The 45,740-nt window shown below is 43.1% G+C and carries 42 protein-coding genes; 22 read left to right on the top strand and 20 right to left on the bottom strand.

Features of this window, described 5'->3' with window-relative positions; all coding sequences use genetic code 11:
* Positions 1-248 precede the first annotated feature (248 nt).
* The gene (locus ACWQ4X_RS14595) at positions 249-2,180 is read right to left on the bottom strand and encodes an ATP-binding cassette domain-containing protein (RefSeq protein ID WP_457904138.1); all 1,932 of its coding nucleotides are present in this window, start codon (positions 2,178-2,180) and stop codon (positions 249-251) included.
* Positions 2,181-2,363: 183 nt separating this feature from the next.
* Here ACWQ4X_RS14595 and ACWQ4X_RS14600 point away from each other — a divergent pair, with 183 nt between their 5' ends.
* The 4 genes from ACWQ4X_RS14600 (at position 2,364) to erpA (ending at position 6,259) form a co-directional block, all read left to right on the top strand.
* A complete protein-coding gene (locus ACWQ4X_RS14600) occupies positions 2,364-3,371 on the top strand; it encodes a putative solute-binding protein (RefSeq protein ID WP_457904139.1) in 1,008 nt (335 codons plus the stop codon).
* 220 nt (positions 3,372-3,591) lie between these two features.
* The gene (locus ACWQ4X_RS14605) at positions 3,592-4,602 is read left to right on the top strand and encodes a putative solute-binding protein (RefSeq protein WP_457904140.1); all 1,011 of its coding nucleotides are present in this window, start codon (positions 3,592-3,594) and stop codon (positions 4,600-4,602) included.
* A gap of 189 nt (positions 4,603-4,791) precedes the next feature.
* Complete coding sequence (locus tag ACWQ4X_RS14610; RefSeq protein ID WP_457904161.1) at positions 4,792-5,799, top strand: putative solute-binding protein; 1,008 nt, start codon at positions 4,792-4,794, stop codon at positions 5,797-5,799.
* A gap of 124 nt (positions 5,800-5,923) precedes the next feature.
* Positions 5,924-6,259: an iron-sulfur cluster insertion protein ErpA gene (gene erpA, locus ACWQ4X_RS14615; RefSeq protein WP_142769879.1), complete on the top strand. Its 336-nt coding sequence runs from the start codon at positions 5,924-5,926 to the stop codon at positions 6,257-6,259.
* Between the two features lie 52 nt (positions 6,260-6,311).
* Here erpA and ACWQ4X_RS14620 read toward each other — a convergent pair whose 3' ends face one another.
* Entirely contained in the window at positions 6,312-7,442 is a 1,131-nt protein-coding gene (locus ACWQ4X_RS14620) for an anhydro-N-acetylmuramic acid kinase (protein WP_457904141.1), read from the bottom strand.
* 63 nt (positions 7,443-7,505) lie between these two features.
* On the opposite strand from ACWQ4X_RS14620, the gene tyrS reads away from it, so the two are divergent.
* Positions 7,506-8,738: a tyrosine--tRNA ligase gene (gene tyrS, locus ACWQ4X_RS14625; protein ID WP_241629245.1), complete on the top strand. Its 1,233-nt coding sequence runs from the start codon at positions 7,506-7,508 to the stop codon at positions 8,736-8,738.
* Positions 8,739-8,796: 58 nt separating this feature from the next.
* On the opposite strand, the gene ACWQ4X_RS14630 is transcribed toward tyrS, so the two are convergent.
* From ACWQ4X_RS14630 to dnaA, 5 genes are all read right to left on the bottom strand, one after another.
* Positions 8,797-9,168: a hypothetical protein gene (locus ACWQ4X_RS14630; RefSeq protein ID WP_457904142.1), complete on the bottom strand. Its 372-nt coding sequence runs from the start codon at positions 9,166-9,168 to the stop codon at positions 8,797-8,799.
* A gap of 133 nt (positions 9,169-9,301) precedes the next feature.
* Complete coding sequence (gene gyrB, locus ACWQ4X_RS14635) at positions 9,302-11,770, bottom strand: DNA topoisomerase (ATP-hydrolyzing) subunit B (protein WP_457904143.1); 2,469 nt, start codon at positions 11,768-11,770, stop codon at positions 9,302-9,304.
* A gap of 43 nt (positions 11,771-11,813) precedes the next feature.
* Positions 11,814-12,896 (bottom strand): DNA replication/repair protein RecF, encoded by a 1,083-nt coding sequence (recF, locus tag ACWQ4X_RS14640; protein ID WP_457904144.1) that lies wholly within the window; start codon positions 12,894-12,896, stop codon positions 11,814-11,816.
* 14 nt (positions 12,897-12,910) lie between these two features.
* Entirely contained in the window at positions 12,911-14,059 is a 1,149-nt protein-coding gene (dnaN, locus tag ACWQ4X_RS14645; protein WP_100242857.1) for a DNA polymerase III subunit beta, read from the bottom strand.
* A 110-nt stretch (positions 14,060-14,169) separates the two neighbouring features.
* Positions 14,170-15,549: a chromosomal replication initiator protein DnaA gene (gene dnaA, locus ACWQ4X_RS14650; protein ID WP_457904145.1), complete on the bottom strand. Its 1,380-nt coding sequence runs from the start codon at positions 15,547-15,549 to the stop codon at positions 14,170-14,172.
* A 650-nt stretch (positions 15,550-16,199) separates the two neighbouring features.
* Between dnaA and rpmH the strand changes: the two genes are divergently transcribed.
* From rpmH to mnmE, 5 genes are all read left to right on the top strand, one after another.
* Positions 16,200-16,334 carry a 50S ribosomal protein L34 gene (gene rpmH / locus ACWQ4X_RS14655; protein WP_000831329.1) on the top strand — a complete coding sequence of 45 codons (135 nt, stop codon included), beginning with the start codon at positions 16,200-16,202 and terminating at the stop codon, positions 16,332-16,334.
* Positions 16,335-16,364: 30 nt separating this feature from the next.
* Positions 16,365-16,754 carry a ribonuclease P protein component gene (gene rnpA, locus ACWQ4X_RS14660; RefSeq protein WP_100242855.1) on the top strand — a complete coding sequence of 130 codons (390 nt, stop codon included), beginning with the start codon at positions 16,365-16,367 and terminating at the stop codon, positions 16,752-16,754.
* A 9-nt stretch (positions 16,755-16,763) separates the two neighbouring features.
* Entirely contained in the window at positions 16,764-17,084 is a 321-nt protein-coding gene (gene yidD / locus ACWQ4X_RS14665) for a membrane protein insertion efficiency factor YidD (protein WP_100242854.1), read from the top strand.
* A gap of 5 nt (positions 17,085-17,089) precedes the next feature.
* Positions 17,090-18,844 (top strand): membrane protein insertase YidC, encoded by a 1,755-nt coding sequence (yidC, locus tag ACWQ4X_RS14670; protein WP_142769873.1) that lies wholly within the window; start codon positions 17,090-17,092, stop codon positions 18,842-18,844.
* 101 nt (positions 18,845-18,945) lie between these two features.
* Positions 18,946-20,301 carry a tRNA uridine-5-carboxymethylaminomethyl(34) synthesis GTPase MnmE gene (mnmE, locus tag ACWQ4X_RS14675; protein WP_457904146.1) on the top strand — a complete coding sequence of 452 codons (1,356 nt, stop codon included), beginning with the start codon at positions 18,946-18,948 and terminating at the stop codon, positions 20,299-20,301.
* A gap of 58 nt (positions 20,302-20,359) precedes the next feature.
* Here mnmE and ACWQ4X_RS14680 read toward each other — a convergent pair whose 3' ends face one another.
* Positions 20,360-21,544 (bottom strand): MFS transporter, encoded by a 1,185-nt coding sequence (locus ACWQ4X_RS14680; RefSeq protein ID WP_457904147.1) that lies wholly within the window; start codon positions 21,542-21,544, stop codon positions 20,360-20,362.
* A gap of 87 nt (positions 21,545-21,631) precedes the next feature.
* A complete protein-coding gene (locus ACWQ4X_RS14685; RefSeq protein ID WP_100242850.1) occupies positions 21,632-21,898 on the bottom strand; it encodes a metal/formaldehyde-sensitive transcriptional repressor in 267 nt (88 codons plus the stop codon).
* A gap of 38 nt (positions 21,899-21,936) precedes the next feature.
* Here ACWQ4X_RS14685 and dmeF point away from each other — a divergent pair, with 38 nt between their 5' ends.
* Together dmeF and ACWQ4X_RS14695 are read left to right on the top strand one after the other, a co-directional pair.
* Positions 21,937-22,923: a CDF family Co(II)/Ni(II) efflux transporter DmeF gene (gene dmeF, locus ACWQ4X_RS14690; protein ID WP_457904162.1), complete on the top strand. Its 987-nt coding sequence runs from the start codon at positions 21,937-21,939 to the stop codon at positions 22,921-22,923.
* Between the two features lie 464 nt (positions 22,924-23,387).
* Positions 23,388-24,089, top strand: coding sequence for a DsbC family protein (locus tag ACWQ4X_RS14695; protein ID WP_457904148.1), 702 nt, complete (start codon positions 23,388-23,390; stop codon positions 24,087-24,089).
* Between the two features lie 66 nt (positions 24,090-24,155).
* Here ACWQ4X_RS14695 and ACWQ4X_RS14700 read toward each other — a convergent pair whose 3' ends face one another.
* The 4 genes from ACWQ4X_RS14700 to ACWQ4X_RS14715 form a co-directional block, all read right to left on the bottom strand.
* Positions 24,156-24,413 carry a GlsB/YeaQ/YmgE family stress response membrane protein gene (locus ACWQ4X_RS14700; RefSeq protein WP_457904149.1) on the bottom strand — a complete coding sequence of 86 codons (258 nt, stop codon included), beginning with the start codon at positions 24,411-24,413 and terminating at the stop codon, positions 24,156-24,158.
* 210 nt (positions 24,414-24,623) lie between these two features.
* The gene (gene hpt, locus ACWQ4X_RS14705; protein ID WP_100242846.1) at positions 24,624-25,151 is read right to left on the bottom strand and encodes a hypoxanthine phosphoribosyltransferase; all 528 of its coding nucleotides are present in this window, start codon (positions 25,149-25,151) and stop codon (positions 24,624-24,626) included.
* 204 nt (positions 25,152-25,355) lie between these two features.
* Positions 25,356-26,675 carry a guanine deaminase gene (gene guaD / locus ACWQ4X_RS14710; protein WP_457904150.1) on the bottom strand — a complete coding sequence of 440 codons (1,320 nt, stop codon included), beginning with the start codon at positions 26,673-26,675 and terminating at the stop codon, positions 25,356-25,358.
* A gap of 53 nt (positions 26,676-26,728) precedes the next feature.
* Positions 26,729-27,784, bottom strand: coding sequence for a Rieske 2Fe-2S domain-containing protein (locus tag ACWQ4X_RS14715; protein WP_457904151.1), 1,056 nt, complete (start codon positions 27,782-27,784; stop codon positions 26,729-26,731).
* Between the two features lie 116 nt (positions 27,785-27,900).
* Here ACWQ4X_RS14715 and ACWQ4X_RS14720 point away from each other — a divergent pair, with 116 nt between their 5' ends.
* Positions 27,901-28,506 carry a nucleotidyltransferase family protein gene (locus ACWQ4X_RS14720; RefSeq protein ID WP_457904152.1) on the top strand — a complete coding sequence of 202 codons (606 nt, stop codon included), beginning with the start codon at positions 27,901-27,903 and terminating at the stop codon, positions 28,504-28,506.
* A gap of 64 nt (positions 28,507-28,570) precedes the next feature.
* On the opposite strand, the gene ACWQ4X_RS14725 is transcribed toward ACWQ4X_RS14720, so the two are convergent.
* Positions 28,571-29,533, bottom strand: coding sequence for a TerC family protein (locus ACWQ4X_RS14725; RefSeq protein ID WP_457904153.1), 963 nt, complete (start codon positions 29,531-29,533; stop codon positions 28,571-28,573).
* Between the two features lie 648 nt (positions 29,534-30,181).
* Here ACWQ4X_RS14725 and ACWQ4X_RS14730 point away from each other — a divergent pair.
* Positions 30,182-30,466 carry a GNAT family N-acetyltransferase gene (locus ACWQ4X_RS14730; protein ID WP_142769866.1) on the top strand — a complete coding sequence of 95 codons (285 nt, stop codon included), beginning with the start codon at positions 30,182-30,184 and terminating at the stop codon, positions 30,464-30,466.
* A gap of 63 nt (positions 30,467-30,529) precedes the next feature.
* Here the strand turns inward: ACWQ4X_RS14730 and mpl are convergent, their stop codons facing one another.
* Complete coding sequence (gene mpl, locus ACWQ4X_RS14735; protein ID WP_457904154.1) at positions 30,530-31,897, bottom strand: UDP-N-acetylmuramate:L-alanyl-gamma-D-glutamyl-meso-diaminopimelate ligase; 1,368 nt, start codon at positions 31,895-31,897, stop codon at positions 30,530-30,532.
* A 254-nt stretch (positions 31,898-32,151) separates the two neighbouring features.
* On the opposite strand from mpl, the gene ACWQ4X_RS14740 reads away from it, so the two are divergent.
* The 4 genes from ACWQ4X_RS14740 to ACWQ4X_RS14755 all read left to right on the top strand — a co-directional run bounded on the left by ACWQ4X_RS14740 (position 32,152) and on the right by ACWQ4X_RS14755 (position 36,405).
* Positions 32,152-32,490 carry a DMT family protein gene (locus tag ACWQ4X_RS14740; RefSeq protein ID WP_100242840.1) on the top strand — a complete coding sequence of 113 codons (339 nt, stop codon included), beginning with the start codon at positions 32,152-32,154 and terminating at the stop codon, positions 32,488-32,490.
* A gap of 292 nt (positions 32,491-32,782) precedes the next feature.
* On the top strand, positions 32,783-33,298 hold the full coding sequence (purE, locus tag ACWQ4X_RS14745) for a 5-(carboxyamino)imidazole ribonucleotide mutase (protein WP_026441188.1): 516 nt from the start codon (positions 32,783-32,785) through the stop codon (positions 33,296-33,298).
* A 15-nt stretch (positions 33,299-33,313) separates the two neighbouring features.
* Entirely contained in the window at positions 33,314-34,435 is a 1,122-nt protein-coding gene (locus tag ACWQ4X_RS14750) for a 5-(carboxyamino)imidazole ribonucleotide synthase (RefSeq protein WP_374530577.1), read from the top strand.
* A gap of 671 nt (positions 34,436-35,106) precedes the next feature.
* Complete coding sequence (locus ACWQ4X_RS14755) at positions 35,107-36,405, top strand: lytic murein transglycosylase (RefSeq protein WP_457904155.1); 1,299 nt, start codon at positions 35,107-35,109, stop codon at positions 36,403-36,405.
* A 47-nt stretch (positions 36,406-36,452) separates the two neighbouring features.
* Here ACWQ4X_RS14755 and ACWQ4X_RS14760 read toward each other — a convergent pair whose 3' ends face one another.
* From ACWQ4X_RS14760 to ACWQ4X_RS14780, 5 genes are all read right to left on the bottom strand, one after another.
* Complete coding sequence (locus tag ACWQ4X_RS14760; protein WP_100242837.1) at positions 36,453-36,830, bottom strand: hypothetical protein; 378 nt, start codon at positions 36,828-36,830, stop codon at positions 36,453-36,455.
* 118 nt (positions 36,831-36,948) lie between these two features.
* Positions 36,949-37,848 (bottom strand): matrixin family metalloprotease, encoded by a 900-nt coding sequence (locus ACWQ4X_RS14765; RefSeq protein WP_457904156.1) that lies wholly within the window; start codon positions 37,846-37,848, stop codon positions 36,949-36,951.
* Between the two features lie 116 nt (positions 37,849-37,964).
* On the bottom strand, positions 37,965-39,908 hold the full coding sequence (gene dnaK, locus ACWQ4X_RS14770; RefSeq protein ID WP_100242835.1) for a molecular chaperone DnaK: 1,944 nt from the start codon (positions 39,906-39,908) through the stop codon (positions 37,965-37,967).
* A gap of 120 nt (positions 39,909-40,028) precedes the next feature.
* Positions 40,029-40,577 (bottom strand): nucleotide exchange factor GrpE, encoded by a 549-nt coding sequence (gene grpE / locus ACWQ4X_RS14775; protein WP_457904157.1) that lies wholly within the window; start codon positions 40,575-40,577, stop codon positions 40,029-40,031.
* A gap of 174 nt (positions 40,578-40,751) precedes the next feature.
* The gene (locus ACWQ4X_RS14780; RefSeq protein WP_457904158.1) at positions 40,752-41,630 is read right to left on the bottom strand and encodes a LysR family transcriptional regulator; all 879 of its coding nucleotides are present in this window, start codon (positions 41,628-41,630) and stop codon (positions 40,752-40,754) included.
* A gap of 108 nt (positions 41,631-41,738) precedes the next feature.
* Between ACWQ4X_RS14780 and ACWQ4X_RS14785 the strand changes: the two genes are divergently transcribed.
* The 4 genes from ACWQ4X_RS14785 to ACWQ4X_RS14800 all read left to right on the top strand — a co-directional run bounded on the left by ACWQ4X_RS14785 (position 41,739) and on the right by ACWQ4X_RS14800 (position 45,432).
* Positions 41,739-42,593 (top strand): MBL fold metallo-hydrolase, encoded by an 855-nt coding sequence (locus tag ACWQ4X_RS14785; protein WP_457904163.1) that lies wholly within the window; start codon positions 41,739-41,741, stop codon positions 42,591-42,593.
* Positions 42,594-43,133: 540 nt separating this feature from the next.
* A complete protein-coding gene (locus tag ACWQ4X_RS14790; RefSeq protein ID WP_142769856.1) occupies positions 43,134-43,370 on the top strand; it encodes a hypothetical protein in 237 nt (78 codons plus the stop codon).
* Positions 43,371-43,635: 265 nt separating this feature from the next.
* The gene (locus ACWQ4X_RS14795) at positions 43,636-44,697 is read left to right on the top strand and encodes an alpha/beta hydrolase (protein ID WP_457904159.1); all 1,062 of its coding nucleotides are present in this window, start codon (positions 43,636-43,638) and stop codon (positions 44,695-44,697) included.
* 165 nt (positions 44,698-44,862) lie between these two features.
* Positions 44,863-45,432, top strand: a complete 570-nt coding sequence (locus ACWQ4X_RS14800) for a peptidylprolyl isomerase (RefSeq protein ID WP_457904160.1) — start codon at positions 44,863-44,865, stop codon at positions 45,430-45,432.
* The last annotated feature ends 308 nt before the right edge of the window (positions 45,433-45,740 follow it).

The following is a 45,740-nucleotide window of genomic DNA, read 5'->3' on the forward strand; positions in this document are numbered from 1 at the left end:
AGATAGGTTGCAACACCTGTTTCGGATTATTTTGCACGTCTGTTGTTTTTTTCCACGAATTTATGCAAAAAATGTGTTTTTCACTCACTTTTTAAGCGTTTTCACACTTAAATCGCATATTTATTTCCATTTTTCTCTCTTTTATATGTCTATATTGGGCCTCAATCACTTTTTTAGTTTTTTAAATTCTCCCTTAATAAAAAAAGCACAACCTAAGGCTGTGCTTTTGGGTCTTCGCTGTTCGTGAATCAGAATGAGCTTTCGAGTTCTTCCAACTCCATCATCAAACCTAGCATCTCTTCTTCAGTTTGCTCTAACTTGGCTTTGATTTGATTTTGCTCATCCATCAATTTTAATAAATCTTGCTTACGCTCAGCGTCATACAAACTACTATCCCCGAGCAAGCTTTCAATTTCTTGCAAACGCGGTTGTAACTTTTCCATTTGCGATTCGCATTTCTCAATATTCTTACGAATTGGACGGGTTTGTTCACGCTGACGTGCAGCTTCTTTGCGCTGCGCTTCTTTATCCAGTTTAGAAATAGTCGGTTTCGCTTCGACTTGGGATTGGATTGGTGCAGCAGGCTGTTGTCCATTTTTCATCATGTCGATACGCGCTTGACGTAGCCATTCTGCATACACAGTTAAATCACCATCAAAGTCACGACACGTGCCTTGGTGGACCAATAAGAGTTCGTCACAGACGCTGGCAATCAATTGACGTTCATGTGACACCAACACCACAGCCCCTTCGAAATCTTGCAGTGCCATGGTCAGTGCATGGCGCATATCCAAATCCAAATGGTTGGTCGGTTCATCTAGAATCAAGACATTTGGGCGTTGCCACACAATCAATGCCAGCGCTAAACGAGCACGCTCTCCGCCAGAGAAGCTTTCACTTGGCGTATCCATACGTTCGCCACTAAAGCCAAAGCTGCCTAGGAACGAACGTAACGTCGCTTCACTGATTTTCGGGTCTGCAATACGTGCCAATTGCAACATTGGACTGGCATTCCCATCCAAAGCATCCATCTGATGCTGAGCGAAATAACCAATATTGAGTAATTCAGAGGCTTTGCGATGCCCTGCCAATAAAGGTAAATCGCCCACCAAGGATTTAATCAGCGTAGATTTACCTGCGCCATTCATCCCCAATAAACCAATTCGGCTGGTCGGGGTAATTTGCAGATTGACATTGGTCACAATCAGTTTGTCACCATAACCAATATCTGCACTTTCAAGTTCCAGTAAAGGTGAACTCATTTTAGAGGGTTCACGGAAACTAAAAGTAAACGGCGTATCCACATGTGCAGCCGAAAGTTCCTGCATACGCTCTAATTGTTTAATACGACTTTGTGCCTGTTTAGCTTTGGTGGCTTGTGCTTTAAAGCGATCGATATATTTTTGCAAATGTGCACGGGTTTCTAATTGCTTTTCGTACGCCTGTTGTTGTTGGGCTAAACGTTCGCTGCGGGTACGTTCAAACGTCGAGTAATTCCCCGTATATAAGGTTAACTCTTGATTTTCGATATGTAGAATATGATCGGTGATGGCATCCAAGAAATCACGGTCATGTGAAATCAACACCAACGTACCTTCATAGGCTTTTAACCAGTCTTCTAACCACAAAATCGCATCTAAATCTAAATGGTTGGTCGGCTCATCTAGCAACAGTAAATCTGAACGGCTCATCAGGGTACGTGCCAGATTCAGACGCATACGCCATCCGCCTGAGAAACTAGAAACATCCAGTTGAGATTGATGTTCAAAGAAACCTAGGCCCGCCATGAGTTGTGATGCTTTGGCCGCAGCCGAATAGCCATGAATCTCATCAAAGCGGCCATATAAGTGCGCCAGTTCATCATTGCTTAAGTTTTCTGGATGATCCAGTTTGTGCTGAATCTCCCAATATTCTTCATCGCCCGATAAAACAAAATCAATCGCTTTCATATCTAAGGCTTTGATTTCTTGAGCCATATGCGCAACGGTCCAGACGGCTGGACGGGTCAAACTGCCTTCATCGGCACCTAATTCACCTAAAAATGCAGCAAATAAGGTCGATTTCCCTGCACCATTCACCCCTGTTAGACCAATTTTCCAGCCTGGATGCAGTTGCATAGAGGCTTTTTGGAACAAAACTCGTCCCCCACGGCGTATAGAAAGTTGATCTAACTGAATCATTACAAAGACTGGCACATAAAAAGTTAGCGCTATTCTAAAGGAAGTCGCTCAGAAAACAAAAAGTACAAATGAATGCCGATCTAAATGTTACTGATCGGAAATAGAGTAAAAACTCTATTTTATCCAAATAAAACATGCTTATATAAATTTGTTCCTGAAAAATCAAAAGAATGAGGTGGAATCGTGAAGCAAGCCTTTTTGATCTTGTCGACAGCAATGCTCTTTAATTTGTCTAATGTCGCTCACGCCAAGAGCAATATCTGTGTATTCGATTTACTGGGCAAATCAGGAGAATCATATAAATTTCTGGAGGAATGGGCATTGGCCAGTAAAAGCTGGGGCGCCCAGATCGATCTGACGGCTTATAAAGATGAAGCTCAATTAGACCAAGACTTTAAAGCTGGTGTTTGCGATGGCTTCTATATGACCTCGATGCGGGCACGCAATTATAATAAATTTGCAGGTTCGATCGATGCCTTAGGCGGCGTACCCAATAATGCGATTGCGCAAAAAGCCATTATTTATGTCTTGGACAAGAGAAATCAAAAACGCTTGATTACCAAATCAGGAAAAGACACCTATGAAGTCGCAGGCATTGGTCAGATTGGTCCTGCTTATTTATTTGTACGCGATAAAGCGGTGAATAGTGTAGAAAAGCTGAATGGTAAAAAAATTGCGGTGATGGAATTCGATCAAGCCCAAAAAATTATGGTGAAACGGGTCAATGCAGTGCCCGTGATGTCTGAAATTTCCAATTTCGTGAAAAAGTTTAATCAAAACGAAGTCGATGTTGTGCCTGCCCCAGCTTATGCGTTTAAACCCTTGGAAATCCATAAGGGATTGGGCAATAACGGCGCGATGGTCAACTTTCCCGTGCTGAATGTCACCGCAGATCTGATTATACGCCCTGAAAAATTTCCAGATGGCTTTGCTGCTCAATCGCGACAATGGTTTGTCCGCCAGTTGCCTAAAAGTTTTGCCATGGTGCAACGGGTAGAAGCCTCGATTCCCGCGAAATACCGAATGGAGCTGGACAAGGAAGATAAAGAAAAATACCAAAAGCTGCTGCGTGATGCGCGTATGGATCTGACCCAGCAAGGTATTTATGACCCAACCATGATGACCGTCCTCAAAAAAGCTCGCTGTACTGTGGAACGGACCAATTTTGAATGCTCACTGGGAGGTGAATAATTTTTGGATCACTTTTGAGCAGCAAGTACATTATTCAATTAACTGATTTTTATGAAAACACGGCTTCGTATTGGACAAATTGACAGCAATTTTACTCAGCGTGTCATTTTTTTTATTTAAAAATGGAGTAAATACTCTATTTATACGTACAAAACTTGCTTAATATTGTCTGCGTGTAAGGACACTAAAAACAAGAATCAATCTGAAAAGGATGAACACAATGAAAAAAGTCATGTTAGGTTTCGCTGCAGTGACTGCGATGGGTCTATCAGCGACCACGCAAGCCGCACAGGTAGATGTCTGTGTATTTGATTTGCTCGGAAAATCTGGTGAGTCTTATCAAATGGCGCAAGAATGGGCATTAGCAGCGAAAGGTTGGGGAGTCGATATCAATCTGATTCCACGTCAAGATGAAGCGGTTGCAGATAACGATTTTAAAGCCGGTAAATGTGACGGCGTGTTTATGACTGCCATGCGTGCCCGTCAATACAATAAATTTGCAGGTTCGATTGATGCCTTGGGTGGTGTACCTAGCAATGCCATTGCACAAAAAGCCATTAGCTTTGCTCTAGACCAACGTAATGCCAGCAAAATGGTCACGACTCTGGGGGGTAAAAAATATGAAGTTGCAGGCATTGCCCCACTCGGCTCTGCCTTTATTTTTGTTCGTGACAAAAACATCAATTCTATTGAAAAAGCCGCAGGCAAAAAATTCGCGGTATTAGGCTATGACCAAGCTCAGAAAATTATGGTGCAACGTGTCGGGGCACAGGCCGTCATTTCAGATGTCTCGAATTTTGTGGCGAAATTCAATAATGGTCAGGTAGATATGGTCGGTGCCCCAGCCTATGCCTATAAACCCTTAGAAATTTACAAAGGTTTGGGTAACAGTGGTGCCATGTTCAACTTCCCTGTACTGCAAGTGACCGCAGACTTTGTGATTCGCCCAGAACAGTTCCCAGCAGGCTTCGGACAAAAATCCCGTGATTGGTTTGTAAAAAATCTGCCAAAAAGCTTCTCGATGATTAACCGCCTTGAAGCAGGTATTCCTGCCAAATATCGTCTAACGCTAAGTGCAGAAGATAAAATCAAATATCAAAAGATGTTACGTGATGGTCGTATCGATCTCACCAAACAAGGCATTTATGATGCCAGCATGATGAGTGTTTTGAAGAAAGCACGTTGCTCTGTCGACAAAGCCAATTTCGAATGTTCAATGGCTGGTGAATAAACCTAAAATCAATCATTAAAGCCTAGATTCTTCTAGGCTTTTTTCTGTTCACATTCTGTCTCCTATGCCAATGCTGATCCTGCAAAACAGGCTAAGCTTGAGCACAGGTAACATAATTGTTTTACCGCGACATGATGAAGAATCTCATCACAACACTATAAAAAGAATGGAATAAGGACAATTCACATGATGACAGCATCATCTCAGCAACTTTTGATCGGACTCGGACTCTGTGCTGCAACCAGCCTCGTACAAGCCAAACAAGTGGTTTGCGTATTTGACTTGGTTGGGAAAAGTGGCGATGTATATGCCCTAATGATAGATTATCAATTGGCTGCCAAAAACTGGGGAGCGGATATTGAACTGCGAGTGGCGCAAAATGAAGCCGTGATTGCAGAAGATTTTAAAGCAGGCAAATGTGATGGCATCAGCGTTACAGGCATGCGGGGACGCCAATTTAATGATTTTACAGGTTCGCTAGATGCGATTGGGGCAATTCCCAATCTCAAACTGGCGGTCAAAGTCATGCAAGGTTTAGCCAATCCCACCTTCAGTAAATATATGGTGAAAGGCAAATATGAAATTGCGGGGGTGATTCCTGTTGGTGATGCCTATTTAATGGTGAATGACCGTAATATTAATACTGTGGCAAAAGCCGCAGGAAAAAAGATTGCGGTACTGGATTATGACCAAGCACAAAAAATTATGGTGCAGCAAGTCGGTGCTCAGGCGGTCAGTTCAGATGTTACCAATTTCGGCAGTAAGTTTAACAATGGTCAGGTCGATATTATTGGCGCTCCTGCGGCTGCCTTTAAACCGCTCGAATTACATAAAGGTTTAGGCAGCAAAGGCGCAATTGTGAACTATCCAATCTTACAGGTCACAGGCAATATCATTATTCGTCCCGAACGCTTTCCTAAAGGCTATGGTCAACAATCGCGTGAATGGGTAAAAGCACAATTACCGCGTGCCTTTGATATTTTAGGCAAGATGAAAGCCGATATTCCAACGAAGTACTGGATGGATGTTCCTGCTGCCGACAAACCTGGCTATCAAAAAATGATGCGTGAAGCTCGGATTAATTTGACCCAGCAAGGCGTCTACGACAAACGCATGATGAAACTGCTGTGGCAATTCCGCTGTAAAGAGGATGCCAAAAATTTTGAATGTGGTCTGCAAGATGAAAACTACAAATAATCTTGATAAAATTACTCTGATTTGACTTTTAATCTTCGAATATTGACCCTATATTGAGTATGCTATACTTAGATATATAGTCTTTTTATTGATAAAAGACACTAGAACCACAGAGGAATCTATCATGACTGCTCCAGCGCTTGAGTTGACCGACAATGCTGCAAATAAAGTACGCCAATTGCGCGATAGTGAAGGCAACCAAGACTTAATGTTACGTGTTTATGTAACGGGTGGGGGCTGTTCAGGCTTTTCTTACGGCTTTAACTTTGCCGACAATATGAATGAAGATGATGCTGAGTTCATTAATGGCGATGTAAAAATGCTGGTTGACTCACTGAGCTATCAATATCTCGTCGGTTCAGTGGTCGATTATGTGGAAGGTCTAGAAGGTTCACGTTTTATCGTACAAAATCCGAATGCAACTACAACTTGCGGCTGTGGATCATCTTTCTCGATTTAAGCCGATCACAGAATTAAAAAAACCTCCTGAATTGGAGGTTTTTTTATGGGGTCTAGACCGCAGTCATACTACCTAAAATACGATAGCCATCCGCGCCTGTCACTGCAGGTAAATTACCACTCAGGTGTTCGACAAAACGCTTCGCCAACCACGCAAAAGCTGTGGCTTCTACCCACGTCGGACTTAAGCCCAAATCTGCGGTACTTTGTACAGTCCATTGGTGCTTGCGCAAACGCCAGCGCAATTGTTCTAGCAGTTGCGAATTATAAGCTCCACCACCACAGACGTAGACTTCACCCGTATCCATGCCAGAACGGTAAATGGCTTTTTTAATGGCACGTGTGGTCAATTTTAATAATGTGGCTTGGACATTTTCAGGCGTATCTTCCAACTCATCATAAGCCAGTTCGTCATTACGCCAGTCCATGAGCTGATCATCCAGCCAGTCTAAATTAAAGTCTTCACGACCTGTGCTTTTTGGTGGCTCTTTAGCAAAAAATTCATGCGCTTGTAAACGCTCTAGCAAACTACGAATTGGTTGACCATAAGCGGCCCAATTGCCATTTTCATCATAAGGCTGACCGGTATAACGATGACACCATGCATCCATCAGAATATTGGCAGGTCCAGTATCAAAACCCGAAACTTGCTCTGGTGCACCCGCAGGTAAAAGACTGACATTGGCGATGCCACCCAAATTCAGAATCACACGGTGAATGCTTTCATGCTGGAATAAGGCTTGATGAAAAGCTGGCACTAACGGCGCACCCTGCCCACCTGCTGCCATATCACGACGGCGAAAATCGGACACCACTGGAATTTTGGTGATTTCGGTAATGATATTCGGATCACCAATCTGTAAGGTAAAACCATGCTCTGGACGATGGCGAATGGTTTGCCCATGCGAACCAATGGCTTTAATTTGGCTACGGTCTAGTTGATGTTGTTCAATCAGCGTATTAATGCCTTCGCCAATCATTTTCGCCAAAGCCACATCAGCTTTGCCCATACGATCAATTTCATTGTCATCTGGCAAGGTCAGTGCCATCAGTTCATCGCGTAAATCGGGGTCAAAAGCCAAGGTGAGCGTGGCATGCAACTGCAATGGATCGAACGAAGCGGCAACAATATCTACCCCATCCATGCTGGTGCCGGTCATTACCCCAATATAGATTGCTGTCATGATTATTCTAAAGCCTGCAATGTGCTGAAAAAGTGTTAGTATATCGCACAAATTGAATAACTGATGTGTTTGGGTTTTGTGATGTCAAATTTCCTGCCAGCTGAAGAACAGCTTGCCCTCATTCAACGAGGCACTCATGAAATTATCTCTGAAGAGGATCTGTTAAAGAAACTCAAAGAGAATCGTCCTCTAAAAATTAAAGCGGGCTTCGATCCGACTGCACCTGACTTGCACTTGGGTCATACGGTGCTGATCAATAAATTAAAAACCTTCCAAGACCTCGGTCATGAAGTGTTTTTCTTGATTGGTGACTATACTGCGATGATCGGTGACCCAACGGGTAAAAGCGCGACTCGCCCACCGTTGTCACGTGAACAAGTCTTAGAAAATGCCAAAACCTATCAAGAGCAAGTTTTTAAAATTCTTGATCCAAACAAAACCAAAGTGGTGTTTAACTCGGAATGGTTCGCGACCAAAACTGCAGCTGATTTAATTCAGTTGGCGTCACAGCAAACTGTTGCACGTATGTTGGAACGTGATGACTTCACCAAGCGTTATAACAATCAACAACCAATTGCGATTCACGAGTTCTTGTATCCACTGGTACAAGGTTATGACTCTGTTGCCTTGCATGCCGATGTCGAATTGGGTGGTACGGATCAGACCTTTAACTTGTTGATGGGGCGTACCTTGCAAGGTCGTTATGATCAAGAAGCACAAGTGTGCATTACCGTGCCAATTCTTGAAGGCTTGGACGGCGTCAACAAAATGTCTAAATCTTTAGGCAACTACATTGGTGTATTTGATACCCCAGGCGCGATGTATCAAAAAGTCCTTTCAATGCCAGATGCTTTGATTGAACGTTATTTTGATCTACTCAGCTTTAAATCGGTTGAAGAAATTAAAGTCCTACTCAAAGAAATTGAAGAGGGTCGTAACCCACAAGAAGTGAAGAAGATTCTTGCACTTGAGTTGGTTGAGCGTTTCCACGGTGCTGAAGCGGCTGCCAATGCCCATAAAGGTGCGGGCAACATCATTACTGAAGGTGAACTACCTGAAGGGACACCTGAAGTAACCATTTCACGTGCCGAATTTGGTGGTGAAATGTTTATTGCCTCGATTGTGCGTGCAGCGGGTTTAACCAAAAATGCTGCTGCTGCCAAAGATGCTGTTTCACGTGGAGCCGTTAAAGTCGACTGGAATGTAGTTGATGCTAGCTTCTCTGTGAACGAAAACATCACCCTCATTGTTCAAGCAGGTAAAAAAGCCATTGCGAAAGTGACGTTTACCGACTAATCCACGCAAAGCGAAAAGCAGGTCACTCGACCTGCTTTTTTTATGTCTAAAAATCAGCTCAATCAAATAGACCCACCAGTTTCTTTTTACAAAAGCGTAACTCTACAATTTGCCATGCATCAGACTGGAAATGCCACGTTTCCTGAATAACCTGTTCAGGCTGCGCCAAATGCAACAGAATTCGGCATTCTGTTTGAGTCGGATTAAACTCAAACATTTCGGTTTGAATCTCTAAATGACGCGGCTTCCACACCCCATTTTGCACTGCATGCTGAATACTGGCGTAACGGCTTAAATTGCTTTCTACTTTGCCTTGAGCTTCATACACCACCTTAAACTCTGGATGCTCATATTGCATCAACTCTTGCACCTGCCCCGTATAAAAGGCATTCAGCCAGTGATCACGGCACTGCTCCAAACTTAAATCCATCGTCTTCCCTCGCTGTTATTTTGATTCAGCATGCCACAGCAATACGACAGTTTAATAACTATCACCAAAACCCAACAAAACAACCTACCATAAAAAAAGCAGCCCTGAGGCTGCTTTTTAAAATCATAACTGCTTAAGCATCAATATCTGCATTCAAGGCATTCTCTTCAATGAAGGCACGACGTGGTTCTACATCATCCCCCATCAAGCAAGAGAACATACGATCGGCTTCAATCGCATCATCAATGGTGACTTGCAGCATGTTGCGGTTTTCAGGATCCATTGTGGTTTCCCAAAGCTGTTCCGCATTCATCTCACCCAAACCTTTATAACGCTGGATCATCATGCCGCGACGCGAGTCTTGTAAAATATGCTGCCAAACCTGATGGAAATTGCTGACCGCAATTTTACGCTCACCTTTCTCCAAATAAGCACCTTCTTCAAGTAGGCTGAACCAGCTCTTGGAATTCTTGAGTAAACGTACATATTCAGTCGAAGATAATAAGCCCGCATCAAGTAAATAACTGTGCGGCAAGTTATGCACATAAATGGTAATGCGTGGGAAATACACCACCGCTTTTTCACCATCTGGCAATTCTTTATCGAAGGCTTCCAGTATTAACTCAGGACGTAAGCTCGGCTGAGCTTTTTCCACTGCAGCACGCAATTGCTCACCCCAGTGTTGGACATAAGCCAAATCTTGCGAGTGGTCGAATTTGTAAGTTTCTAATGAAATCAAACCATCCAACAAGCTTGCAGGATAACGCTGAGTTAAACGCTGTAAGCTCTTCTGCGAAGTTTGATAATCCGCAATCACGTTGGCCAAAGCCTCACCGCGAATCGCAGGCGCTTCAGCACTGATGTGTAGTGCCAAATCATCAATCGCATTTGAAATCAGGAAGGTTTCCAATGCTTCATTGTCTTTGATGTACTGTTCTTGCTTGCCTTTCTTCAACTTATATAGTGGTGGCTGGGCAATATAAATATGACCACGCTCCACCAATTCTGGCATTTGGCGGAAGAAGAAAGTGAGTAACAAGGTACGAATATGTGAACCATCGACGTCGGCATCGGTCATGATGATGATTTTGTGATAACGCAACTTGTCAGGATTATATTCTTCACGCCCAATACCACAGCCTAAAGCGGTAATCAGTGTGCCGACTTCCTGAGAAGAAATCATCTTGTCAAACCGTGCACGTTCCACGTTCAGGATTTTACCTTTCAACGGTAAAATAGCCTGCATTTTACGGTTACGCCCTTGCTTAGCTGAACCGCCTGCAGAGTCACCCTCGACCAGATACAGTTCAGACATCGCTGGATCTTTTTCCTGACAGTCTGCTAACTTACCAGGCAAACCCGCGATATCCAGTGCACTTTTACGACGCGTCATTTCACGTGCCTTACGCGCAGCATCACGTGCACGTGCAGCATCAATAATCTTGCCTGCAATTGATTTAGCAGCCGCAGGATTCTCAAGCAAGTACTCCGAGAACGCTTTGTTCATGGCTTGCTCGACCGCAGGCTTCACTTCACTTGACACCAGTTTTTCTTTGGTTTGTGAAGAGAACTTCGGATCTGGCACTTTGACCGAAATAATCGCCGTTAAACCTTCACGAGCATCATCACCCGTAACCGCAACTTTCTCTTTTTTCAGTAAGCTCTCATTTTCCATATAGCTGTTTAAGCCACGGGTCAATGCTGCACGGAAACCGGCCAAATGTGTTCCGCCATCTTTTTGCGGAATATTGTTGGTAAAGCAACGCACGTTTTCTTGATAAGAATCGTTCCACTGCAAAGCTACTTCAACCCCAATGCCATTTTCAGCTTGCGTAGTGAAGTGGAAAATGTCATTCAGATGGTTTTTGCCCTGATTGATATATTTTACAAACTCAGACAAACCACCTTCGTAGTCATACACGTGTTCGAGGTTGATACGCTCATCACGCAGAACAATACGCACCCCTGCATTCAGGAATGAAAGTTCACGTAAACGACGCGCCAAAATATCCACATTAAAAATGGTCTGGCTAAAGGTTTCCGCACTTGGCCAGAAACGTACGATCGTACCTGTCGTTTCAGTATTACCAATCACTTTTAAAGGATACTGCGGATCACCGTGACGATATTCTTGTTGATGAATATGTCCAGCACGGTGAATGGTTAATTCGAGCTTGCTCGACAAGGCATTTACCACGGAAACACCTACACCGTGTAAACCACCTGAAACTTTATAGCTATTATCATCAAACTTACCGCCGGCATGCAGAATGGTCAAAATTACCTCTGCGGCAGACACCCCTTCTTCAGGGTGAATATCGGTTGGAATACCACGACCGTTATCCGAAACGCTCACCGACTCATCTTCATGAATCGTCACTAAGATTTCATCACAATGACCTGCTAAAGCTTCATCAATGGCGTTATCCACCACCTCGAACACCATGTGATGCAAACCTGTACCATCATCAGTATCGCCAATATACATACCTGGGCGCTTACGAACGGCATCCAAACCACGCAAAACTTTAATGCTGGAGGAATCATAAGCCTTTTCGTTGCTTTGTTCTGTTTGAGTGACAGATTGGTCTTCTGAACTCATGGTTACTCCCTAGTGAAAAATCGGTCTATCCAAAGATGGGAAATCATTGCACAACACATGCCACTCGACCATTTTCCACGTGGAACAATTGGTGGGAAATAGACAAGTCATGTAAATGTTTTTGCACAGATTCATGCTCTAAAGTGGTAATAAAAACTTGACTACCAAGTTGGCTTAATCGCTCAATTAAACGTTGTTGTGCGGCTAAATCTAATTCTGCTGTAAGATCATCTAATAATACCACAGTTTCCTTATTACAGGCATGTAGCATTGCAATCTGGGAGAGTTTTAGCGCCATTATCAACAGCTTTTTTTGTCCACGTGATAAAACAATATCCGCCTCCCCCATTGGGGTTTTTAAGCGTAAATCGGCACGGTGTGGACCGTATTCGGTATAGCGTCGATCTACGTCTTTTTGATGATGACTGCACAGGTCATTCCATAACCCATGTTCAGTATGAAAACCTGCGACATATTCCAGTTCAATGCTTAAATTGGGTAATAATTGCTGCAAATCTTGCTGAAAATAAACATTCCACTGTTCCACAATCGCTACGCGCTGGGAATGTAGAATTTCACCATATTCACCCAGCATTTTGTTCCACGGCTCCAACTGCTCCAAACTCAATGAACGTTGTGATTTTAGCAAGCTGTTGCGTTGTTTCAATGCACGAGAATAATACTGCCAAGCATGATAAAACTCAGGTTCCACGTGAAACATAAGCCAGTCCAACAATTGTCGGCGTGGCTTTGCACCATGATCAATAATATCGGTGCTTTGTGGGTCAATATGTTGCAAAGGAAGAAGTTTAGCCAGTTGTCCTTGGGTGGCAATATGGTCGCCATTGACCTTCATCACCTGCTCACCACTCACGTGCTTTTGCATCCCCACTTTTTCACTGGCAGATTGTGCAAAAACCACGGCATTTTGTGCATCATGCAGAATATAGTGCTTGGGAATATGGGTACGAAAGGAACGCCCTGTCGCCAGCAAATGAATGGCTTCCAAAATTGAAGTTTTACCCGAACCATTCGCACCATAAAAGACGTTAAACGGCTGCAACTCAGAGAGTGCAACCGTCTTTAAATTACGAACACGTTCGATATTTAAACGCGTAATATGCATAATAAATCTAGTGCTTAGACACGCATCGGCATCACGACATAAGTCTGATCGGTATGTGCAGGATCGTGTACCAATACCGACTGATTGGCTTCAGTCATGGTCATCGACACATCATCACCATCCAATACACTGAGTACATCCAGTAAATACTGTGCATTAAACGACATTTCTAACGGCGCATCGTTATATTGAATCGCCAAATCTTCAATGGCTTCATCTTGTTCAGGGTTATTGGCACGTAACTGCAAGGTATCGGTGCTGAAATTCAAGAACACACCACGAAGTTTTTCATTACTTAAAATCGACACGCGCTGTAAAGACTGCTTAAACACATCATGGGCAATCATTACATTTTTGTCGCCACCACGTGGAATCACACGGCGATAGTCTGGGAATTTTCCATCAATCAGTTTCGTGGTAAAACGAACGGTAATCGGTCCCTGCTCTTTATCACGGCTTGGCGTGTTGATAGTGACATTTAACAATTCACGACCAATCAAGAGTGATAATTGCTCATCTTCAATGCTAAGCAAACGCTGTAATTCACCCACAGCTTTACGAGGTACAATTGCTTGAATCAATTGCTGGGTATTTGAAGACGCTAGAGTTTCACATAAGGCCAAACGGTGACCATCAGTTGTGACTGCACGCAATTGATTTTCATCAATTTCCAATAAAGTGCCGGTTAAATAGAAACGTACATCTTGCACAGCCATCGCAAACGCGGTTTTTTCAAATAAACGCTTTAATTCACGCTGAGTGACAGCAACTTGCGTGCCTTGCGTATTTTCAGTGTTTAACAACGGATAATCTTCCGCAGGTAAAGTCCCCAAGACAAAACGACTGTTGCCTGATTTCAGAATACAACGTTGATCTTCAGTAATTTGAATATCAATGAGAGCAGCACTTGGTAAAGACTTACAAATATCCATAAGTTTACGTGCAGGAACTGTAGTCTCACCTGCTTGTAAACAAGCACCTTCCATCAAGTTGGTGCTTGCCACCAATTCAACTTCCAAATCCGAACCTGTAATCGCCAAAGCATTTTGACTCACTTGTACTTTAACATTCGATAAAATGTTTAAGGTGTGGCGACGTTCCACCGCTCCTACCACATGTGAAAGAACATTAAGTAAACTTTCTTTGGCGATTTTTAAACGCACGATGCATTCCTCGAAAAAACTGAAGATGAAATATAAATAAATGTATTTTTAGCAGTGTACTATGCGGCAGAATATACCGCATTGCAAGAATAGAATTTGAGCAATAAGGTTTAACTTTGCAACAGGCGCTGCAAGTTTTTGTAATCCTCATTAAAGATCGGATCATCTTCTCTGAGGCTTTGCACTTTTTCACAGGCATGCATCACGGTACTGTGATCACGACCACCAAATGCCATACCAATTTCAGGGAAACTGTCCCCTGTCAGCTCACGTGCCAAGCCCATTGCCAATTGACGTGGACGTGCATAAATTCGGGTACGTTTCGGGCCAATCAACTCTTTCAAAGGAATACGGAAATATTCACTCACCACACGTTGAATGTTTTCTGTACTGATGGTTCGTGCACGGATCGCTAAAACATCTTTTAGCGACTCTCGCACCACATCTAGATCGATCGAAGTGCCTTTGAAACGTGAAATCGCAACCACTTTATTCAGTGCACCTTCTAATTCACGCACATTGGCGACCACTTGCTGCGCAATAAAGAGTGCACAGTTCCGTGGTAAATCAACACCACTGCTCTGCGCTTTCTTTAATAAAATTTCAATTCGCGTTTCGATATCCGGTGGTTCAACGCCAACCGACAAGCCCCAAGAAAAACGGGACACCAAACGTGCATCCAGCTCCGTCAATTCTTTTGGATAACGATCTGAAGTTAAAATAATTTGTTTAGATTCATCAAGTAAGGCGTTAAAGGTATAGAAAAACTCAACCAAACTGGCTTCTTTACCTGCCAACAAATGAATATCATCGACCAAGAGCAAATCTAGAGATCGGCAATTTTTCTTAAATTCTTCAACTTTGCCTTGTTGTAAGGAGCTGACAAAATCTTGCACAAAACTTTCCGCCGTCATGTACATCACACGTGCATTAGGTTTTGCCTGTAATAACGCATTACCCACGGCTTGCATCAAGTGGGTTTTACCCAAACCAGTCGGACCATATAAAAACAATGGGTTATGCTGTGAAGCACCCAATTGTGTCAATACTTTACGACAAGTCTCTGCTGCCATCTGGTTAGAGCGACCTTCAACAAACAAAGAAAATGTAAACAAAGGATTGAGTAAGCGCTTTTTGTTCTTTAACTGCGCCTCATCTTTCTCTTTCTTGACCTTTGCAACGGGTGCAGGCGCTGGTGTTTCTAGTGCCGCAGTTGTCGTCGCGGGCTGTTCACTTGGGGATAAAATCGCGCCTGGACGCGAATCTACCATAATTTCGACATGGCGAACGCGTCCTTCAGACAATTGTTCCGCCAAAATGGTGATCAGTTCTAAATGATGTTCCTGAATATAGCGCGTCCAATATGGATTAGGCGCATATAGTCGCAAAGTGTCATCCAACTCTTCAGCAACTAAAGGGCGAATCCACATTGTAAAAACATTTCCAGAGAGCTCTTGTCGCAAGCGAGTTAAGCAGTCTGTCCAAAGCATGTGAAACCCCTATTCATCCATTTTTAAATTTAAAAACACCAGTGTCCGCCAAAGCGGGTCGCCATTCTAACCAAGTTATCCACATCTGTCATGAAGAATTCTGCAGAAATTGCTCAAAAAAGAAATAAACAATCTAAATTTAAATTCAAAACCACATGTGGATAAAAAAACCCACAAGCTGTGGATAAAAAAAGTTACCAAGTTATCCACAATTCTTTAAAATCTTAAAAACATAGATATCCACAATGCTAACGCTTGTTTTTATATAGTAAAAATAGGTTTTCCACAGAAAAAACGCTCCTTAATAAGAATAAATTTAAATTTTAAAATTTGAATTTATTTATAAGATTCGACTTTGCTGTGGATAACCCAAACACCAGAATAAATTTAAATTTAGAACTTCAGAGTGTTTATACTTATGTGGATAAATTTGTGCATAATATTGTTTATAACTTATTTTCCATTATTTAACAAGTTATTATGGTGTGAATACTTTTTTATGGGCTTGAACCTTCAATGAAAGGCTTGAAGTCAAAAATTGAGTAGTTACAAGTTTATTTATGCGGAATTGGTGTTTTTGATTGACAGCTCAAGCAATGAACACTAAAATCGCGGACCTTTATAGAAAGATCAATTTTTGGAGTTTCGATATGAAACGTACATTCCAACCATCTGAATTAAAGCGTAAGCGCGTTCATGGTTTCCGTGCTCGTATGGCTACTAAAGCTGGTCGTCAAGTATTAGCTCGCCGTCGTGCAAAAGGTCGTCACAGCTTAACTGTTTAATCTGTTAACGCTTAAACGATTTTGGGTGTTATGACACTTTATGACTTCGGCGCAGAGCGGCGTCTTCGCTGTGCTGCCGATTATAAAGTAGTGTTTGATGGTGCGCTTTTTAAAGTGCATCAACCCCACTTCTTGTTTCTTGCAACATATTCCAAACAACCTAACAGTCGTTTGGGAATTGTTGTTGCTAAGAAGAAAGTGCGCCGTGCGCATGAAAGGAATCGAGTAAAACGACTTGCTCGCGAAAGTTTTCGCCTGCATCAAATGCAATTGGATGCCTTGGATATTGTGGTTATGCCTAAAGTTGGTATAGAAACAGTCGCCAATTCAGAATTGCATCAGCAATTACAATTTGCTTGGCAAAAGCTGCAACGCATTGCTAAAAAGCATTCAAAAATAGCTCCCTCCCCACAGAAGTAGAGAAGGCCAATGGTACGTGTGCTGCATTGGTTGATTCGATTCTATCAGATCGCGATTAGTCCGCTGTTAGGACCACGCTGTCGTTATATACCTACATGTTCTCAATATTCATTGGAAGCAATCCATACGCATGGAGCTGTACGGGGTGTTTGGTTGGCTACAAATCGTATTTGTCGATGTCATCCTTGGGGCGGCTCGGGCTATGATCCTGTTCCCGCAAAAGCAATTCGTTTTATTTCATTTCAGCAAATCGATTCTCAAACGCATCTCGTTGCTGTACCCTTTCGTGGATGTTTATGGAATCAAAATCACTCTAACTTTTTGGGGTAATAGATATGCAACAATGGGCCAGGATTGCAATTCTAGGAGCCATGTTTGTCGTCGCATATTTGCTTATTTTGGCATGGCAAAAGGACTATGGTCATAATGAAACTCAACAGCAGCCTCAAAAAGCTGCGGTTGTTTCACATGAAGTGTCTGCTGACCTGCCAAATGGACAGACAGCTACGGCTGCTTCAGATGTGCCACAAGCGAATCATGCAGCGCAGCAAACAACAGAATCGACTGCGGCAGCAAGTCAACAGCTTATTTCAGTTCAAACTGACCTTTATCATCTTTGGATTAATCCTAAAGGTGGTGATATTGTTCGTGTTGAATTACTCAATCATGATAAAAACAAAGATAGCGATGAACCGTTTGTTATGCTGGAAAGCGATGCCAAACGTACGTATGTTGCACAATCTGGTTTAATTGGTCTGAATGGACCTGACAGTGGTCGTAATGGTCGTCCTGTCTATGAAATTGAGAAATCTGCATATACTTTAGCTGATGCAAAAGCAGCGAAAGATAAAGACGGCAAGTCAGTTCAAGTACTTTCTGTTCCGATGGTCTTTAAGACGGCTGACGGCGTAGAAATTATTAAAACCTTTACCTTCACGCAAGGCGAATACCCTGTTGTGGTGAATCACAAAGTGGTCAACCGCAGTGGTCAAAACTGGCAAGGCCAGATGTTTGGTCAGCTGAAACGTGATAATTCGGAAGATCCTGGTAAATCGGATCAAGGGATTTTCACTCTGGGCACCTTCTTGGGTGGCGCATGGGGTACACCTGAAGAACATTACAACAAGCTTAAATTTGCCAACTTTAACGATGAAAAGTTAAGTGTTGAAGCGAAAGGCGGCTGGATTGCAATGGTTCAGCATTACTTCGTCAGCGCTTGGATTCCAGGCGAGTTGAAGTTGACTCAAGCCAATGGTCAAGAATACAGCGCTAAATTAGAGTCGCGTAAATCGAGTGATGACATGAACATCCTCAGTTTTACTTCACCAACCATCAATGTACCTGCAGGTACGGTGGCAGAAGTGGATGCGACGTTCTATTCAGGTCCTAAAATTCAATCAGAATTGAAAGACTTGGCTGTCGGTTTAAATCAGACTGTAGATTATGGCTGGTTATGGCCAATCGCGAAATTATTGTTCCTTGGCTTACAATTCTTCCATAACTTGGTCGGAAACTGGGGCTGGTCAATCATTTTACTGACGATTTTGGTGAAGTTGATCTTGTGGCCATTGTCGTCGAAGAGCTATCGCTCAATGGCGAAAATGCGTGTGATTGCACCTGAAATGCAGCGTATGAAAGAAGAATTCGGTGAAGACCGTATGCGCTTCTCTCAAGAAATGATGGCATTGTACAAGCGCGAGCAAGTGAATCCACTTTCAGGCTGTTTACCCTTGTTACTACAAATGCCAATCTTCTTGGCCTTGTACTGGGTACTGATGGAAAGTGTGGAATTGCGTCATGCACCTTGGATGCTCTGGATTCAAGATTTATCTGCAATGGATCCGTGGTTTATCCTGCCATTGTTGATGGGTGCAACCATGTTTATTCAGCAAATGTTGAACCCGCAACCTGCCGATCCAATGCAGGCGAAAGTGTTCAAGATCATGCCGATCATGTTCACGGTATTTATGTTGTTCTTCCCTGCAGGCTTGGTACTGTACTGGATTGTGAACAACAGTATCACCATTACTCAACAATGGTTTATCAATAAATCAGTTGAGAAAGCACGTAGCTCGAAAGAAACTGCATAAGCAGCTTCTCACAGCAACTAGCTGATTAAATCCGCTTAAGATGGTAATCTTAGGCGGATTTTTCTTTGGGTTCGATTAGGACTAAACGTCGGGTGAATTTTATGCAACATCAAACCACTATCGCAGCGATTGCAACCCCGCCAGGTCGTGGTGGTGTCGGCGTGATTCGTCTTTCAGGTTCAAAGGCTTATGCGATTGCAGAACAATTGACCCAAAAGGCTTTACCGAAAGCGCGGATGGCAGGTTTTCGGCAGTTTCTGGATCTTCAGGGTGAAGTGCTGGATGAAGGTCTGGTGATTTGCTTTCCAAACCCGAACTCATTTACCGGTGAAGACGTGGTCGAGTTACAGGGACATGGTGGACCGGTGATTCAAAATGCCTTGCTGGCACGTTGCTTGGAATTGGGCGCAATGGCGGCCAAAGCGGGTGAGTTTTCCATGCGTGCCTTTGAAAATGGTAAGCTGGATCTGGTTCAGGCCGAAGCGATTGCCGACTTGATTGATGCCACTTCGCAGGCCGCCGCGCGTTCAGCGGTACGTTCGTTACAAGGTGCCTTTTCACATAAAGTGAATACGGTTCTAGAAAAACTGATTCATTTGCGTCTGCATGTGGAAGCTGCGATTGACTTCCCTGAAGAAGAAATTGATTTCTTGGCGGATGGTAAAATTCTCTCCTTATTGCAAGATGTACAACACTCTGTTGCGGCGGTACAGCAATCGGCGCGCCAAGGACAATTGTTGCGTGAAGGTTTGCAGGTGGTGATTGCAGGTAAGCCGAATGCGGGTAAATCTTCGCTATTGAATGCTTTGGCGGGGATTGAGCGTGCTATTGTGACCGATATCGCGGGAACCACCCGTGATGTACTGCATGAAAAAATCAGCCTGAATGGCTTACCGATTACCCTCACCGACACTGCGGGCTTGCGTGAAACGGGCGATGTGGTAGAAAAGGAAGGTATTCGCCGTGCGATTAAGGAAATTGAACAAGCCGATTTGTTGTTGTTGGTTTATGACCTGAGCCAAGGTGAAGATCCATTGCAACTGGCACGTGAATACTTTGAACATCATCTTGAACCCAAGCGTCTGATGTTGATTGGTAATAAATGCGATTTAACCGGTGCTGCAGTGCAAATTGGTGATTTTCAAGGTTTTCGACATATTACGGTCTCTGCTAAACAGGAAACAGGCGTTCAATCGCTCATAGAAGCGATTACAGCGCATGCAGGCTTCCAGCCAGAGGAAGACACCTTTATTGCACGAACACGTCATTTAGACGCAATGAAGCGCACGCAGCACTATCTTGCAGAAGCACATGAGCAATTGGTGGTGTTTCATGCAGGTGAATTGGTGGCTGAGTCATTACGTCTGGCGCAAAATGCCTTGGGTGAGATCACGGGTGAGTTCAGTGCAGATGATTTGCTAGGCAAAATCTTCGGCTCGTTCTGTATTGGAAAATAACCGCTCAATCCCCGTTCTCTGATTTCACTCTAACTTGAAAGAGTGACAAGGCTTTGCTTCACACAGGACGCAAAGCCTTTTGTTTGCTGTACCACAAACAAAGCCCTAAACACAGTAGCGCCATGCCAAGGCCAAAACCGCTAACGGCCAGATTTAAACCCCAGAGATCGGCACTGTAACCGACGGCAATAATCGGCACGATCGTCCCCAGATAGCCCATGAACAAATATGTTGAAATGACCGCAGCACGATTGCGTGGATCGGTCATTTGGTGAATCAGGCCAAAAGACCCCATGATGCCCAAACCATGCCCCAAACCGACGCCAATATCACTGATAAAAAACAATGGACTCCAATGGGTTTGCATACAGATTACCAAAAGCAGGCAACTCAGCAGGAGCAGAAGTAAACCATAATTCAAGCTACGCGCTGCGGGGAGAGATTTTGCAAAAAATTGGATTAGTGCAGAAATAAATAGAATGCTGGAAATGGCGAGACCACTGACCAAAGGACCATGCCAAGGGATCAGGTCTTTGACAAAGGAGGCCGACAGGGATGCAAACAGACTGAATGCGCCAAAAGCACAAAATGCAGTTAAACCCGCAATAAAAAAATGAATCCGTGTCGAGGCGACAGGAAGTTCCAAATGCGGTGCAATCGAAAAGGGTTGTGCTTGAAACGTTGGTGGTTTTAAGCGAAAGAGGCCGATCAAACACAGCATTGCCCCTGCAATAATCGGCAGATAAGGCATGAGTAATGGCAATGCAGAAAATTGCGCGATCACACCGCCGATGAAGGGCCCCAAAGCAAAGCCGATCACGGTAATAATTGAACTGAGCTGGGGTGCATGTGCTTTATGACTGTCTGGAATGGTCAGGATTAAGCCTAACATGGCGGACGTACTGATCAGTCCTGAGGCAATACCAATAATAAAGCGCCCTAAGCCGAGCCAAAGCGCATTGCTGGCAAAAGCAGACAGGACCAAGCCTGTGATGACAAACAATAAACCCACTTGCAGGGTACGCAAAAAACCAAAGCTGTTACTGGCTCGTCCGAAAAACAGCAGTGTGGCTAAACACCCAAACATATAGGCGACAAAGATGTAGGTAATCTGGCTCGGCAGTAAATGCCATAACTGCTGATAAATGGGATACAGCGGACTGGCCAATGCTGTACCAATGGTACCCATGCATAAAGCGAGGCTGATCATCAGGAATGATCGCCAAGGTGGTTGAACCGTCATAAAGCATCACAAAAACTGTCGGAAAAAGCACAGTAAAAAAGAGAAGAGTGCCGACAGCTTAAGCTGAAACTGCTGCTTTAACAATCATTAACCATAGCGTTTTAATAACTTTAGGAACTCTGCCAGTTCAGCCTCATCTAGCTCCGTGTCTGGTTTGATCACGTGATGACGCAGATGCGCTTCGATCAGTTCGTTCATTAGACCATTCACCGCACCTTTGACAGCCGCAACCTGCTGCAGAACATCAATACAGGAGCAATCAGGCTGCATCAGGGCTTGATCAACCGCTTGGATTTGCCCTTGTAAACGCTTCACGCGATTTTGAATTTTCTTATCTTCAGATAAATGACCCACACTTTCCTCCAAAAAATAAATATACTACTAGGGAGTATATTGGTGAGAACATCATGCAACATTCAGCACAGTCCAGAACCCATAGTCATCAATTTGATCAAGGGAATCCTTTAGCACAAAAACGAATCTTAATTGCCACTATTTTAACGGCAGTCATGATGCTATTAGAAGTGATTGGCGGCTGGATTTTTAATTCGATGGCCTTACTGGCCGACGGCTGGCACATGAGTTCACATATGATGGCGCTCGGATTGGCTTATTTTGCCTATCGTGCTGCACGACACTATGCGCAAGACCAGCGTTTTAGTTTTGGAACATGGAAAATTGAGATTCTAGCGGGTTATAGCAGTGCTATTTTACTGTTGGTCGTGGCCATTTTTATGGCGTTTCAATCGTTTGAGCGACTGCTTCATCCTGTTGATATTCAATACAATGAAGCCATCCCGATTGCGATTCTGGGCTTGGTGATTAACTTGATTTGCGCATGGCTTTTACATGATGGTCACCATCACCATCACCATCATGAGGAATCTCATCATTCGCATGATCACGACCATACCCATGAACATGATTTAAATCAAAAAGCGGCATTTTTACATGTCGTTGTCGATGCGGTGACATCGGTGTTTGCGATTATTGCCTTGTTTGCAGGGAAATATATGGGCTGGTCGTTTCTGGATGCGTTACTGGGGATTTTCGGGGCTATTTTGGTGGCGCGGTGGGCCTATGGTTTGATGCAGGAAACTGCAAAGACTTTGTTGGATGCCGAAATGAATCACCCTGTGGTGGCTGAAATTCGTGAAGTGATACAAGACTTGCCTGTCAGGGTTGATGTGACGGATTTACATGTCTGGAAGGTTGCCAAAGGCAAATTCGCCTGTATTTTGGCGCTCAGCAGCCATGCTTCAATCAGTGCCGATGAGGTGCGAGAAGCGTTATCGATTCATGAAGAAATTGTGCATGTTTCGGTTGAGATTAATGCTTTAATGCCAAGCTCGACCATTGAGTGGGCGAACAATAGTTAAACAGAAAAACACGATGATCATTACCGTATGAGTTTTCAGATCATCAAGAATACTCGATCTCCCCTTGCAAAAATGGGGAGTAGAAAATGTTTATATTAGCCTTATTAATGCTCCTGCTAAGTAGTTGAATGACTGCTTGTATGCCAAATGGTTATGAATAAAGTGACTCAAACTCGAGTGAAATGATTGCAAACTCAGAGTTTAAACATCCTGCTGGATGAGCGTGATTCACATCCATCTCCCTAGGTGAATGAATATCCAAGCTTGGGTATTTTTATCCATATAAAAATCTCCTCACCAAGAGGAGATTTTTTTAAGATAATTGAATAGTCATACCTGTCTAGGTTCCACGTGAAACACACTGGTATTTGCTTTACCAAATACCTGATAAAAATCATCAATCATCACCACAATTCAGATTAAACTGATTCCCTTTTTATCTCTTAAGTGAACGAGCAGAATTCATGTTGAAAAAAACAATATTCGCTGTACTGGCTGGTTTGGTGTCTTTGTCTAGTTTTGCGGGTGTGGAAAATGTAAAAACCAATCTTGCAAAACAACATCCAGAGTTGAAAGTTGAGAATATTCAAAGCACAGAAATGCCAGGCATTTACAGTGGCTCTATGGATGGTCAGGTGGTCTATCTGGGTGAAAATGCCCAGCATATTTTGGTCGGTTCGATGATCCGCCTCAAGGATCAGCACAATCTGACCAAAGATTTGATCTTGAAACAAAACTCGATTGACTGGAAAAAATTACCGCTACAAGATGCAGTAAAAACCGTGCGCGGTAATGGCAAACGCCAACTGGCGATCTTTTCTGACCCAAATTGCCCGTATTGCAAGCAACTTGAGGCTGAATTGAAAAAGCTGGATAACGTGACCATTTATACCTTCATTTATCCAATCAAGCCACAATCGGTAGCGCCGTCGAAAGCAGTGTATTGTGAAAAAGATCAGAGCTATGCGTGGGAAAATTTGATTGCCAAAGGGGTTGCACCTGCGGGGAACAAGAGTTGTGCCAACCCGATCGAACGTAATTTAGCTTTGGGTAAATCCCTCGGGGTTAATGGCACCCCGACCCTGATTTTCTCCAATGGATTTAAGGCCGCAGGCAGTTACCCTGCGGAACAAATTGAACTGATCTGGAAAGAGTTTGGTTTGTAATTTCAAATCAATCGCTGTTAAAAGCCTTTTCATGTGTCACGTGAAAAGGCTTTTTTTATGGCAGCTTTAAGCGTGAGATTTCTTATTGAACAGGTTATAGATAAATAAAATAAGAATTGCACCAATTATGGAGGCGAAGAATCCCGCTGCGACATTGTCGGCATAGAGTCCGAGCATACGTCCACCATAAGTGGCAAGCAAGGAACCTGCAATCCCTAACAGGGTGGTAACCAAAAAGCCTGCCTTGTCATCCCCTGGATGAATGGCACGTGCAATCAGACCCGCAACAAAACCAACGAAAATCGCAACAATCAGTGACCACATAGTGTTCTCCTTGTTGTTCTGTTTGAATGAATGATTAAGTGAACAGGAATAGTTTGGCGGCTAAGCAGGTTTGATTAAAGCCTCATCCTGCAAGGGAATGTGGTGTTTTTGTGTGAGTGTGTTGCACAATTATCAGGTATAAAAAAAGCCTTTTAAATACAGTTGATTTACCGTATTAAAAGGCTTTTTCAGAGGTGCTTGATCTAAGACTTAGAGACCAATTTCACCAATAAATGGAATGTGGCGATACTTTTGATCGTAATCGAGACCATAACCCACAATAAACTTGTCTTCGACTTCAAAGCCCAAGAATTTAACGTCTAAATCAATTTCACGGCGTGAAGGCTTGCTGACCAACGTACAGAGTTCAATCGAGTTGGGTTCACGTGTTTGCAAGATTTCAAGCACTTTGCTGAGGGTATGCCCAGAGTCGATAATGTCTTCGACAACCAGCACATCTTTACCACGAATTTCACCGTCTAGATCTTTCAAAATTTTCACGTCACGGCTAGACACTGTAGATTTGCCATAGCTTGAAACGGTCATAAAATCGAGTTCATGCGGTTTTTCAATTGTTCGGCATAAATCAGCCATAAAAATAACGGAACCACGTAATAAGCCAATTAAAACGAGTTCTTTATCGCTTTCGGCATAGTGGGCATTAATTTTAGCACCAAGCGCTTGAACTTTTGCTTGGATCTCTTCAGCTGAAATCATTACGCTCATTTGAACGGTCATGGGCAGATACCTAAAAATCAAAAATAAAAAAGGCGTTGACCTGCAACACCTCAAAATATGCATTTATTTTAATACATCTTCTAAGCAGATGCACCCTTTGTTGTCTGTTTTTTGCTCGCACCATGATGATCGTGTCGGAGGATGAGCGTGCCTGCAAGCAAGAACAGGCACAGTTTTAACTTGGGTATTGCGGGTGCAATTGGCTTATTCAGGCTGGACATAGGCCGCTTGACCGTAGACATAGGTCGCGTGAATATTACGGTCATCACCCATGGTCATCAACGCAAATAAGGCATCTTCAATGCCTTTGGCACGTTGTTGACGGAGAGACTGTAAAGCTGTGGCATGCAGATCCAGCACAATAAAATCGGCTTCTTTTCCGACATTAAAGTTACCCAGTTGATGATCTAGACTCAGTGACTTAGCACCGCCCAAAGTCGCGTGATACAGGGATTCAAAGGCAGACAACTTGTCGCCTTGCAGTTGTTGCACCTTATAAGCTTCATTTAGGGTTTGTAGTTGATTGAACGACGTCCCAGCGCCAATGTCAGTGCCTAAACCGACTTTCACTTGCTTTTCCCACGTCTTCTTCAATGGAAATAAACCACTGCCGAGGAACAGGTTCGAGGTTGGACAAAAGGCAATCGCTGAATCCGTGGCATGCATGCAATCCCATTCGTGCTCTTCCAAATGCACGCAGTGCGCAAACACTGAATGTGAACCTGTTAACCCATAGTGATGGTAAACATCTAAATAGCCTTGCTGTGCAGGGAACAATTCTTTGACCCATGCAATTTCATTTTTATTTTCACTCAAATGGGTGTGCACATAGACATCTGGATATTCGGCTTTGAGTTGCCCCGCCAGTTGTAATTGTTCGGGTGTAGACGTCGGTGCGAAACGTGGGGTAATCGCATATAGCGCACGCCCCTGCCCGTGCCATTTTTCAATTAGTGCTTTAGAGTCTGTATATGCACGTTCTGGTGTGTCACATAAGGCATCAGGTGCATGACGATCCATCATGACTTTGCCCGCAATCAAGCGCATGTGATGACGTTGTGCTGCTTCAAATAAGGCATCGACAGATTCAGGATGCACGGTACAGAACACCAGTGCAGTGGTGGTACCGTTCTTCAGCAGTTCTTGCACAAAGAATTCGGCAATTTGAGCTGCATAAGCCGCATCGGCAAACTGCATTTCGGTGGGGAAAGTATAGGTATTTAACCATTCCAACAGTTGTTCGCCGTAGGCACCGACCATTTCCGTTTGCGGAAAATGAATGTGGGTATCGATAAAGCCAGGCACAATCAATTTTTCAGGATAATGCTGGATGGCAACACCCTCTGGCAGATGTGCAGCAGCATCCTGCCAAGCGCCAAACCATTTGATTTTTCCAGCTTCACTGATGAGCACGCCATCTTCTATATAACGTACCTGCTCGGCAATATCCGCAGCGTGTGCAACTAAATTTTGAATATCTAAAAAACGACCGCGAACCACAGTGGTCTGCAACAATGAAGACATGGAAAATCTACAACTTTTACTTTTTTCGATTGATTGTACCTGAAAATGCCCAACTAAACTGTATAACGTTGACTGAGTCCCCACTCGGCTAAAATACGGCGATACATGGTGGATGAACGATCGGCTTCAAAATGGGCTTCCATTCTTAAATCCAGTGGTAGTTCTTCAGGTTTTTGTGATTCCACCATGTCTTGGTCTTCGGCAAAGATTTGTGCATTAAAGGCATAGACTGATGCCAAATCCCCAGTTTGGTCAAAATTTCGGGTGATCGGGACAAATAAGCGGGTTTGATTGTGGGACACTGGACAGCAGGCATTCAGAATTTTCAGCACGCCACCATTCGGAAAATCAATACTTAGAATGGCGGAAAATGGTGGATAGACCTCAAAGGTTCGCACCCATAAAAAATCTGCGGGTGCCAAGTGCTGCAAGCCATGTGGATAATTACTGACATTGCTGATATACACGGTTTTTAGACCATACTCGGTACGTTCAGTCTGGTATTTCGGAACCACAGGATTTTCACGATTGGCAAAGGCTTGATGATGCACCCAAGCAAAATGCGCCACATCAATAAAGCCTTCCAGTTGCCGACCACTCGATCCTGCAATATCCACAGAGGGCGGTAAAATCGATTGATGCTCTGCATGATCCCATGTATCTAGCACAGGAATATTGGTTTGCGTGAGATCACGTGCATGTAGACTGGTCCAGACCAAACCATAACGTAAAATCACGGGAAACTGGGTCAAACTGAAACGTTCTGAAATGGTCTTTAAATCTGGCTGAGCGGGAATTTTGGTACATTTGCCTGCACTGTTATAGCGTAAACCGTGATAGGGACAAATAATCTCCTCCTCTTCGACCCAGCCTTTGGACAAAGGCACGCCACGATGCGGGCATACATCACGAACTAGATGAATGTGACCCGCTTCCGTTTGATAGAGTGCTATGTTCACATCCAATAAAGTCACGCGCTGCGGTTGCGTGCTGACATCTTGAATACGGGCAATCGGATACCAATACTGCGCCAGAATGTCCCAGTCTTGTGCGATAAATTGACTATGGCAAGGCATGGCAATCGGGTTCAAGGTTGGAATAGTATTCATACTGTACGCTCATCAACCAGTTTGATTTGAATGAAGCAAATTCTTTGCCAAGCCATTCTGATCCAGTCAAGAGATGCGGTGTCGGCGGTATGTTTTAGCGCAAACAGGACAATGTGATGCAGGCAAAAACTGAAAGCTTAGATCGACAGAACATTAGAGCATTGGAACAGATGCTGCGGCAGCATGCTGCACTGTGGCAATGTTTGGAACTTCTGCGCAGCTTGCACCCTGATGCCTATATTTGTGCAGGTGCTTTAAGAAACTTGGTCTGGTCAAATTTGCATGAGCAGGCATGGGTGTTGGAACAGAGTGAAATCGATGTGATTTTTTATGATCCGAACGACCCTGAAGATCAGGTGGCGAAGCGGCTGGAACAGCAACTTCAGGCACATTGTCCGAAGTACCTTTGGGATGTGGTCAATCAAGCCAATGTGCATCGCTGGTACACCCATGCAGATGGGCAGTCGATTGCGGCTTATACCTCCTTGTTTGAGGCTATTTCGATGTGGCCCGAAACAGCGACGGCAGTGGCCGTGCGCTTGTGTGTAGATGGACAATTAGAAGTAGTTGCACCTTTGGGGCTTGCAGATTTATTTGAGTTAAAACTCCGTTGGAATCCTTGCATGGTCAGCCATGCGGTGTTTTTACAGCGGATGCAAAGTAAAGGCTTTCTACACAAGTGGCCCAAACTGCGTTGGGTGAAAGAGCATGTTGTGGATTGAAACAGACATAAAAAAGACAGACTTAGTGGACTAAATCTGTCTTTCTGAGATTCATGCTTTCGGTTTAAGAGGATGAATGCTCTTGTTTCTTATTGTGGCGAACGGATAGCCATGCGGTAATGCTCAATACAATCACAATAAAGCTAAGAGAAATCCAGATTGGCATGTGGAACACATCTAGCATCAACATCTTGAAGCCAATAAACAACAGGATAATCCCGAGACCGTAGGGCAAGTAATGCATTTTCGATGCAGCACCCGAGAGCAAGAAGAACATTGCACGCAGACCTAAAATTGCCATCAAGTTTGCCGTCAAGACAATAAACGGATCACTGGTCACCGCAAAGATGGCAGGAATCGAATCCACCGCAAAAATCACATCAGATGCTTCAACCAGAATCAGCACCAAGAATAATGGGGTAAACCACAACACACCATTTTGACGGATAAAGAATTTATCACCTTGCAGTTGCGGGGTAATGCGTAAATGCTTACGTAACCATTTCAAAATGGCCATGTTTTCGATATCGGGTTCGTCATCCTGCCCTTTCAGGAATTTGAAACCTGTATAGACCAAGAACGCGCCGAATAGGTACAAAATCCAAGAGAATTCTTGAACAAACCAAGCACCAATGAAAATAAAGATGGTACGCAGTACAATGGCACCGAGTACGCCGTAAAGTAAGATTTTGCGCTGTAATGCAGGTGGAATCGCAAAAGCTGCAAAAATCATTAACCAAACGAAGACGTTATCAATCGCGAGGGATTTTTCCAGTAAATAACCCGCGATATATTCCATGGTTTTTTGGTTGGCAATCGTAACGCCCACGGTTTGCTGTAAATACAGCCAGAGACCGCCAGCGAACAACATCGCCACAGTGACCCAAGCAATACTCCAGTAAGCTGCCGTTTTAATGGCAACCTGTTGTCCTTGCTTTTGTTTAAATCCAAGAAAGTCGATCAACAGCATGATAATCACAATGCCGAAGAACGCTAAATACAGCCATAAATTGCCGATAGATTCCATATAAAATCCTCAACATCTGGCAAATGGCCACAAAAAAACCTTGACCTGTTGCCAGATGATACAAACATCTGTGTCAACATGATCAAGGTCTTGCCTACATTACTTTGAGTAATGCTCAGATACCGACTTTTTGCAAAGTGTAATGACGATATTCTGACACGTCAGCACGCTGTGCTGCAGCTGACGTCTGGAGGAGGCTACTCCCCTTGTTCAAATTCTGTATTGGACTGTGTCCAAATGATGCGGCAAGAATCGCATATTTTGTACAAAAGTGCAAATCTAAAACGAAGTTGACTCATGTAAGACTCAGAGCATTGATCTGAGTGGGCAAGCAAAGTTTATTCTTGGTTTAGGGTTTAAATATTAAGATCTATAGGGAACTGTGTTGTCATATTGGGCAATCACTTTGGCCAATAACGAACCACAGAGCATTAAAACAAAATAAATTAACATGCCGCTGCTCCTGTGCGTGCTACATGCTTAGCATAGAAATAAAGCACAGGAAGCTTCATCCCTGAAACTGGTGATTTATTGCGCAAGGTGTAACCAGATTTTAAACTTTGGTCGACGGATATAAAAACTGGGTATTTTTTCTGCATTGCTTATGGCATGTTAGCTGTAATTTTTCCAAATTAAGGATCGCTGAGCATGCAATTCCAACATCAAAATAATGCGCAAAAGGGTGAGTTTTTTCTAAATGATGCTGCGGGTCAGCGGATTGCTGAAATTACATATCTATGGCGTGATGCCGCTACAATTGTGGCAGACCATACTTGGGTGGATGACAGTTTGCGCGGGCAAGGTGTAGCACGTCAGTTGCTGGATGTTTTGGTGGAATATGCGCGTGAACAACAGTTAAAAATCGTACCTGTGTGTTCTTATGTGGATGTGATGTTTAAACGTGATCAAAGCCTATTGGATGTTGCGGCATAACCCTCGTCACATGCTCAAAAAATAAAAAAAGCCCGCTTGCAGCGGGCTTTTTCAGTTCAGTATTTATTGTGTTTCTAAGGCATGAATTAGTTTTTGATGTAGACCACCAAAGCCACCATTCGACATGATCACCACAGCATCGCCCTCACCTGCTTCAGTCAGCACGGTTTGAATAATGTCTTCCAGAGAACGTGCAACTACGGCTTTATTTGGCGCTGCATCCACCACAGGCTGCAAGTCCCAGTCTAAACCTTCAGGTTGATACCAGATCACTTCATCAGCCAAGCGTGCTGAATAAGCGAGTCCATCTTTATGGCTGCCCATACGCATGGTGTTTGAGCGTGGTTCAATAATCGCCCACAATTTACGCTCGCCTAAGCGTTTACGCGCGCCATCTAGCGTGGTTTCAATGGCTGTAGGGTGATGCGCAAAGTCATCATAAACTTCAATACCCTGAATGGTGCCAAGTAGCTCCATACGACGTTTAACCCCACCAAAATTGGACAAGGCTTCACAAGCCGTTTCAATCGCCACACCCACATGTTCAGCCGCAGCTATAGTGGCTAAGGCATTCGCGACCGAATGCTGCCCTGTCATATTCCATTTTACTTCGCCTTTAACCACGCCATGCTGTAAGACTTTAAAGTGTGAACCATCTGCCGAAAGTTGTTCCGCAGACAGTGCTGCATCAGCATGCGCATCTAAAGAAGTACGCACTACAGGCGTCCAACAGCCCATTGCTAAAACTTCATCAATATTGGTTTCGGTAATGGGTGCAATAATGCGACCTTCACTTGGAATGGTACGGACCAAATGATGGAATTGTTTTTGAATAGCGGCCAAATCATCAAAAATGTCAGCATGGTCAAATTCAAGGTTGTTTAAAATCGCAGTTTTAGGATGATAGTGCACGAACTTAGAACGCTTATCGAAAAACGCCGAGTCATATTCATCGGCTTCGACACAGAAATATTTTCCAGCGCCTAAACGGGCACTTTCAGAAAAACCTAAAGGAACACCGCCAATTAAAAAGCCGGGTTCTAAGCCTGCTTGATCGAGTACCCACGCCAACATCGTAGTGGTAGTGGTCTTCCCATGCGTACCCGCAACACCCAGTACATGTTTACCTTGAAGCACATGATCCGCGAGGAATTGTGGTCCTGAAATATACGGAAGCCCTTCGTTCAACATATATTCCACGGCATCAATGCCGCGTTTCATGGCATTGCCGACAATGACTAAGTCCGGATGTGGTTGTAAATGACTACGATCATAGCCTTGCATCAAGGTAATGCCTGCATTTTCCAGTTGGGTCGACATTGGCGGATAGACGTTCAAATCAGAACCTGTCACCTTATGTCCTAAATCTCGCGCCAGTAACGCCAATGAACCCATAAAGGTGCCGCAAATACCCAAAATATGCAGATGCATTGATTTTTAACTCCACTGCTTTTTGACACAAAACTTCATGATTGGTGTTGTTGTCAGAATTGATTCGATTTGACAGCAACGATAGCAAGGCTCTTTGGGAAAAGATAGTTTTTCTTGTATCAATTTAGACCGCTGTTACAGCGTAAATTAACCGCAGATTAAAGCCGATAAAATCCCCTAAAATGGGCACTTTGGCGTATAATTTTCAGCCCATTCTTGGTCTTGATTGTGAATGTAGCCTAATGATACATACCATGCTCACTCCCTTTGCTCTGTTGGTGATTGCCAATTGCTTTATGACCTTGGCTTGGTATGGTCATCTGAAGTTTTTACATGGTGCGCCATTGTGGCAAGCCATTTTATTTGGCTGGTTGATTGCGCTACTGGAATATACCTTTATGATTCCTGCGACACGCTTATTATCTCAGGATGGCTGGTCTGTAGGTCAAATGAAAATTACCCAAGAAGTCATGACCTTAGTGATTTTTGTGCCTTTTATGATTTATCTATTTAAGCAACCGTTTAAGTTGGACTATCTCTGGGCAGGTTTTTGCCTATTGGGGTGTGTATATTTTGTATTTCGAAGTCAGTAAGTTTTATAGAGCAGAATTAAACTGTACGAATCTTGGTTTGAGCCGTTAACGACATTTAAGTTGCAAAATTGGCAGTAGAGCCGTCTCAATCATGCTTGGAGCGTTGCATTTGTTTATCCTCGGAATCATTTCCTTATTTTTATCGAAAAAAAAGCAAAAATATCTCACTCCTGCCCTGCATAAATTTTGGTGAGATGAAAAATCAGTCTATAATATCGGGCTTCTGAACCAGTTAAAGCTTGGCTCTCGTCGAGATTTATCCTCTTTCACACTAATCTCTGGAACATTAGCAATGAATGCGGCCGCAGCACAAGACGCTCAACCCCTCGTAGGAATTATCATGGGTTCTCAATCTGATTGGGCGACTCTCGAACACACTGCCAATATGCTTAAGCAACTTGGTGTCCCATTTGAAGCTGAAGTTGTTTCTGCACACCGTACCCCAGATCGTTTATTTGAATATGCTGAAACTGCACGTGATCGTGGTATTCAAGTGATTATTGCTGGCGCAGGTGGTGCAGCACATTTACCAGGTATGTGTGCGGCAAAAACCGACTTACCAGTGTTGGGTGTGCCAGTAAAATCATCTATTTTAAATGGTGTTGATTCACTGCTTTCTATTGTACAAATGCCAGCAGGTATTGCGGTGGGTACTTTGGCAATTGGTCCTGCAGGTGCAACCAATGCGGCCATTATGGCAGCACAAATTCTTGGTTTGACACGTCCAGAGATTGCTGAAAATGTAGCAAACTTCCGTGCAGCACAAACGGAAAAAGTGGCAAGCAATAATATTCCGGGTCAAGCTTAAAACGGGACACAGGTTATGAACAAAACCATCGGTATTTTTGGTGGTGGTCAATTGGGTCGCATGATGGCGCAAGCAGCATTGCCACTCAATATTCAATGTACCTTCTATGAAGCAGATACAGACTGCCCTTCTGCAGCTTTAGGTCAGGTGATTTCAAGTCAGACTGAACAAGGTCTGCAACAGTTTATTCAAAGCGCAGACGTGTTTAGTCTGGAATTTGAAAATACGCCGCTTGCGGATGTCGATCTTTTGACGCAAAGCAAAGCCATTCACCCGCCGCGCCAAGCTTTAGCGACTGCACAAAATCGTTTAATGGAAAAAGCCTTATTCGATCAATTGCAGATTCCTGTTGCGCCGTACCAAGCGGTGGACTCTTTGGAGAGTTTACAGCAAGCTGTGGCTGCGCTTGGTTTGCCTCTGGTGCTGAAAACAGCCACTGGCGGTTATGACGGTAAAGGTCAGTTTGTTCTGCGTAGCGAAGATCAAATTGAGCAAGCTTGGGCTGAATTGGGTCCAGCAAAAAGTCTGATTGCAGAAAGTTTTGTGACTTTCTCGCGTGAAGTATCCATCATTGCGGTGCGTGGTCAAGATGGTGAAGTGAAAACTTGGCCTTTGGCTGAAAACCATCACCACAACGGCATCTTGTCGCATTCGATTGTTCCTGCGCCGAACAGTGCAGATTTACAACCGGCTGCACAAGACTACATCACGCGTTTACTCAATCACCTGAACTATGTCGGCGTGCTCACGCTAGAATTGTTCGTGACAGAACAAGGCCTATTTGCCAATGAGATGGCGCCACGCGTGCACAACTCAGGTCACTGGTCGATTGAAGGTGCGGTGTGTTCGCAGTTTGAAAATCATATTCGTGCAGTTGCAGGCTTACCTTTGGGTTCAACCGAAGTGGTCCGCCCTACCGTAATGATCAATATCATTGGACAATATCCAAAATCGGAACAGGTTTTGGCATTAAATGGCGCACATCTGCATTTGTACAACAAAACGGAACGTGCAGGCCGCAAGATCGGTCACATCACGTTAATGCCAAATGACAGCACCCAATTGACCACTTTATGCCGTCAATTGGCGAAAATTTTGCCTGTGCCTTTAGCATTAAGCGAAGATATGACCATTTAAATCCTGAACTGTTTAGCAAAAAAGCGATCACTCTGTGGATCGCTTTTTTTATGTCAACGACTCAGGCATGCTACGCGACCCAGTATTGCAGTATTGCCTTTTATCGCAAATTTGAGCTTTTTATTGTGTCTGGGTTGAATGAAAAATAAGCTATAAATGCTCGGTTGTACTGAGTAAAGCATAAGAAAATAGAAAAATATTTTGAATTTAAAACTGGGTTTTACTGGAAAGTTTGAATTTAAATACCATGCAAAACCTCAATTGTGGATAAAATATTATGAATTTAAAGTGGGAGCACGCTTTTAAATTTATTTTTTAAATTTAAATATGCGATTTATGAATTTAAAACAGGGTTTTTGAATTCAAAAAGCACGCTCAAGTGTCATAATTTATGCTGAGTCTGCTTGGGCTGTGGGTGTTTGTGCTTTGAATTTAAAAAATACGGCTGTGGATAAGGTTTTTTAAATTCAAATCTCGAGTTTAAATTTAAAAGTGTGGTTTTGAATTCAAAGAATGCTTTTATTTGGATTGTGGATAATTATTTTAAATTTAAAAATGAAATATGAATTTAAAATTAAGAAAATGAATTCAAATTTTACGTTTCTTATCTGTCAATTTTGCGCTGGAGTGTTAAGGTAAGCGCATAATTTGAATTTAAAACGAAAGTGATGATGAAACGAATTAATTATTTTATTTTTGGATCCATTTTCTGGATTGCTGCGCCATCCCATGCGGAATTGATTATTAATGGTCAACCAGCTTCAGTTTCGACTTATAACAATAACTTAACAAAGCCAAGTGCTTACAGTTCCGAGAATAATTTTCAAGGTTGCTTGTCGAATTTACGTAGCCAGGCACTTGCTGCGGGGGTCAGTGCGAGCACTTATGACCGTTATACCCAAAATTTAACGCCTGATTATAGCGTGATTGATAAGTTGAATTATCAACCTGAATTTTCTACACCCATTTGGGATTATTTGTCAGGTCTGGTGGATGATGAACGTGTAGAGATGGGGCGACAAAAATTAGCTCAACATCGTGAAGTATTGAATCGCGTTGCCCAAGCCTATGGTGTGCCTGCTGAAACGGTGGTGGCAGTTTGGGGGGTGGAAAGTAATTTTGGAAATATTTCAGGGAGTTATCCTTTATTACAGGCCTTAGGGACTTTAAGTTGTGAAGGTCGCCGTCAAAGTTATTTCCGTGGTGAGTTTTTTGCCACCATGCGCATTTTACAGCGTGGTGATTTAAGCGAAGAGCAGTTACGCGGTTCGTGGGCAGGAGCATTTGGGCATACACAGTTTATGCCGTCTACCTATGAAGAATTAGCGGTTGATTTTGATGGTGATGGGCGCCGTGATTTGGTATCGAGTACCTCGGATGCCTTGGCATCGACTGCCAATTTTCTGACCAAGCGCGGCTGGCAAACGGGCATGCCGTGGGGTTTTGAGGTCACGACACCTGCAAGCTTGTCCATGTCAGGTGAAGGGCGTCGTAATAAGAAAAGTTTGTCGTATTGGATGAGTCAAGGTGTGCAACGTGTGGATGGCAGTGCCTTAATTCAGGGAAATTTATCTGAAAGTACCCCAGCAGGATTGCTGGCACCAGCAGGAGAAAATGGTCCTAAGTTCTTGGTCTTTAAAAATTTTGATGCGATTTATAGTTATAACGCGGCAGAAAGTTATGCCTTAGCCATTGCGCATTTATCCGATCGGTTACAAGGCAAGGGCGGGTTTCAACAAAGTTGGCCGACCAATGATGCAGGTACATCCCGTGCAGAGCGTCGTGAAATTCAGCAATATTTGCTCAATCGTGGGTATGACATTGGTAAAGTCGATGGTTTGATTGGTGATAAAACTCGACAAGCAATTCGTGATGAACAGATTCGTTTGGGTTTAAATCCGACAGGACGTGCAGGGCAACAGACTTTACGCGCTTTTCGTAATGAAAATGCCAAATTAATGATGAAGTAAAAAAGAAGATGACGGTGCTGCTGCACCGTCATCACATTTCCGATGGCTTATTCGGCTTCGATTGGATCGAGTTTCACCGCTTCTAGAATATCAAAAATCACAGTGGTGACATCCTGACTTAAATCACGGTTATTAAAAATTTCATGTGCGGTAATGGTGACATCTGTATCGCTTGGAAGTAGGCGTTGTTCTTCTTCAATCAGATGTTGAATCGGCAGCAAAGTCTGCTTGATTTCTAAATGCAAAATATCCTGAAATTCAATATTTTCATCTTCCAGTTCAATTTCTTGCTCATTGAAGTACGGCAGGATAATAGAGTGGAGATAAGGCTGAATTTCAATAATATCAAACAATTCCAAATCACGAGTCTGTTCAATTGTGCTGATATGATCATTCACTTCAATGAGAATATGGTAGTAACTCACATTGTTCTCCGCTCAGTTTGCTGTGTGGATGGTTCTATCACAATAGCATGAAATCCAATCTTTTGCTGCGCAAATCCAGCCAAAAGCCTTATAAAGTTTAAGGGTATTTTACAAGAAGTTATTGCCGTTCGGCTAATAACTGTAAATCCGCAGCCCTGAGCCGAAAATGCTGTAAATCCTGTTCCCCAAGCATGGGATACATCAAGGCTTCTGGGTCATTATGATGTGCCAGTCCCAAGGCGTGTCCCAACTCATGCGCGATGGTGAGTCTTAAATCATCATGCCCATCAAATTGATAGATTTCAATTTTATTGCCCATAAACACACCTTTATGGAATTCGCGCGCAGGAAAACGTTGCTGGGCTTGCACGATGTCCTGATTCAACTGTTGAATACTCAGGTTGTGTTGATCGACCTGCTGATTAAAGCTCTGATTTTGCTGTTGATAGTAGCGAACTTCCTGTTCGAATTGGGCAATTCTTTGCTGCAATTGTTGTTGCTGATCGCGCAGATTTCGCTGTTGAGCAGCTGATCTGGCATCAGCAAACTGGCTTTGTAGGTGATGATATTCAGCTTCTAATTGCTGTTTTTGTTGTGCTAAACGCTGCTGGCTAAATTCAAGCTGAGCGCGTGCATGTTCAATATTGTCCGATGAGCGTCCCGTTTGGTTCATGCTGTAATTCAGCTTTTGTTGGGTTTGTTTTAATGCATCTGCCTCTTGTTGGCGCTGATCATAGATCAGTTCAATACTGAGCTTGGCATTCGGATCATAAACAAACAGATCTTGCTGGGTACCTTGCTGCCAGATGCTTAAGGCTTCTTGGCTCAGTTGAATGACTTGCTCTTGTGTGAGCCCAAAACGTGGATCCACATTGCCAATTTTAAAGCGTAAGCGTTGATCAAAGGGATGCAGTATCCGATCCGACCAGGCGTTATAGCGTAGTTGAAAGTGTGTATGGCTTTGATAGCTGAGCCAAAGTAAAGCCAAGAAAAGTAGAGTAAGCCCAAGTCGATGCATAAATCATTTTTCTTTTTTATGTGTGCTTAATGTAGCGAAGAGTGCACGGTTTGGAAATATACAGCACCCAAAAATAAAAAAACCGCGCTTACGCGCGGTCTTTTCTATCTGACAAATTATTTTTTGTCATCTTTTACTTCAGTGAACTCAGCATCTACAACACCGTCGTCCGCTTTTTGTTGTTGACCCGCATCGCCACCTTGGAATGCATTTGGATCAAAACCTTGCGCGCCGCCCGCTTGTTGAGCCGCTTCGTATGCACGTTGACTGATTGGCATAATGATGTTTTGCAGCGCTTCAGTTTTCGCTTTAATGTCTTCTACATCGTTTTCTTTCGTAGAAGCTTCAAGCTCAGAAACTGCAGTTTCAATTGCTGTTTTTTCATCAGCAGTTACTTGTTCGCCAAGATCTTTGATGGCTTTTTGCGCGCTAGAAACAAGAGCATCTGCTTCGTTACGTGCTTTAGCAAGTTCTTCAAACTTACGATCTTCTTCCGCATTCGCTTCAGCATCTTTGATCATTGCTTCAATTTCAGCATCAGACAAACCTGAGTTTGCTTTGATCTGGATCGATTGCTCTTTACCTGTGCTCTTATCTTTCGCAGATACTTTTAAGATACCATCTGCGTTGATGTCGAACGATACTTCAATTTGTGGCACACCACGTGGCGCAGGTGGAATGTCGCCTAACTGGAAGTTACCCAACAATTTGTTTTGTTGAGCCATTTTACGTTCACCTTGGTAAACCGAAATGTCTACAGCAGGCTGGTTGTCAGCAGCGGTAGAGAACACTTGAGATTTCTTCGCAGGAATCGTGGTGTTTTTCTCAATGATCGGAGTCAATACGCCGCCCATTGTTTCGATACCTAAAGTTAACGGTGTTACGTCAAGTAAAAGAACGTCAGTTTTGTCACCAGACAATACTGCACCTTGAATCGCAGCACCAATTGCAACCGCTTCGTCAGGGTTCACGTCTTTACGTGGTTCTTTACCAAAGAATTCTTCAACTTTCTGTTGAACCATTGGCATACGCGACTGACCACCCACCAAGATGACGTCAGAGATGTCAGAAGTCGAAAGACCTGCATCTTTAAGCGCGATACGGCAAGGCTCAATGGTACGAGCTACTAAGTCAGCTACTAAACCTTCCAGTTTTGCACGTGTTACGTTGATCACTAAGTGTTTAGGACCAGTCGCATCAGCTGTGATGTATGGAAGGTTGATTTCAGTTGCGTTAGAAGAAGAAAGCTCGATTTTTGCTTTTTCAGCAGCTTCTTTCAAACGTTGTAACGCAAGTGGATCATTCTTCAAGTTAACGCTTTGCTCTTTCTTGAACTCTTCAACCAAGAATTCGATCAACGCATTGTCAAAGTCTTCACCGCCAAGGAAGGTATCACCGTTGGTCGACAATACTTCGATTTGTTGGTCGCCATCTAAGTCTGCGATTTCAATGATCGATACGTCGAAAGTACCGCCACCTAAGTCGTAAACCGCGATTTTACGGTCACCTTCTTTTTTGTCCATACCGAACGCAAGTGCCGCAGCAGTTGGTTCGTTGATGATACGTTTAACATCAAGACCAGCAATTTTACCTGCATCTTTCGTTGCTTGACGTTGTGCATCGTTAAAGTAAGCAGGAACGGTAATTACGGCTTCAGTAACGGTTTCGCCCAAGTAATCTTCTGCAGTTTTCTTCATCTTTTTCAAGATTTCAGCAGAGATTTGTTGTGGTGCAAGTTTCTTGTCGTTAACTTCAACCCAAGCATCACCATTGTCAGCTTTGATGATTTTGTAAGGTACGAGACCGATGTCTTTTTGTACCGCAGAATCTTCATAACGACGACCGATCAAACGTTTGATCGCGAATAATGTGTTTTTAGGGTTGGTTACTGCTTGACGCTTTGCAGATTGACCCACCAAGATTTCGCCATCTTTATACGCAATAATCGATGGAGTTGTGCGAGCGCCTTCAGCGTTCTCGATTACTTTAACTTTGTCGCCTTCAAGTACAGCAACACATGAGTTTGTAGTACCTAAGTCAATACCAATGATTTTAGCCATTAGATCTGTTCCTCAAAAATTTTTTGCAATGTTTTTGCTTGTTATCCGATATGAGAGCCGTTCAAAATTTTTCAAGTTATTTTTCTGAAAATTTTTCACAAACTCCCGTATTTATAGGGTTTATGCGCCTACCATCACCATCGCAGGGCGAAGTAAACGACCATTTAAGGTGTAACCTTTCTGTAAAACTGTGCCAATTTCGTTCGCTTTGGCATTTGGATCAATACCAACCGCTTGGTGCAAATCTGCATTGAAACCATTTTGAGTGTCTGCTTCGACCACACCAAATTTTTCAAGTGTCGTGAGTAAAGATTTCAACGTGAGTTTTACACCTTCAAGTACTGGCGTTTCTTCTGTACCAGCCGCTTGAATTGCACGCTCTAAATTGTCGACAGAGTCGAGTAATTCTTTCGCAAACTTTTCCAGTACCGTGTCTTTATGTTTTTCAGATTCGCGTTGAATGCGTTCTACGCTTTTCTGTGCTTCATAAACGGCATTGGCAGTGCGCGCTTTTTCCAGTTTTAGACTGTCTTCAAGCTTGCCGATTTGCGCCTGTAAATCTTCAACTGAAACGTCTGCTTGCTCGGTTTCAGCTTGAGTTTGCGCTGCTTGTTGGTCCGCTTGCTCTTGTTGAAGGTCTTGAGCTTGTTCGTTTTGCTCAGTTGTCATTGATTTACTCCGTTTAAAAGGGTTTTTAAACATGTACAGTCCTTTGGCGTCAGTATTCACTGGTTAATTCTGAACTGCCATGAGTTGTGAAATTCATGATTAGTAAAAGAGTTCGGGGCAGGGATGGAAAATTCAAGTTGTCGGCTTGATTAAATTTGCACTATTTCTGTTTTTTTAAGACAAATTGAAGTGTTGAGCCACAAATGCGATGAATTCTTGTGTTTTTTTACTTAAATGGCGACGCGATGAATACACCACAGACAATTGCATTTGCGGCAGGGCGTAGTCGGGTAGAATCTGAAGGAGCCGCTTTTGATGCAGTTCAGCTTGTACCAGTGCGGATGGCAACATGGCAATCCCTTGGGCGTGTTTACACAGTTCTAATAGGGCATAGGCATCGTTACTTTGAATCACACTGTTTAAGGCATAGTTCTGCGGTTTTTGGTTAATGGCATTCAAGGTCCAGACGGAATGCATGCTGTGATGCGTCAGACAGGTGTGTTGCAATAGTTGGTCGGGATGCTGAATTTCAGGTGCTTGAGCCAAATACTCAGGATGCGCGCATAGCACCGAGTCGATCGGAAATAAGGGGCGCGCAATTAAGCCTTCGGCAATTTTCGGACTGATACGAAAAGCCAGATCAATCTGCGCCTCAATTAAATCGAGCGTGTCTTCGGTCACCACAATATCAAACTGTACAAATGGAAACTGCTGACGGAAGCGTTGAATACATTCGGCTAGACCATTTTGTAATAGAAATAGTCCCGTGGTCAGGCGAATCATCCCTGTTTGTTGCTGATCTTGAGTCATTTCCAGCAGCAGTTGCTGTTGTTGCAAAATATTTTCACAGTAATGCAGCGCTTGTTCACCAGCAGCCGTGAGCGAGATTTTACGAGTATTGCGATGAAATAATCGGGCAGAAAAGTGATTTTCCAGATGCTCCAAATAGCGTGACACCATGGCGCGTGAAAAATTGAGCTGGTCTGCTGCTTTGGTCAAACTGCCTTGTTGGGCAATACAGACAAAGACCTGAATGGCTTTTAAGGTATCCATGTTTCTGATTTTTGTTGCAATATTTGCAACAGTTTATCTTAATCTAGGTGGTTTATTCGGCAAAAACTGAAACTTATAGTATTCAAAATCGAATCTGAGATGAATACCATGCAAGCCAAGTTTTATGCTGTTGCCTTAACAGCCTTAGCATTGAGTTCTACTGCGTATGCGCAAGACTTAAAAATTCATACATGTTTAGCCCAACCTGAACATTTTGGCGTGACATCTACCCTGATTGAAGGCGACAAAGAAGTCATGCTGGTGAATGCCCAATTTTCTAAGTCTGAAGCGCTACGAATTGCCGCAGATATTCTGGATCGAGGTAAAACCTTAAGCACCATTTTCGTCAGCTATGGTGATCCTGATTATTATTTTGGTTTGGATGTTTTTCAGCAGTATTTCCCCAAGGTGAAAATCATTGCAACGCCTGAAACCGTGCAACATATTCAGGCGACTCAGGCCTTGAAAGTGCAATACTGGGCACCACAAATGGGAGCAAATGCACCGAGCAAAATCATTGTACCTGAAGCATATACTGGTAAAACTTTAACGCTGGAAAATGAAGTGATTGCCATTAAAGGGCACAAGGAACTGACTTATTTATGGATTCCGAGTGCCAAAGCGGTGGTTGGGGGTATTCCAGTTTCATCGGGTATTCATCTATGGATGGCGGATACGCCAAGTGCTCAAGATCGTGCAGAAGTGCTGAAGACATTGGAATCGATCAAAGCGCTTCAGCCTGAAGTCGTTGTTCCTGCACATATGCAGGCGGGTGCTGCTGAAGGTCTAAATGCGGTGAACTTTTCCATCGATTATTTAAAGCAGTATGAAAAGGCCGTGAAAAAAAGCAAAAATACTGCTGCGTTAGTTCAAAGCATGCAGCAACAATATCCTGATTTAACAGAGTCTGGCAGCCTAGAATTAGGCGCGAAAGTGGTCAAAGGCGAGATGAAATGGCCTTAATCCATTCATTAAGAGCAAAAAGCGATCAAGTTAAACGAAATTAAATATTTCACAATTTTTATAGATTTTCTTAAGCTATGCCTTAGCAATCGCTGCTGTAGTTTCTGATAGATTGATTCAGAATCTGTTTTTAAGCTTATTCAACCTCCGAATAAGCTTTTTTTTTGTGAAATTGCGCAGAACTGCAATGTTTTATAGCAATTAAATGTCAATCACGTTGCAATGCGTCGGTTATGTGTTTGTTCCGCAACAATCATGACGTGTTTTATGACTAAACATCTCTCGGATTGATCTTGTTCTCAGGCAGGTGATAGAAGTGTGATGAAATTTAATTGAATAAAAATAGCAATTTGTATGCTTTATGATTTTTCTAAAAACAAATTAAGCCTGAATCGGTCTGTTTAAAAAACATTGCAGAACGCCACCAAGTCGTAAAAAACCGTAACGGTAGATGTGTGCAAAGTTCAGTAAAAACATCAATCCTAGTTCTCGCAAAGCTGGAGCAAGGCTTTGTGTATTTTATTTTCAAAGGAACTCTGTATGAAAAAAGTCGGTTTATTTTCTATTTCTATGTTAGCTATTTCAGTGCTTGCAGTGGGTTGTGCTTCAAAAGATCCTGTACAAGCGACTGAAACAGCTCAAATGTCGACTGGCGCTGAAGTGGGCGCACAAGGACAAGTTGGAATTGCAGCGCAGGCAGATGGATCTGCAAATATGAATGCTCCTCAGGCTCAAATGCAGGATATGCAGGCACAACCGCAATCAATGCAACAATAGTTGCGGGCTTAAGTTAACGCATATTTAGAGGAAAAGACAGTACTTGAATGAGGTGTACTGTCTGAATCTCTTTCACTGCTTATATATATTGTACTTGTTTTGGATTTAAAGCTTTGTATTGATGATTTTGACTTGAACTTGCAGAAAGAGTGTTAATGACAATATGCTTAAAGCAGATTATCTTTGTTGCAAAAGCCATAATTTAAGGTTGAGCTTTATTTCTTAAAGTTCACCGAAAGATAAAACAACAAGGAATAAGTCGTTTATGGGCGTATCAATACAAAAAGTCATGGAACAAAATCAAGGCACCGCAGCACGGCTGTTAGATAAGCTGCCCAATTTTGTACAGGAAAATATCGTCAAGGCCTTGGCTTATCCTTATCACTATCCCGAATTAGACCCTTTTCTTAAATGTTTGGTTGCCGTCCAGTATAAACAAAATAAAACAGGCTTTATTTCGGCAGATGCCCAGCACTCTCGTAAAGCCTTTGAATTGCAGAGCCAACTTCTGGCGGGAAAATCGACAGCTATTAAACAGGTGGAAGATTTACGCTTACCTTTACATAGCGGCACCATCTTTGCGCGCCACTATCATCCGGCTCCCAATAAAAAACTGCCTATGCTGGTGTTCTATCATGGCGGAGGTTTTGTCGTGGGTAGTATCGACAGTTATGATGAAGTTTGCCGTTTATTGGCGCGACATGCGAATGTACAAGTGCTCAGTATCGACTATCCATTGGCACCAGAAGCATCGCCGCATCAAATTGTCCAGAGTTGTGAAGATGCCTTGGCTTGGGTTTATCAAAACCGTAAACAGCTGAAGATTTTAAAAAATCGCATTGCAGTGGCAGGGGACAGTGCGGGCGGTAATTTAAGTGCAGTTGTGGCACAGCGCAGTGCGGGAAAAGCTTATGCGCCGCATGCTCAATTTCTGATTTATCCAGCTTTGGACTTCAAAAGTCGTCATCCGTCCTTCTTTGCCTATAAAGATGGCTTGATCTTAACGGGTGATGATGTGGATACCGTGACTGCGCATTATGCAATGCAACATCAAGTCGCACTGGATGATCCGATTATTTCGCCAACCTATGGCAATTTAAAAAAATTGGCATCTGCCTTTGTGGTCACCGCAGGGCATGATGTACTGCATGATGAAGCGGAGATTTATGCGCATAAACTTCGACATCAGGGCGTAAACGTGGCTCACCATGATTATCCCAACATGACCCATGGGTTTATCAATCTCGCAGGTTTATCCAGTACTGCAAAAAAGAACTATATCGAGATGAGTCGCAAGTTCCGAAAATTTTGGGATAAGCACAGTTAATACCACGTTGGAATATAAGTAGAGGGTTTCATTTGAACCCTCCAAAAACTAGAGAATGTTGTATTTTTTGTTGGGTAGATCAATAAAAGAAAGGCAAAACTACCTGAAACTTGAGAGTTGTGCTAAATATAACCAACCATAAAATACATCATAGGAACCCCTAACATGTTAAAGCAAAGCCTCGCGTTATTGACTGCAGCAACATTCAGTGTGTGTACATACGCAGCCAATACTCTGGTGGAAATGAAAACATCAATGGGAAATATTGAAATTGAGCTCTTTAATGATAAAGCACCAATTTCAGCAAAAAATTTTGAAGACTATGCAAAAGCAAATTTCTATAACGGCACTATTTTCCATCGTGTAATTCCAGGATTCATGATTCAGGGTGGTGGAATGGATGCCAACATGGTCGAAAAGCAAACCAAAGCACCGATCACCAACGAATCCTCAAATGGCTTGAAGAATACACGCGGCACATTGGCGATGGCGCGCACCAATAACCCCAATTCAGCCACCAGTCAGTTCTTTATTAACGTTGCAGACAATGATTTCTTAAATAAAGGCTCAATGAATGCTGGATATGCCGTCTTTGGTAAGGTGACAAAAGGGATGGATGTGGTCGATAAAATTGTAAAAGTGCCAACCACAAGCTTTGGCATGCACCAAGATGTACCGCAACAACCTGTGAAAATTCTGAATGTGAGCGTTAAACAGGCAAACCCAACAAAATAATGAAAAAATTCAGCAGAAATATTTTATTCATATTTCTGCTGTAGAATTAGTAGTTTATGGTAATAAAAGTATAATAATGAACCAAATTGGTGCGTAAAAATACAACACTCATGAAAACAGCGAGTTAAAAGTGCTTGCAAGGGTTTTTATTTCCCCTATAATGCACCCATACCGACGAGATAGGCGGAAACAAACGAAGCACGAAGTGCTGAGTTGTTTTAAATATCGAGTCCGGCATCTAATACTGACGAGGTATTAGATAGATCATTAAGAGATTATGAAGAACAACTTGTGTGGATTTTTACTGA

This window comes from Acinetobacter sp. NigerLNRRAM0016 (assembly GCF_054112845.1).

Excerpts from the sequence above, each read along its gene's own strand:
- ACWQ4X_RS14715 (WP_457904151.1), bottom strand. The coding sequence starts at position 27,784 with ATGAATACTATTCCAACCTTGAACCCGATTGCCATGCCTTGCCATAGT.
- ACWQ4X_RS14700 (WP_457904149.1), bottom strand. The coding sequence starts at position 24,413 with ATGTGGTCACTGATTGTTGCGATTTTCGTTGGTTTTGTTGCGGGTCTG.
- tyrS (WP_241629245.1), top strand. The coding sequence starts at position 7,506 with ATGTGTTTGGGTTTTGTGATGTCAAATTTCCTGCCAGCTGAAGAACAG.
- yidD (WP_100242854.1), top strand. The coding sequence starts at position 16,764 with ATGGTACGTGTGCTGCATTGGTTGATTCGATTCTATCAGATCGCGATT.
- ACWQ4X_RS14620 (WP_457904141.1), bottom strand. The coding sequence starts at position 7,442 with ATGACAGCAATCTATATTGGGGTAATGACCGGCACCAGCATGGATGGG.
- ACWQ4X_RS14795 (WP_457904159.1), top strand. The coding sequence starts at position 43,636 with ATGGGCGTATCAATACAAAAAGTCATGGAACAAAATCAAGGCACCGCA.
- ACWQ4X_RS14605 (WP_457904140.1), top strand. The coding sequence starts at position 3,592 with ATGAAAAAAGTCATGTTAGGTTTCGCTGCAGTGACTGCGATGGGTCTA.
- yidC (WP_142769873.1), top strand. The coding sequence starts at position 17,090 with ATGCAACAATGGGCCAGGATTGCAATTCTAGGAGCCATGTTTGTCGTC.
- ACWQ4X_RS14790 (WP_142769856.1), top strand. The coding sequence starts at position 43,134 with ATGAAAAAAGTCGGTTTATTTTCTATTTCTATGTTAGCTATTTCAGTG.
- hpt (WP_100242846.1), bottom strand. The coding sequence starts at position 25,151 with ATGACCGTTCAAATGAGCGTAATGATTTCAGCTGAAGAGATCCAAGCA.
- ACWQ4X_RS14680 (WP_457904147.1), bottom strand. The coding sequence starts at position 21,544 with ATGACGGTTCAACCACCTTGGCGATCATTCCTGATGATCAGCCTCGCT.
- rpmH (WP_000831329.1), top strand. The coding sequence starts at position 16,200 with ATGAAACGTACATTCCAACCATCTGAATTAAAGCGTAAGCGCGTTCAT.
- ACWQ4X_RS14740 (WP_100242840.1), top strand. The coding sequence starts at position 32,152 with ATGCTCACTCCCTTTGCTCTGTTGGTGATTGCCAATTGCTTTATGACC.
- dnaA (WP_457904145.1), bottom strand. The coding sequence starts at position 15,549 with ATGCTTTGGACAGACTGCTTAACTCGCTTGCGACAAGAGCTCTCTGGA.
- ACWQ4X_RS14725 (WP_457904153.1), bottom strand. The coding sequence starts at position 29,533 with ATGGAATCTATCGGCAATTTATGGCTGTATTTAGCGTTCTTCGGCATT.
- ACWQ4X_RS14780 (WP_457904158.1), bottom strand. The coding sequence starts at position 41,630 with ATGGATACCTTAAAAGCCATTCAGGTCTTTGTCTGTATTGCCCAACAA.
- mpl (WP_457904154.1), bottom strand. The coding sequence starts at position 31,897 with ATGCATCTGCATATTTTGGGTATTTGCGGCACCTTTATGGGTTCATTG.
- rnpA (WP_100242855.1), top strand. The coding sequence starts at position 16,365 with ATGACACTTTATGACTTCGGCGCAGAGCGGCGTCTTCGCTGTGCTGCC.
- ACWQ4X_RS14695 (WP_457904148.1), top strand. The coding sequence starts at position 23,388 with ATGTTGAAAAAAACAATATTCGCTGTACTGGCTGGTTTGGTGTCTTTG.
- gyrB (WP_457904143.1), bottom strand. The coding sequence starts at position 11,770 with ATGAGTTCAGAAGACCAATCTGTCACTCAAACAGAACAAAGCAACGAA.
- guaD (WP_457904150.1), bottom strand. The coding sequence starts at position 26,675 with ATGTCTTCATTGTTGCAGACCACTGTGGTTCGCGGTCGTTTTTTAGAT.
- ACWQ4X_RS14785 (WP_457904163.1), top strand. The coding sequence starts at position 41,739 with ATGCAAGCCAAGTTTTATGCTGTTGCCTTAACAGCCTTAGCATTGAGT.
- ACWQ4X_RS14595 (WP_457904138.1), bottom strand. The coding sequence starts at position 2,180 with ATGATTCAGTTAGATCAACTTTCTATACGCCGTGGGGGACGAGTTTTG.
- ACWQ4X_RS14730 (WP_142769866.1), top strand. The coding sequence starts at position 30,182 with ATGCAATTCCAACATCAAAATAATGCGCAAAAGGGTGAGTTTTTTCTA.
- purE (WP_026441188.1), top strand. The coding sequence starts at position 32,783 with ATGAATGCGGCCGCAGCACAAGACGCTCAACCCCTCGTAGGAATTATC.
- mnmE (WP_457904146.1), top strand. The coding sequence starts at position 18,946 with ATGCAACATCAAACCACTATCGCAGCGATTGCAACCCCGCCAGGTCGT.
- ACWQ4X_RS14610 (WP_457904161.1), top strand. The coding sequence starts at position 4,792 with ATGACAGCATCATCTCAGCAACTTTTGATCGGACTCGGACTCTGTGCT.
- ACWQ4X_RS14720 (WP_457904152.1), top strand. The coding sequence starts at position 27,901 with ATGCAGGCAAAAACTGAAAGCTTAGATCGACAGAACATTAGAGCATTG.
- ACWQ4X_RS14800 (WP_457904160.1), top strand. The coding sequence starts at position 44,863 with ATGTTAAAGCAAAGCCTCGCGTTATTGACTGCAGCAACATTCAGTGTG.
- ACWQ4X_RS14630 (WP_457904142.1), bottom strand. The coding sequence starts at position 9,168 with ATGGATTTAAGTTTGGAGCAGTGCCGTGATCACTGGCTGAATGCCTTT.
- ACWQ4X_RS14755 (WP_457904155.1), top strand. The coding sequence starts at position 35,107 with ATGAAACGAATTAATTATTTTATTTTTGGATCCATTTTCTGGATTGCT.
- ACWQ4X_RS14750 (WP_374530577.1), top strand. The coding sequence starts at position 33,314 with ATGAACAAAACCATCGGTATTTTTGGTGGTGGTCAATTGGGTCGCATG.
- recF (WP_457904144.1), bottom strand. The coding sequence starts at position 12,896 with ATGCATATTACGCGTTTAAATATCGAACGTGTTCGTAATTTAAAGACG.
- ACWQ4X_RS14765 (WP_457904156.1), bottom strand. The coding sequence starts at position 37,848 with ATGCATCGACTTGGGCTTACTCTACTTTTCTTGGCTTTACTTTGGCTC.
- dnaK (WP_100242835.1), bottom strand. The coding sequence starts at position 39,908 with ATGGCTAAAATCATTGGTATTGACTTAGGTACTACAAACTCATGTGTT.
- erpA (WP_142769879.1), top strand. The coding sequence starts at position 5,924 with ATGACTGCTCCAGCGCTTGAGTTGACCGACAATGCTGCAAATAAAGTA.
- grpE (WP_457904157.1), bottom strand. The coding sequence starts at position 40,577 with ATGACAACTGAGCAAAACGAACAAGCTCAAGACCTTCAACAAGAGCAA.